A 54,379-nucleotide genomic window follows, 5' to 3' on the forward strand; every position below is an offset into this window, starting at 1 on the left:
CTGGACGACTACGTGCGCAGCATCGGCGACCCGCGGCGGGTGGTGGACATGCTGGTGGGCGACACGCAGCGGATCGAGGTGTACGCCCAGCGGGGGTTCGCGATCCCGCAGGAGATGCCGGACGAGGTACGGGCGGCCTTCGAGCGCCTGGTGGCGGCTGGCTACACGAGCCGGCTGATCTGAGCCCGGCTACCAACGCGGCCCTCCCGACCGGACGCCCATCCGGTCGCTGAGTTCGACGGCCAGTCGAGGTGGTCGGGGGCGGGTGAGGATGTCACGGACGAGGTCGCGGGAGAGCTGGTGGTAGCGCACCTGGTCAGGGCCTATGACCTCAGCCTCCAGGAGCGCCGCGAGCGCGTCGTCGATGCGGTTCCACCGGGCAAGGGCTCGGGCAGTTTCGATGGCGTGCCGAACCTGCCGCTCGACGGGCACGGTGCTGGTGTCGAGTGGGGCGCCGATGGCGATGGCGCGTTGCAGGTCGCCGAGTTCCATCGCCACGGTCGTCTTGTGGATCGACACGTTGGTCGGCCCGAACGCGGTCCACACGTGGTTGCCATCGGCACCGAGCCGCTGTGCGGCGGCATCGGCCTCGGTGATGTGGGTGTCGGCGGAGGCGCGGTCGTCGTCCCGGGCGGCGGCCAGCGCGCAGACGAGGTGCAGGCTGCCGTAGACCGACAGCAGCTGCGGAGTGGGTTTGGCGAGCCGTGGTTCCAGGAACTGCGCCGCCGTGGCGGCGAGGCCTCGGGCTTGGGCGTACTCACCGATGGACGCCAGCGAGTGCGCGGCGGAGCGGCTGAGCGAGCCGATGACGACGTGGTCGTGGCTGGCGTTGGCGGCGGCCAGCCCTCGGCTGGCGGCGGTCCACGCGAGGTCACCTTCGCCGAGCTTGGTGAGGAACAACGCGGCGAGCTGGTGGGCGTAGGCGGTCATCGCATGCGCGCGCTGGCCATCGTCTCCGTCGTACGCCTCGGTGGCGGTGAGGCAGTCGTGGATGAGGTAGGGCAGCCGGCGGGCGAGGGTGCCGTAACGCGAGTGCTGGTAGGCGGTCCAGATCTCGGCAACGTCGTTCTCGATCTCGCGCAGGGCGGGGGCCTCGACGTCCTCCGTGCTGGCCAGCGTCGGCGCGAGGTGACGATAGTCGTGAAGCGCGGCCCGTAAGGCCGGGATGGTCTCGCGCCCTGAGTCGTCCGACCACTCGAACAGGCTCGGTGCACCGATCAGGTCGCCGAGGGACACGTCGAGGGCTTTGGCGATCGCGCGTATGACCGACAGCCGGTCGAGGTCGGCCCGGTTCGTCTCGACCTTGCGTAACCACTCCTGCGTCTTGCCGACCAGACCGGCCAGCACCTCCTGGGAGAGCCCTCGCCGACGCCGGTAGAAGGCGACGCGCTGGCCGATCGTCATGTCGTCCGTCATCCCTCGCACACCATCACCCTGCCCGCTGAAGCCCGCCGGACCCGGTACGGATTTTCCCGGTCCTCCGTACGGACCGCCCCTACGTTCAGTTCACCCCGGATCACCGGCGCGTGTCGATGCCGGTGTCGGGATGACTGACAGGGAGCTGCAGATGGAGGGATCGATGAGCGGCGCACCACACCACGGCTTGGGCCGCTGGCTCGGCCCGTCCAGGAGCGAACTTTCTCGGCGTTTTCCCCGCCTGCGTACCGCCATGAGGGCTGCGTGGGTGGGTGATCGGCGGCCTGCTCCCAGCCGCCGTGATGCGGCGGCGGGCTCGCCATTCCCCCGGCGAGCCCGCCGCTCATCGTTCTTGGCGGGGGTGGCGGCATGACGGTGTACGTCTCGCGTAACGCGATGGCCAGCCAGTCCCGGCGCCCCGAGCCCAGGTGGACGTCCTCGCAGGGGCAGGTGCGGCGCGCTGATCCGCCGCTGCTCACCTTCGTGTGGCGTCGGCTGTTCGAGCACCAGGCCCGCGAGGGCGGTCAGCGGTGACCGGGCAGCAGCGCCGTCTCGCGGCGAACCGGCTCGCGCCAGCCGAGGTGGAACATCTGCCGATGCGCCCGCTGTGGCTCTGCCGCCGGTGCGGGCAGCCCTGGCCCTGCGGCGCGGCGAAGCTTGGGCTCCTCGCCGAGTACCGGGAAGAGCCGGTGAGCCTGTTCCTCTACCTGGCCGGCTGCTTGCACGACGCGATCGACGACCTGCACCGGCTCAACCCAAGTGTGACGGGCAGCGCCGCCGACATGTTCGATCGGTTCCTCGGCTGGCCCGCCCGCCATACCCACGCCTACCGCGTCAGTACCACCACGGCCGTCAGCATCGAAGAGGCCACGTCGTGAACGGCATCGGCCTCATCAACGCCACCGGCCAACCGGCGGTCGCCGGCAGCTTCCACACGCTGATCGTGCAGCCGACGAGCTTCTGCAACCTCGACTGCACCTACTGCTACCTGCCCGACCGGAGATCCCTCCGCCTGATGAGCGGCGCGGTCGCGCAGGCTTGCCGGAGTCGATCGACCAGCAAAACAGCAGTCATCCGGTGAGTGTCGTGTGGCACGGGGGCGAACCCAGCGCCACACCCATCAGGCTGTTCCTGGATCTGCTGGCCCCGTTCGAGGAGCTGCGGCGCGCGGGGATGGTGCGTCACGAGATCCAGACGAACGCGACGCTGATCAACCGCCAGTGGTGCGAGCTGTTCACCGCTTATGGGTTCGAGGTCGGGGTCAGCATCGACGGACCGGGCGCGTTGAACCGGAACCGCCTCGACCGGGCCGGCACGTCGACGGACGCCCGGACCATGCGCGGCATGCAGACCATGGCCGACGCAGGGCTGAGGTACTCGGTGATCTGTGTGGTCACCCCGGAAACCATCGACCACGCGGAAGCCCTCGTCGACTTCTTCACCGGCCTGCCCGGCTGCGAGTCGGTGGGCTTCAACATCGAAGAGCAGGAGGGCGCCGATCGGGCACCGGTGTCGGAGGAGGCCGCGTACCGGTTCTGGCAGCGTCTCATCGAGCGTCGCGTCGGCGGCAGCCCGCTGCGGATCCGCGACGTGGACCGGCTGGCCGACTATCTCGCCGCCACCCGCGCCGGACTCGTCGACCAAGCGCCGTACGAGCCGATCCCGACCGTCTCCTGGGAGGGGCAGGTGGTGCTGCTGTCACCGGAGCTGCTCGGCATCACCGAGCCGCGATACGGCGACTTCATCGCCGGCAACGTCCTCCTTCAGCCCATCACCGCCATGCTCGCCCGCGCCGGCGACCTGGGCTACGTCGCCGAGTTCGTCACGTCCCTTAACGACTGCGCCGACCACTGCGCCTTCTACGACTTCTGCCGTGGCGCCCAGGCCGGCAACCGCTACTTCGAGCACGCGACGTTCACCGCCCGAGAGACGACCTACTGCCGGACCACCCGACAGTCCCTCGTCCGTGCCGCTGCGGATTACCTCACCTCTCAAGGAGGAGCACCATGACCAACGCTCTCGCGGTTCTCGTCAACGCCGCATCCGAGCAACTCGAACTCCTCGGCATCAACCCTGAGCGGTCGGTAGCGTCGATCGACGCGGCAAAGTTCGACAACCGCCCTACCTGGGCCAACAAGGGTAAGTTCGACAGTCGGCCCGGCTGGGACAACTGGAACAAGAAGAAGTAGCCCCGGCCACGGGAACGCGCGGGGTGGCATGCCCACCCCGCGCCCGCACAGGTTGAGGACACATGCACACCACCACGATCGGCGACGTGAAGGTCCTGCTGCCGGACCTCGAACCGGACGACCTCGACACCACTACGGACCTCGCCGACGGCCTCACCGAGGCGTTCGTCGACGGCGCAGCGTGGCACGGCGCCCAACTTGAGGACGCCAGCATCCGCAGCAGCCTGATCACCGGCGTGGACCTGAGCGAGAGCACCTGGGAAGCCGGCAGCCTCTACGGCTGCGAGATCACCCGCACAGACTTTTCCGGCGCGACCTTGACCGGCATCACCATCGAACGGTGCGCGATCACCGGCTCCCGGTTCACCGGCACCAGGCTCACCGACGTACGCCTCAAGGATGTTCTGTTCGGCGGCTGCCGCTTCGACTACGCTACCCTCCAGCGCGTCGCCGCCGTCGGCTCGGTCGCGTTCACCGACTGCACTCTCACGAACGGCGCGTGGTCTTCCTGCCGGTTACCGCGCATCGCGCTGCGGTCATGTGATCTTGCCGGTCTGGAACTGGATTCCTGCCACCTTGACGGTGCCGACCTGCGGGGCAGCCGGCTCCAGGGCCTCAAGACGCCGCTGGACAACCTGCGCGGCGTCACCCTCGGCGAGGACCAGCTTCCTGACCTCATCCAGTTGACCGTCGCCGCCCTCGACCTCACCGTGCGCAACGAGTGAAGCAGAGGAGGCATCGTGGTCACTGAATCCACTGGCAGCTCGGACACGATCCTCGTCTGCGTCCGGGGCAACTCCGGCTCGGGTAAGAGCAGCATCGCCCGGGAGCTACGACGCCGGCACGGCCGGGGCTGCGCCCTGGTCGAGCCGGACTACCTGCGTCGCATCCTGCTGCGCGAGCGGGACAAGCCCGGCGGCGCGGCGCCGGCGTTGATCGCGCAGACCGTTCGGTTTGCGCTGGACCACGGCTACCACGTCGTGCTGGAGGGCATCCTGCACACCAGCCGGTACCGCGGCATGTTGACCGCCCTGCGGGACGGCCGCCGCGGCCGGTCGCTGTTCTGCTACCTCGACGTGTCCCTGGCCGAGACCCTGCGCCGGCACCTCACCCGCCCGCAGGCGACCGAGTTCACCGCCGAGCACATGAGCGGCTGGTACGCCGCTCACGACGTCCTCGGCTGGCAGGGCGAACTCGTCCTACCTGAGACCACGGGACTGAACGAGGCCGTCGAGGCCATCGCGGCTGCCGCCGGGCTACCCCAGACCGGACGCGACGACGACCTGCTACCGAACGTTCCGTCCCCGTAGAGCAGCTCAGTCAGCCCCCGGTCGCCGTTGCGGCGCACCGCTCCCCAGCGTCGGTCCCGAGGGGCCAGACAGTCCGCCCAGCACGGCGACTGCGACGACGTGTAGCTCGCCCTACCGCGCCCGCCTGAGCCAGCTCTCGATGACGGTGAAGTCGTACTCGGTCAACCCGGGACGGGGATCGACCCGATGCAGCAGGGCCCGACTTGGGTGATGAGTCGACACCCACCGCTGATCGGCGTGGGAGATTTCGTCGTCGACCCAGACGAAGGGGCGTCCCTGCGCCCACTCGACCAGCCCACGGGTCTTCCAGTGCAGGACGCCCGCCTCGTCGGAGTCGGGCCAGTCCACGACGGGCAGAGGTGGCAGCCCGAGCAGGGGTGCGAGTACATCGTTTGCGTCGCTCATCCAGGTCGTCGCCCACACGAGATCGCACGGCAGGGCCTCCAGTCGGCGGCCGTGTTTCGGATCGACTTTGTGCAGCAGGGGATGGGCGTCGGCCGGTAGGGCCGGTGCCTCGGTGTGGCCATGCGGCATGCCGGGCTGAGCCGCCGTGGGTGTTCCGAGCGGGATGAGGGTGCCGTCCACGTCGAGGAACAGCAAGGGACGCGGCGCAGGGTCGGACATGACCCAGGAGGCTAGCCCTCACCCCGCCAACGTCTACCTCCGCGCTTTCCCAAGGCCATTCGTCTCGCTGCTGCTCCCTGCCGGCAGGCGTGCGCCACCGACGGCGACCACGGCAGGGGCGGCGCCGGGGGGATCTCACCGGATCCTTCCGCGCCGGTGACCCGACCATGCCAGCAACAACACACTTCACGCCCTCAACCAAGGAGTTTTCGTGCTTTCGCCAACATCTCCACCTACTGCCGTAGGCATTGGCAGTGACGAGTTCCGGCTTGATCCCCGTCAGCGCCAGTGTTGGTCTTAATCCGCGGGTTCGGGGTTCGAGTCCCTGGCGGTTCACACTGGGTCGGAGTCTTCGTCATGTCCGGTGGTGGCGGGCCTCGGGTCAGGGTCCGCGATCCCGACCTCCCGACGTTCCTGCTGCTCACCCACGACGATCATGGCTGAGTCAATTTACGGGAATCGATTGACTTGATATGGACAACCAGTAATGTATTGGCGGGTTCGGTCCGTCCCGGGCTGATCGGCGGCAGGAGTTTCTGATGGGTGTGCAACGACGGCGCAAGCCACGACCGGCCACGGCGATCGGTGTGGTCGGTTCTCTCGTGGCGGGGCTGCTGACCACCCAGGCCGTCGCCGGCCCGGCGGCGGCCGCCGCCGATCTCACCCTGGCCGTGGACGTGTCTGCCGCCCGGCACGCGATCAGCCCCGACATCTACGGCATGAACGGCGGCGACCCCGCGCTCGTCGCTGAACTCGGCACCCCGGTGGCGCGCTGGGGCGGTAACGCGAGCAGCCGCTACAACTTCAAGAACCACACCTACAACACCGGCAGCGACTGGTACTTCGAGAACATCGTGGCCGGGCCCGACAACACGGTCGAGGCGTTCGTCCAGCGAAACCGAAACAACGGGACCAGGCAGGTGGTCGCCGTGCCGTTGATCGGATGGGTGGCGAAGGACTCGCCATCGTCGCACCCGTTCGCCTGCGGCTTCCCGGCCACCCGCTTTCCGGTGCAGGACTCGTTCGACCAGTGGGACCCCAACTGTGGCAACGGCCGGCACGCCGACGCGAACCTGGTCGGGGCGGTCCCCACGGACACCTCGATCCCGGCCGACGCGTCGTTCGCGGGCGAGATGGTGTCGCATCTGGTGAACCAGTTCGGCCCGGCGTCACGTGGCGGCGTGTCAATCTACGAACTCGACAACGAGCCGGTGCTGTGGAACTCCACCCACCGCGATGTGCATCCCGACCCGGTGAGCTACGACGAGTTGGGCGGCAAGGGCACGGCGACCGCCGCGGCCATCAAGGCCGCTGACCCGCGCGCGGCGGTGCTCGGCCCGTCCGGCTGGGGCTACTGCGAATGGGTGGCGTCCGGCGTGGACGGATGCGCGCCGGGTGCCGACGCGGCGGCGCACGGCGGGCTCAACCTGTCCCAGTGGTATCTGAAGAACATGAAGGACTTCAGCGACGCCCACGGCGGAAAGCGATTCCTCGACTACTTCGATCAGCACTACTACCCGCAGATCAGTGGCGGCAAGGACGCGGAAGCCAACGCGCTGCGGTTGCGGTCCACCCGGTCGCTGTGGGATCCGACGTACGTCGACGAGTCGTGGATCGGCCCCGGCGGGGTGAACGCTCCGCCGTTGCAGTTCATCCGCCAGATGAAGGCATGGGTCGCGCAGTACTACCCCGGCACCAAGGTCGCCATCACCGAATACAACTGGGGCGCACTGGACGACATCAACGGCGCGCTCGCGCAGGCCGACGTACTCGGCATCTTCGGGCGCGAGGGTCTGGACCTGGCCACCATCTGGGGCGAACCGAAGCCGACCGACCCCGGCGCGTACGCGTTCCGGATGTACCGGAACTACGACGGAGCCAGGAGCAGGTTCGGCGACGTGAGCGTGTCGGCGGTCAGCAGCGACCAGGGGCAGCTCTCGGTCTACGCCGCGCAACGCTCGTCCGACAAGGCACTCACCGTCATGGTGGTCAACAAGACGGGCGGCGATCTGACCTCACGGTTGGCGCTCTCCGGATTTCAGGGCGGGGACCGGGCGCAGCGGTTCACCTACGGCCCGGCCGATCTCACCTCGATCGTCCGGGGTGAGGATCTCCGGGTGGCCCGGGGCGGCGTCAGCGCGACGTACCCGGCGAACTCCGTGACGCTGCTCGTCCTGCCGCAGCGCCGACACTGAGCGCCTACTCAGGCTTTGGCGAACCTCGTGGTGAGCCGCTCGGTCGGGTTGACCGTGTACTTCAGGTGGTAGCCGGCGGCGATCACCATCGCCTCGGCGACCTTCGCCGCGTGCTCGTGGCCCTTGACGGCGGCGTTGGCGGCCAGGTCGACCGGTTGCCCGGTGGCGAGGCTGCCGGCAAGGGCGACCAGCCGCTGGTCGTCGTCGGAGAGTTGCTCGACCGCCGGTAGCGCGAGCAGCGCCGGCCAGTCGCGGATGACCGCCAACTGGATGTCGTGACCGTCGTCGTACTCGGGGATCTGTACGACCTCGACCAGTTCGGCGAAGCCTGGTTGCTCCGGCAGCTTGGTGAAGGTCAGCAGGTGTACGGCGGCCTTCTTGGTGTCCGGGCGGTCGATCCAGGCGCCGGCGCGGATCAGCGTACGCAGAGCGTCGGGGCTGAACTCGGAGGTGGACATGCCAGTGGGCCTCCTTCGCCGAGGGGGAATCCTCGCTGTCGAGTACAGCAGACGTCGACAACCGCCTCAGGCCGGCCAGGAAGACGCGAGAATGTCGAGGTAGTGCGGGTTGGTCATGACACCCAGCACGTTGCCGAATGGGTCCACCACCGCCGCGGTGACGAACCCCGCGTCCCCGTGGGGCGTGATCGGCTGGTATTCGGTGGCACCCATCGCGAGGAGCCGTTCCACGGTGGCGTCGAGGTCGTCGACGTGCCAGTGCATCACAGCGCCACCGGGCCCGGCCGTCGCGTCGGGCGGGGCGTACCTGCGGTCGATGATGCCCAGCTCCGCCTGGTAGTCGCCGAGGCGGAACTCGGTGTAGGCCGGACGCCCGTCGGGGCCGGGCCGCGAGAAGTACGCCTCCTGGCCCAGGAACCGGGCGTACCAGTCGGTGGCAGCCGCCACGTCGTCGGCCCAGATGTTCAGGGTGGCGAATCCGCGCAGGCTCACCTGGTGTCCTCTCGTCGATGTCGTCCGGTGGTCACGCTATCGGCGGGCACCGACAGCTTCGGCCCGACACGGAGACGGCCAGCCGTGTAGCGCGCGGTATCCCGGGTAGTCGCCGCCGTCAGCCCGACGAGCGGCGGGAGCCAACGTGGATACGACGTACCCGGGGGTGGAGGAGCACGGCCTGATCGGTGACCTGCAGACCGCCGCGCTGATCAGCAAGGACGGCACGATCGACTGGTTCTGCGCGCCGCGCTTCGACTCGCCGAGCGTCTTCGCCGCCCTGCTGGACCGCCGAAAAGGCGGCCACTTCCAGCTCTCACCCGACGGCATCGAGTATTCGAGCAAACAGCTCTACCTACCCGGCACGCCGATCCTGATCACCCGTTTCCACAGCGCCGACGGGGTGGGGGAGCTGTTGGACTTCATGCCCGTCACGGGCGAGCAGGCCACCGACCGGCACCGGTTGATCCGGCTGATCCGGATGGTCCGGGGACACATGCCGTTCCGCTTCGACTGCCGGCCGCGGTTCAACTACGGGCGGGATCCGTACGAGCTGGAGGTGCACCCGGAGGGCGACGTCTTCCGCAGCTCGACCCTCAGCCTCACCCTGACCCCCTTCTCGGACGCGGATCGGCTCGTCGACAAGCGGACGATCCAGCGCGACACCGAGAGCGTCTGCTTTCGCAACGAGCTGCACGTCGGCGACATCGGCGGAGTCGTCCTGGAGACGGCCTGCCCCCACCCACCCCGGGCCCTCAGCACGCAGGAGGCGTGCGAACTGCTGGCCGAGACACGGGACCACTGGCGTCGGTGGGTGGGCCGTTCCTCCTACACCGGCCGCTGGCGGGAGATGGTCGACAGGTCGGCGATGACGCTCAAGCTCATGACGTACGCCCCGACGGGCGCCGTGGTCGCCGCCCCGACGGCGGGGTTGCCGGAGCAGATCGGTGGACCACGGAACTGGGACTACCGCTACACCTGGATCCGTGATGCCTCGTTCTCGGTCCACGCGCTGCTCAGCGTCGGTTTCACCGAGGAGGCCCAGAAGTATCTGACCTGGCTCGAAGCGCGCATCCGGGACGCCCGCGACGGCAACGTGCCTCTGCAGATCATGTACCGCATCGACGGCTCGCCGGACCTCCCCGAGGAGGTGCTGGGCCACCTGGAGGGATACCGCGGCTCGGCGCCGGTGCGGATCGGCAACGGCGCGGCGGGCCAGGTGCAACTGGACATCTACGGCGAGGCGCTCAACTCGCTGCATCTCGCCGACCAGAGCGGGTTGATGACGTCGTACGACGGGTGGCGCAAGACGGCCGGCCTGATGGACTGGCTCTGCGACCACTGGGACCAGCCCGAGGACGGCATCTGGGAGACCCGCTCCGGGCGGCAGGACTTCACCTACGGGCGGATGATGTGCTGGCTCGCGTTCGACCGCGCGATCCGCATCGCGCACGCACGTGGGCGTCCCGCGAGCATCACCCGCTGGGCGGACGAACGCAACGCCGTCTACGAGCAGGTCATCGCTCGGGGATTCCATCCGGAACGACAGGCCTTCGTGCAGCACTACCGCACCGACATCACCGACGCCTCGCTGCTCGCGATGCCCGGGGTGGGCTTCATCGCGCCGAACGATCCGATGTGGCTGTCGACGTTGCGGGCGATAGACAACGAGCTGGTCTCGGACAGCCTCGTCTACCGCTACGACCCGAACGCCTCGCCCGACGGGCTCGCCGGCTCCGAGGGCACCTTCAGCATGTGCACCTTCTGGTACGTCCAGGCCCTCGCCCAGTCCGGCCGGCTCGACGACGCCCAGCTGACGTTCGAGAAGATGCTGACGTACAGCACGCCGCTGGGGCTCTACTCGGAGGAGATCGCGCCCACCGGTGAGCAGATCGGTAACTTCCCGCAGGCGTTCAGCCACCTCTCGCTGATCAGCACGGCCCACCACCTCAACGCCCTCCTCGACGGAAAGGGGTGACCGCGGGCGTACCCGTCAGAAGAGGGTCAGTGGTTCGACCGGTATCGGTTCGGGCAGTGCGGCGAGGCCCGGCACGCGGGCGCGTACCTCGTCGTGGAAGCGGCGGGCGAGCCGCGGCGCGTCGGCGTTGTCCGGCGTGTGGACGAACACGGTGGGGGAGCGACCCTCGCGCAGCCAGTCGGCGGTGACCTCGACCCAGCGCTGCCACCCCTGGACCGTCCGGGCGTTGTCGTCGCGGCCCAGGTAACGGACGATCGGGCGGTCGGTCAGCGCGACCGCCCGCAGCGGCATCCGTGGCTTCTTGGTCCAGGCGTCGCGTTCCGCGTCGCTGGTCGGCGGACTGGTGAAGAACGCGGTGGTGTCGAAGGGAATCCATTCGGCCGAGGCCGCGGTGAGGGTCTCCTCGAGCCGCCGGATCGCGTGCGGGTCGGTGAAGAACGCGGGATGGCGGACCTCCACGGCATACCGGTGGGAGCGCGGGAGTTGGCCGAGGAACCGATCGAGGGCAGGCACGTCGGCGGGCGAGAACGACCCCGGCAGTTGGATCCAGAGAGCGTGGGCGCGTGGACCGAGGGGCTCGATCGCGTCCAGGAAGGCGCGCAGCGGGTCGCCGACGTCGGTGAGCCGGCGTTCGTGCGTGACGACCTTGGGAAGTTTGAGGACGAACCGAAAGCTGGGATCGGTCTGCGCCGCCCAGGACGCGACGGTGTCCCGGGCCGGTGTCGCGTAGAACGTCGTGTTGCCCTCGACGGCGTCGCACCAGCTCGCATAGTGCCGCAGGCGCTCCGCTGGTGGCAGCAGGCGACCAGGCCACGACCGGTGGGTCCACATCGCGCATCCCACGTGCAGCCGCATGACAGCCCCTCCTCTGGTGAAACCGCGCCCACCGTATACGCGCCCCGTGGCAGCTCGGGACACCCGTCTGTGCGGCGGCCGACCGCCGCCCCGCAGGGCTCGTCGTCGTTCACATTCGTCGTCAACTCAGGGTTGACGGGGAGAGGGCGTCAACCTATGGTTGACGCATGACCGAGCCTTTCCAGATGAACAACCACGTCAAGCTCGACGACCTGATCCAGGCGATCAAGAAGGCGCACACCGACGCGCTCGACCAGCTCACCGACGCGGTGATCGCCGCCGATCACCTCGGTGAGGTCGCCGACCACCTGATCGGGCACTTCGTCGATCAGGCCCGGCGCTCAGGCGCCTCCTGGACCGACATCGGCCGCAGCATGGGGGTCAGCAAGCAGGCCGCGCAGAAGCGCTTCGTCGCGAAGGGCTCCACCGAGGCGGCGGCGCTCGACCCCAACGCCGGCTTCGCACGGTTCACCCCCCGGGCCCGCAACGTGGTGGTGGCCTCGCAGGAGGAGGCCCGTGCCAGCGGTAACGCCGAGATCGGCCCCGAGCACCTGGTGCTGGGCCTGCTGGCCGAGCCGGAGGGTCTTGCCGCCAGGGTGATGGCTGGTCGGGGCGCCACCCCCGAGGCGGTGCGGGAGGCGGTCGGTGCCGTTCTCCCATCGCGGGCGGAGCAGGTTCCGGAACTCATCCCGTACGACGCGCGCGGCAAGAAGGCGTTGGAGCTGACCTTCCGGGAGGCGCTGCGCCTCGGGCACAACTACATCGGCACCGAGCACATCCTGCTCGCCCTGCTGGAGCAGGAGGACGGCGCCGGCGTGCTCACCAACCTCGACCTGGACAAGGCGGCGGTCGAGGCCGACCTGTCCGCCGCCCTCGCCGCCGCCGTCGGTAAGAAGTGAGAACCCGGGGTCAGGACGCCTCGGGGAAGCCGTAACGCAGGGCGTGCTCCGGATCGGTCGGGTCGATCTGGCGTACGCCCGCGTCGGCGAGTCGCTTGTTGACCTCGTCGAGCTGCTCGCGGACCAGTCGGGCCTCCTCCTCGGTGACCCGGCCCCGGTGCGGCCTGCCGGCGTGCTCCAGCGTGCCGTAGTCGATCTTCTCGACGCTCTTGCGGGCCTTGGGCGGGCGGACCCGCTCGGCCGTCTTCAGCAACTGCGCCATCGGGACGTCGGTGGCCATCGCGTCGAACTCGCTGGCGGTGAGGACCACCCGTCGGGGCTCCCCGCCGCCGTGCCGGTCGTGGATCTCCACCACCGCCACGTCCAGCGCGGCGTCGTCGATGCTCTCCACCTCGCCCGGGGTGGCGTCGAGCTGCACGGGCCCGGCGACCAGGTCCGGGTGCTCCAGGACGACGACACGAACCACCTCGTCGTCCTGCTGCAGAACGGTGCCGGTGAAGTCGGAGACCTGGATCGTCTTCTTGCCCATGCGCGGAGCTTCTCCTGTCGTAGGCCGGGGTGCCGGACCTGGAAGAAATTACCCGACAGGTGTGCGAATACCGCCGCTGGTCCTCCTGCGGTGTGTCGTCCCCGACCACCGGCAGAGGCCGCCTTCGGCGCTGTCCGGGCCCGGCCGGCGCGTCAGCGGGTGTTGAGGCCGTGCCGGCTGGAGCTGCCGGCCGGCAGCTTGTTCAGTTTCGCCCAGGACAGGGCGCCCGTCGTGCGGGTCACCCGGTAGCGCGGTTGGGCCGGAAGGGCTCCGGCGGCCTCCGCTGCTTGCCAGAGTCGCGTGGGGTCCTGGTGGAAGCGGTCGTTCGGCTGAATCGGCATGACCATACCGTCCCAAAGAAAGGTGTCCATGTATGGAAATACCTATGACGGTCGATCTCGCTACCCGGTTCCCGCATCTCGGGCAGCACGGCGCCCGGCGCATTCGTGACCCCGGGCCATCCGGCCCCGACGGGAAGGCCCGCCCGGTCGGGCCGCTGCGCGTACGGTGATCCACGACGTGTCCGGTGACGGGAGGTACGCATGCTCAACCGGCTGCTGCAGCTGCACCTGGCCTCCTGGCTCGGCCAGTGGCCGGCCGGCCCGGGGCTGCACGTGGTCGCCTCGCATCGCCGGCTCCAGCCGGCCTGGGACGGCCGGCTGCGTCCGGCCCTCGCCGTCGACACCGGTCGGAGCGCGGTGCTCTCCGTCGCGCCGGACCGGGTGGCGGCGATCCGGGCGTTGGTCAAGCGCGCTCCGGAGCGCATGCTCGCGGCGCTGCCGGAGGCCGTCGGACTGCCCACCTTCTGTGTGCACGACGGCCCGTTCCGCTGGAGTCTGGCTCCCGCGCCGCTGCCCGACGTGGGGGAGTGGACCGAGTCGACCGCCCCTGGCCTGCCGGCCTGGCTGCGGCTGTTCGACCGGCCGGTGCTCGTGGTCCGCGACGTGGACGGCACCTACCTCGCCGGAGCCGGGATAAAACGCCACGACGCGTACGGGCACGAACTGGCCATCGGCACCGCGCCAGCCGCTCGGGGTCGGGGCCTCGCGCGTCGCCTGGTGGCGCAGGCGGCACGGCGGGTCCTAGACGAGGGCGCGGTGCCGACGTACCTGCACGAGAAGGACAACCACGCCTCGGCCCGGGTCGCGGAGGCGGCGGGCTTCCCGGACCGGGGTTGGCGGGCGTACGGGGTCTATCCGCGGTGAGACGGGGCAGCCGTCGGGCGCCGGTCTCAGTGCGCGGACCGTGGATCCCGGGCCGGATCCACGGTCCGCAACCTGCCCCCAGGCCCCGGTTCTCGGGCGGTCGGCCGCGTCGCTGACGGGTCGATCCGATGTCGATCACGCTACGTATCGAATCTGCCCGGTGCAAGGTGCGAGCTGTTGGGTCGGAGTGTCGAATAGCGGACTTGACCTGCGGCGGAGCCGGGTCGCGGGTGTGAACCGGTCAGTGACGCAGCGTGCGGATGAGGTCGAGTACCTGTCGGGTCACCGGGCGGAGCACCCGCAGCCGCGACAACGCGACCAGCCGGTCGATCAGCGGCACCACGCCGTCGATCAACTGCCGGGTCTTGACCTGACCGGGTGACCGGTCGTGCACCCAGTAGAGGACGACGCCCATGTACGCCAGCCAGAGCAGCTCGGGCAGCTGCGGGCGCAACTCCGCGTCGACCTTGGCGGTCGAGCCGGTCAGCACCTCGGCGAACAGGTCGATCGCGGCCTGCCGGGGGCCGGACGACTCGGCGGAGAAGGGACTGAGCGGAGAGGTCGGCTCGGCCGCGGTCTTGAAGAAGGTTGCCGCGAACGCGTGTGACGGGGTCAGCACGTCGATCCCGGCATGCAGCACCCCGGCCAGCCGATCGGCGAACGCCTCCTTCCGGTCGAGCACCGGTTGGGCCTTCGCCCGGTGCTCGACCTGGGACTGGGCGTAGAACTCCTGGATCAGGTGGTCCTTCGAGCCGAAGTAGTAGTAGGCGTTGCCCACCGCGACGCCGGCTTCCTGCGCGATCGCCCGCATCGTGGTCTGGGCGTAGCCGCGCTCGCGGAACAGTCGCATCGCGGTGTCCCGGATCAGCTGCCGGGTCTGCTCGCCCCGGGCGGTCGCAGGTTCACCCGCAGTGGTCGTCGGCGCAGGTTGCTCGGTCATCGGGGTCACGGTATCCCGCCGGTTCGTCCATCGGCTCGGCCCACGGATCGCGAACCCGCTCCCGGATCGCGGAGGCGGTCGCCACCACCTGCCGGGCCAGCGGCAGCAGATGCGGCCGGGACAGCCGCTCGGCCGCCGACCGGTGGTCGGCCAACGCCCAGAGGCAGGCGAACCAGGCGCCGTCGCCCGCGTACACCTCGCCGGTGTCGGCCACGACGGTCAGGTCACGCAGCGTCGCGTCGTGGTCCAGGCCGGGGAAGCGCCGCCGGGCCTCGGTCGAGCCGGCCGGCACGAACTCCAGGGGTACGAGCTGGGCGCGGGACGCGAGCCACCGGCGGGCGGCCCGGCAGATCGGGCAGTTCGCGTCGAACAGGACGGTGAACCCCCGGACCCCACCGCCGGAGAACGCGGTGGGATCCGGAGGCCCGGCGGGCCCGCCGACCGGTCCGGCGGTCATCGGGTCACGGGGTTGGTCCCCGGCCCGTCGGCGCCGGGCTGCGCCGGGCGGGCCTGTGCGGTGCCCGGCTGTGGTCCCACCGGCTGCGCTCCCACCGGCTGGGGCCCGGTCGGGTAGGGCCCGACCGGCTGCGCTCCCACCGGGTAGGGCCCGGCCGGGTGTGCGCCGTGCGGTGCGGGCGGCATGGGGAGCCGGCCGATCGGTGCGATGGGCGGGTGCGTGGCGAGCTGGCGGAGTCGGTTGCGCCGGTAGCGGCCCAGTGCGAAGACGTTGAAGAAGTGCAGCGCGCCGAGCACCAGCAGCACCAGGCCGATCTTGAGGGACAGCTCCTCCATGGCCTCACTTGTGGTGAGCACCGGGTCGGGGTGCTTCATGGCCACCGTGACGTAGCCGAGGTTGAGCAGATAGAAGCCGACCACCAGGAGGCTGTTGACCGCTCGGGCGAGTCGTTCGTCGGCGAACACCTCCTCCAGGAAGACCTGCCCGTTGCGGGACAGCGCCCGCGCCACCCAGATGGTCAGGCCGACGCTGACCGCGAGGTAGATCACGTACATCCAGACCTTGATGTCCATGTGGACGCCTTCCTTGAACGTGTTCAACTACCGACGCCGTCAGCCTAGAGCGGGTATTGAACATGTTCAAGAAGAGGCGATCAGTGACTGTGGACACTGTGACGCGGCGCTGGGCGCGCGCCGTCCGGTCGAGCCCTGGAGCCCGACCGGACGGCGTCGAGGCTCAGTGAGCCAGGCCGAGGGCCTCGGCCGCCGCGCGGCCGTTGGCGTGGCTCGCGCCGTAGGTGGTGACGAAGGCGCGTACGCCCACTGGGCGCCACTGGGCCGGCCAGCCCATCTCCACCACGGTCACCGGGTGCTGGGCCGCCAGGTCGGCGATCAGTTCCGGGCCGCCGGACAGCCGGTGCAGGTGCCGTCCGACCAGCACGATGGGACGATCCCCGGCCAACCCGCGCAGCGTGGCCGGGTCGGTCTCGCTGGCGATCACCCGGATCTCCCGCGTGCCGTCGAGGTGCGGGCCGAGGCCCCACGGCACCCGTCCCTCGGCGATGGTGGACTCGGTGTGCAACTGCACCACCAGCGGCTCATCCAGGCCGGTGAGCACCCCCTCCACCTGCACCGCCCGGCGTGCCACCGCGTACCCCAGATCGGAGTCCGCGGCGGTCGGTGACCCGCCGGCGGCCCGGGTCCAGGCGGCGAGCGCGGCGGCGCGGCCGGCCGCCTCCTCGACCCGGGCGATCGGCAGCCGACCGTCGGCGGTCGCCTCGACGATCTCGGCGGCCACCCGCTCGACCAGCGCGGCGTCGACCTTCGCGCCGATGCAGAGCAGGTCGGCGCCGGCCGACAGGGCCCGGACCGCGGCCGGCCCGACACCTCCGGCGGCCACCGCGGCCCCCTTCATCTCCAGCGCGTCGGTGATCACCGTGCCGGTAAAGCCGTACTCGGTACGCAGCAGGTCGACCAGGACGGCCCGGCTGAAGGTGGCCGGGTCGTCATCGGTCAGCGCCGGCACCCGGATGTGCGCGGTCATCACGGCACGCGCCCCTGCGGCGACGACCGCGGCGAACGGCGGCAGGTCCCGCTGGCGTAGCAACTCCAGCGGTACGTCCACAGTGGGGAGTTCGTGGTGGGAGTCGGTGCTGGTGGCACCGTGGCCGGGGAAGTGCTTGGCGCAGGCCGCGACGCCGGCGGACTGCAGGCCGTTCACGGCGGCGGCCGAGTGGGCGGCCACCCGGACGGGGTCGGCGCCGAAGGAGCGGGTGCCGATCACCGGGTTGTCGTCGGCGGTGTTCACGTCGACGGTGGGGGCGAGGTTGACGGTGATGCCGAGCGCGGCCAGTTCGGCGCCGATCGACTGGTAGACCTGTCGGGTCAGCGCCACGTCGCCGACCGCGCCGAGTGCGGCGTTGCCGGGGTACGGGCTGCCGGTGGCATGTGCCAGCCGGGTCACGTCGCCACCCTCCTCGTCGATGGCGATCAGCACGTCCGCCCGGCCGGCGCGTAGCGCGGCGGTGCCCGCCGCCACCTGCGCGGGGTCGTGCACGTTCGTGCCGAACAGGGTGTGCCCGGCCAGCCCGTCGGCCACCAGGTCGACCGCCCAGTCCGGCGGGACCGGTCCCGGGTACGCGGCGAGCAGCGTGCCCAGCGCGAGCCGACGCAGTCCTGGATCGAGCCCCACGTGATCTCCCCCTTCGGTCCCCCGGGCACGAACGTCGTACCCGCGGTGGTCGTCGCCCTGCCGGGTCGGCCGAGCACTCTGCCTCGGGGTGGCCGTTACGCTACGGCTACCCGTTCGCAGGTCGGTTTACAGTTAGCAAAGTTTACTAAAACTAGAGGACGTGGCATGAGTGCGACCCGGCTGCCCGGCACCCCCCGCCTGTTGCGGGCGCTCAACGACCGCGCGGCGTTGGAACTGCTCCTGGAGCGTGGGCCGCTCACCCGGGCCCGGCTCGGCGAGCTGACCGGGCTGTCCAAGGTCACCGCCTCGCAACTCGTCGAGCGGCTGGAGGAGCGCGGCCTGGTCAGCCGGGTCGGCGAGCAGGCCGGCGGGCGAGGGCCGAACGCCCAGCTCTATGCGGTGCGTCCGAGCAGCGCCCACGTCGTCGGGGTGGACGTCGGGCCGGACCGCGTGGTGGCCGCCTGCGCCGACATCACCGGCGCCGTCATCGGCCGCGTGGAGCAGTCGACGCGGGACACCGACGATCCGGTGGGCGTGGTGCACAACGCCGTGGTGCAGGCCGCCAGCAGCGCTCAGGCGCAGCTCAGCAGCGTCCGCCGGATCGTGCTCGGCACGCCGGGCCTGGTCGATCCGCACACCGGCGACATCACCTTCGCCTTCAACCTGCCGCGCTGGCACAGCGGTCTGCTCGCCGCGCTGCGCGACGACCTGCACACGCCAGTGGTCTTCGAGAACGACGTCAACCTGGCCGCGGTGGCCGAGGCGCAGTCCGGCGCGGCACAGGGCGTGGCCGACTTCGTTCTCGTCTGGGTGGGCGCCGGCGTCGGCCTGGCGATCATGCTGGGTGGTCGCCTGCACCACGGCAGCAGCGGCGCGGCCGGCGAGATCGGCTACCTGCCGGTGCCCGGCGCGCCGATCCCGCGCGACGTCTCGCGGCGTGCCAAGCCGGCCTTCCAGCAGGTGATCGGCGGCGACTCGGTCCGCGCGGTGGCCCGCGAGCACGGCTACCCGGACACCGACGCCGCCGAGGCCGTCCGCGCGGCCGTCGCCGATGGCGCTGCCGGCGGCCCGATGCTCGACGAGCTGGCCCGTCGGCTCGCGCTCGGCGTGGCCAGCACCTGCGTGGTGCTCGACCCGCCGTTGGTCGTGCTGGCCGGGGAGGTTGGCCAGGCGGGCGGGGCGGCGCTCGCCGACCGGGTGCAGCGGGAGGTCGCGGCGATCACCCTGGTCCGGCCACGGGTGGTGCCCACCGGCCTCACCGAGGAGCCGATCCTGCGCGGCGCGCTGCGCACCGCCTTGGACGCCGTTCGCGACGAGGTGTTCGGCTCCACCGTCGGCTGAGCCCGCTGGGGCGGTCATGTGAAGGAATATTTCACCGCAGCCCGTCGAGCTGCAAGCTCTTGCCGGCTGTCGCCGGGCCCCGCGCGGCGAGCCGCCGGGTCACCCGGCGCGGTGCGGGTGACCCGGCCCGGCCCCTTTAGATCAGGTCGCGGCGACGGAACACGGCGAACGCCGCCACGGTCAACCCGCCGGTGATCACGAGCAGCACCACAAGCGCGGGCCCCCAGGTCAGGCTGTAGAAGCCCTCGCAGTAGCCGTTGCCGCTGTCGCCCCGACAGCGCTGCGCGTCCCAGAAACGGGCCTCGCCGTTGAGCCACGCTCCGATGTGGCTGGACAGCATCAGCTGGTCCGGCCGTCGGGCATCGACGATCTCCAGCACCAGCCGGGCGCCCAGCTCCCAGACCACCGCGTACGCGGCGGCCGCGCCGAGCGCCGCCGAGGTGTGCCGGCCCAGCGTCGCGATCGCGAAGCCCACGGCGGTGGCCAACAGCACCAGCACCAGGCCGCGGCCGTGCACGGCCGCCAGCGAGCGCCAGAAGTCGTCACCGAGCTGACCGGCCAGCCCGGCGGTCTGCCCGATCACCCAGAAGGTGGCCAGGTAGACCAGCGACGCCGCCACGGCCAGCGCCAACACCGTCCCGAGCAGGGTGCCCAGCTTCGTGGCGAGCACCGTCAGCCGACGCGGCCGCCACAGCAGCAGGTTCACCACCCCACCGGAGTTCAGGTCCGCCCCGATGTACGAGGCGCCCACCAGAAACCCGAACAGCACCAGGAACGCGATGAGGAAATACAGCAGCGGGCGGGCCTGCTGGGCGAAGCTGAACACCCCGGGCAGGTAGTCGGCCGCGATCGGCAACCGGTCCTGCCGGATGGGGTCCAGCTCCGAGCAGTCGTCCGGGAAGTAGTCGCCCGTGTCGTCGGGCGAGATCCCGGCGTCCTGCCGGGCCAGGCACTGCTGGTGGGTGGCCTCCATGTTCTGCCGCGCCGCGATGGCCTGCGCCCGCGCCGAGCTGAGCTCGTCGGCGGTCGGCCGGTGCGAGCCGGCCAGGGTGGTCGCCGCGGTGACGGCGAACGCCAGCGCCAGCAGGACGACCATGAGCTGCACGAAGCGGCGCGCGAACAGCCGCTCCAACTCGGCCCGGACCAGGTTCACGCGTCCACTCCCCGTACGTCGAGATCGATCACGGCGCCGTCGGCGCCGGACGGCGGCGCCCAGTCGTCGACCTGGCGGGGCACCGACGGATGCTCGCCGGCGCCGGTCAGCTCCAGGAAGACGCTCTCCAGATCGGGCCGGAGCGGCGTCAGCTCGCTCACCCACAGCCCCTGCTCGCCCAGCACCCGGCTGATGACCGTCGGATCGGTCGCCCCGCTCACCACCAGCGCGTCACCCTCGACGGCAGCCGTCAGCTCCGCCGCGTGCAGCAGCTCGGCGGCACGGACCGGCTCGGCCACCCGGACCAGGAACTCGTGCCGGTCGTGACCCGCCAGCACCTCGTCCACCCGGCCGGCCGCCACCCGCTGCCCGCGCGAGATGATCGTGACGTGGTCGCAGATCAGTTGGATCTCGCCCAGGATGTGGCTGGACACCAGCACGGTCACCCCGGCCGCCGCGAGCGACCGCATCAGGTCGCGCATCTCGCGGATGCCCGCCGGGTCGAGGCCGTTCGCCGGCTCGTCCAGGATGAGCAGCTGCGGATCCTTCAGCAGGGCGGACGCCACCGCGAGGCGCTGCTTCATGCCCAGCGAGTAACCCTTCACCCGCTCGTCGCCGCGGTCGCGCAGGCCCACCAGCTCCAGCGCCTCGTCCACGCGGGAGATCGACACCCCACCGGCGCGCGCCAGCAGCCGCAGCGTGCGGCGCCCGGTGAAGTTGCCGAAGAACTGCGGACTCTCCACGATCGCGCCGACCCGACCGGCCACCCGGGGCAGCAGCTCGGGCGACGGCTCGCCGAGCACCGTCATCCGCCCGCCGTCGGCCCGCACCAGCCCGAGCAGGGCGCGCAGCGTGGTCGTCTTGCCGGAGCCGTTGGGCCCCAGGAAGCCGTGGATCTGCCCGGCCTCGACCAGCAGGTCGAACCCGTCGACCGCCACCCTTTTGCCGTGGCGCACGCTGCGGAAGGTCTTGCGCAGACCCTCGATCTCGATGACCGCGCTCATCCGCGCGGCTTCGTACGTCGATCGGGCATGGGTCGTCCTCCGGCTGTGGTGATCAACGACACGGTGCCTCACCCTATGGCCGGGGCGCCGCCCATGGGGGGCGCCCCGGCGCTGCGTGGTTGGATGGTCGGGTGACTGGTGACCTGATCCCCGGCGCTGCCGGCGCCGCGCCTGCCGCCGCACCCGTGGACCCGGATCTGGTGGTCAGCCTCGACAGCGTCGGCGTACGCCGCTCCGGCACCGCGCTGCTGCAGGACCTGACCTGGCGGGTCGAGCTGGACGAGCGCTGGGTGGTGCTCGGCCCCAACGGCGCGGGCAAGACCACCCTGCTCAACCTGGCCGCCGGCCGGCTGCACCCCACCACCGGCGTCGCGCACGTGCTCGGTGAGCGCATCGGCCGCACCGACGTCAACGAGCTGCGTACCCGCATCGGGCTCTCCACCGCCGCGCTCGCCGAGCGGGTGCCCGCCGACGAACAGGTAAGCGACGTGGTGGTGACCGCCGCCTGGTCGGTGGTCGGGCGCTGGCGGGAGAGCTACGACCGCGGCGACGAGGCGCGGGCGCGGGCGTTGCTCAGCCAGCTCGGCGTCGGCAACCTCGCCGAGCGCCGCTACGGCACCCTCTCCGAGGGCGAACGCAAGCGCGTCCAGATCGCCCGGGCACTCATGACCGATCCGGAGCTGCTGCTGCTCGACGAGCCCACCGCCGGGCTCGACCTGGGTGGCCGCGAGGACCTGGTCACCCGGCTGGCCGAGCTGGCGTACGACCCGGACGCCCCCGCCATGGTGCTCGTCACCCACCACGTTGAGGAGATCCCGCCCGGGTTCACCCACGCGCTGCTGCTGCGCGAGGGCGCCGTCGTCGCCCAGGGTCTGCTCGCCGAGACGGTGACCGGCGACAACCTCTCCAAGACCTTCGGTCTGCCGCTGGTGGTCGAGCGGTCCGGCGACCGCTACACCGCGCGCGCCGCCTGAGCGGGCGACCGTGTCGCAGACCCGGGTGGTGGTGGTCGGCAGCGCCAACATGGACCTGGTCGCGATGGCGCCGTCGCTGCCCCGACCGGGCGAGACCATGCTCGGCACCGAATTCGTGATGGTGCCCGGTGGCAAGGGCGCCAACCAGGCCATCGCCGCGGTCCGGGCCGGCGCCTCCTGCGCCTTCCTGGGCGCGATCGGCTCCGACGCGTTCGGCGTGACGCTGCGGGCCCGGATCACGGCGGCCGGCGTGGACACCGGCCACCTGCGGGTGGTCTACGGCACCTCCGGTGTGGCGCTCGTGATGGTCAACGCGCAGGGGGAGAACGCCATCCTGGTCACCCCCGGCGCGAACGACGCGCTGGTCGGCCTCACCGACGAGGAACTGGCGACGGTACGCGGGGCGGACGTCCTGGTCGCCCAGCTGGAGATCCCGGTGCAGACGGTGACCGCCGCCGCGCTGGCCGCCCAGGCCGCCGGCACCCGGGTGATCCTCAACGCCGCACCGGCCCGGGACCTCCCACCGGAGCTGCTCGGGGCGGTGGACCTGCTGGTCGTCAACGAGGGCGAGGCGCAGGCGTTCACCGGTCGGGGCCGCGAGGAGCCTCGCGCGCTGCTCGACCTGGTGCCCCGCGCCGTTCTCACCCTCGGTGACGCGGGCGCCTGGTACGTCGACCGCGACGGCGCCGAGGTGCACGTGCCCGCGGTCCGGGTCGACGTGGTCGACTCCACAGCGGCCGGCGACGCGTTCACGGCCGCGCTGGCGGTCGGCTGGGGCGAGGGGCGGGACGTCGTCGACGCGGTGCGCTGGGCGGCGGCGGCCGGCGCGGCCTGCGTACGCAAGCTCGGCGCCTCGGTGGCACTGCCGCAACGCGCCGAGATCGACGCGCTGTACGCGCCGGGCTGACCCGTCGGCGAGCACCGCGACGTCGACGCGCCCGGCCACGTCACGCCGGCCGGCCGGCTCCCGTCCGGAAGGCCCGCCGGTACGCCGACGGTGACGTCAGCATGATCCGCCCGAAGTGGTGGCGGTAGGTGACCGGGGTGTCGAAGCCCACCGCGCCGGCGATCTGCTCGATCGGGGCTTCGGTCTCCTCCAGCAGCGCCAGACTGGCCCGGACCCGCTGGTCGATGAGCCACCGGATCGGGCTGGTCCCGGTGGCTCGGGTGAAGTGCCGCAGATAGGTGCGCGGTGACATGTGTGCCCGCCCGGCGAGCCGGGCGATGCTCAGCGGCTCGGCGAGGTGCGCGAGCGCCCACTCGATGCTGGCGGCGATCCGGTCGTCGCCCGGGTCGGCGGTCACCGGCGCCTCGACGAACTGGGCCTGTCCGCCGTCGCGGTGCGGAGGGATCACCAACCGGCGGGCGACCGCGTTGGCGATGGCCGCGCCATGGTCACGCCGCACCACGTGCACGCTGAGATCGAGTCCGGCGGCACTGCCGGCGCTGGTGAGCAGGTCGCCGTCATCGAGGTAGAGCACGTCCGGGTCCACCTCGACGCGCGGGTACCGCCGCGCCAGCAGCTCCGCGTACCGCCAGTGGGTGGTGGCCCGCCGCCCGTCCAGCAGCCCGGCGCCGGCCAGCGCGAACGCGCCCGAGCAGATCGACATGATCCGGGCACCGCGTGTGTGCGCCCTGCGCAGCGCGGCCACCAGCGCGGGCGACGGGTCGGCGGTCACGTCCGGCACGCCGGGCACGATCACCGTCCGCGCCGCCGCCAGCTCCGCCAGGCCGTACGGGGTGTGCAGGCTGACTCCGCCGACCACCGGGACCGGCCCCGGCTTCTCGGCGCAGATCACCAGGTCGTACCAGTCGACGTCGAACTCGGGGCGGGGCAGCCCGAACACCTCGGTGACGATGCCGGTCTCGAACACCGACATTCCCGGGTACGCGAGCACGGCGACGCGGTGACCGGCGGCCGGCTGTCGCGGCGTCGGCAGCCGGCGCGCACTTTTCGGCATGGCGGGATGTTAGCGCAGGACGTCGTTCCCGCCACTCGTCCCGGCCGCCGGGCACGGCCACGATCAGTGTCATGACCTTCACCTTCGCCGTCCCGCCAGCCGCTCCGGACGCCGCAGCCGCCCACTTTCTCGCCCGACTCAGCGTCCAGACCGATGTCAGTGACGTGCACGCCGACCTGGCCGCCCGTACCCCCGGGCTCGTGGTGGTCGACTCCCGGGGGGTGACCGGCTGGGCGCAGGGGCACCTGCCGGGAGCGGTGCACCTGCCCACCGCCGAGATCGCCGCCCGGGCGCCTGGCCTGATCCCCACGGGTACGGCGGTGGTCACCTACTGCTGGGGGCCGGGCTGCAACGGGGCGACCCGGGCGGCCCTGGAGTTCGCCCGGCTCGGTATTCCGGTCAAGGAGATGCTCGGCGGGTTCGAGTACTGGGTACGGGAGGGGCTGCCGGTGGAGACGGAGAACGGGCTGACCCGGCGTCCCGTCGACGATCTGACCGCACCGAGGGCGACGATCACCTGCGACTGCTGATCCGGCTACGGCCCGCCAGACGGGGCGTGGGTTCAGCCGGCGGGTTCGTCGCTGAGCTTCTCGCCGCGTCGCCGCAGCATGCCGAGGCCGGGGATGCCCGCCACGGCGAGCTTGAGATCACGGGTGACGTCCAACAGGTCGTGCAGGTCGGGCCCGACCCGGTCCAGCGTCGCGAGGATCGGCAGGATGTCGGCGGTCAGGTGCTCCTTGAGCTTGGGCAACTCGTCGATCAGGTGGATCGCCGCGGTGATCTCCTCGTGGCTCAGCTCCTCGACGAACCTCCCGGTCATCGGCGCGGCCCGCCGCAGCGCCGGCTCGTACGCCGCCAGCAACTCCGCCGCCGTGGTCGCCGCCTGCGCGGCGGTGCCCACGGTGACCGCGGCGCTGCCGGCCACCGCCTCGGCCTCGGTGACCACCGTGCCGGCGACGTGCGCGACCTTCTCGGCCTCGGTGACCACCACGGCGGCGGCCGTCGCCACCTCGCTGGCGGTGTCGATGGCGGTGGTCGCGGCGGCGCTGATCACCGCGACCTCGCGGACCGCCGCCTCGGCGTCGGTGAGCACCGCATCGGTCCGGTCCAGGGTCGTCTCGATCCGATCCACCACGCCGTTGATCCTGGCCAGCAGCGCTTCCACCCCGTCGAGCACCGCGAACGCGCGGGCGGGCACGGCGGCGAACGAGGCTGCCGAGCCGAGCGCCTGGTCGAGGGCGGAGCGGGTCAGGCCGACCACGGCGGTCGGTGTGGGGAGGGGAATCGCCATGGGACCAAGTGTGCGTCGGCCCCGCCACAACCGCTCGCGGGCGACCGTCGGCGCGGCCTGCGGCGGTAGGGTGCCGGCATGTCGGCCCCCTCGCCGCACCACCCGCCGAGCACCCGGGCGGCCGTCCTGCTCGCCGTGCTCGCGGCGCTGGCCGCCGCGCTCGGCACGGCGGTGCTGGTCCGCGCGGACGCCGGCCTCTCCGTGCGGCAGGTCACCGTCGGCGGCGTGCCGATGACCGAGGTACGCGCCGGCCCGCCGACACCTGACGCGCGGCGGCCCGGCGTGGTGATCGCGCACGGATTCGCCGGCTCGGCGCGGCTGATGCGCCCGATAGCCGACACCGTGGCCCGCCGGGGAGCGGTGGCGCTGCTGTTCGACTTCGCCGGGCACGGCGCGAATCCGGCCCGACTCGGCGCCGACATGCCACCCGCGACGCTCGCCGCCAACCTGGACGCCGCGGTCGGATACCTGCGCGCCCAGCCGGATGTGGACCCGGCCCAGATCATGCTGGTGGGACACTCGATGGGCGCGGGCGCGGTGACCCGGTACGCGGCCGGGCACCCGGAGATCGCCCGGACCGTGGCGATCTCGCTGCCCGACGCCGGCGAACTGCCTCCGGGCCACCCGGCGGAGCTGTTGCTCATCGTCGGCGGCGCGGAGTTCCCCGCGTTCCGGCGCGCGGCCGACGACGCCGTGCGGCGCGGGGCGGCGGTGGGCCGACGGCCAGCGGTGGTGGTGCCCGGTGTGGAGCACATCTCGGTGCTCTTCGCCCCGCGTACCCACGAGGAGATCGCCGACTGGCTGCCCAGCGTCGACGGGGCCGCGTCGCCCCGACCGCTCGTCCGGCTCGCCGGGGCGGGGCTGCTGGTGTTCGCGTTCGCCGTCGGCGTCGTCCCGTTGGCGGCCCTGCTCCTGGGCCGGCGGGCCGGCGGGGGAACGGCGGCGGCGGGAGGCGGGGCGCCGCTGCGTGGTCTCGCCCTGCTCGGGCTGGCCGTCCTCGCGAGCGGTCTCGCGGCGGCCGTCGCGGCCGTCCTGCCGACCAACCGTCTCCCGCTCGCGGTCGGCGGTTACGTCACGGGCTTCCTGCTGGTCAGCGGGGTACTGGTGGGCGGTGGCCAACGCTGGCTGCCCGCCGCGACGCGAGCGCCCGGCGTGGCCGTCGACGAGACCGGTCGTCGTACGCCGGCACGGACCGCCGTCGCGGCGCTGGCGCTGACGGCGTACGCGATTCTCGCCGTGGCGCTGCCGATCCACCTCGGACTGACCTCGGCGCTGCCGGTCGGTGCCCGCTGGTGGCTGCTCCCGCTGGTGGTCGCCGCGTGCCTGCTGTTCCTGCTGGGCGTCGAGCAGGTCGCGGCCGGCCGGACCTGGCGTCGCCTGCTGGTCGTCGCGATCACCGTGCTCGTGTTGAGCACGTCGGCGGTGCTCGGCCCGGCACCCGGGTTCGTGCTGCTGGTGGTGCCGTTGTTCGCCGTGCTGCTCGGCTGGCACGTGCTGTGGGCGGCGGTGCTGCGCCGGTACGCGACCCCGCGCTGGCTGCCGGCCCTCGTGGGCGCCGTCCTGGTGGGCTGGCCGATCGCCACCACCCTGCCGTTGCGCTGACCAGGTGCTCCGCCCGGCGTGGGGTCTAGCGGTCGGCGCGGGCGACGCGCAGCGCCCACCAGATCAGTGGCACCTGCATCGGCACCCGGCCGTAGGCGATGGCCCGTTTCGACGGCCGCCGGTGCCGCCAGTCCACCGCCATCTTCACGTTGGCCGGCAGCACGGCGACGAACAGCGCGGCGGCGGCCCGACCGCCGGCCCGTCGGGTGGCGGGGTGCGCCACCGCCGCCGCCACCGTCAGCTCGGCGATCCCGCTGGCGTACGTCCAGAAGCGGGCCGGCCCGGGCAGCGCACGCGGCACGATCGGGTCGTAGAAGCCGGGGCGCAGCAGGTGGGTGACGCCGGCCGTGGCGAGCAGCCCGGCGAGCGCGACGGCCTCGCCGCGACGGGTGGTCATCGATGGTCCCCCTGCTGTTCGACGGCGCGTTGCACGGCCCGGTAGATCTGCCCGAACCGTAGCGCGTCCGGCGTGCGCAGCAGCATGTGCTCCTGACCGTGGTGCTGCACCCACAGCTCGTGCACGTGGCTGCCGCGCTCGTACGAGCGGTCCAGCCAGCCGAGGGGAATCTCCAGGAACGGGGCCAGTGCCAGCGCCCCCACCGCACAGGCGGCCAGGATGATCAGCGCCAGCTGCCAGTTGCCCCGATCCTGTGCCGACCAGGCCAGCGAGACGACGCAGACCAGCGCGACGAGGGGCGGCAGCGACAGCAGCACGACCAGCACACCGCGACCCAGCACCCGGCCGCGTACGGCGAGGGTCTTCTGCCCTCGTTCGTGCCAGACGAACGTCACGTCGGGCAGGGCGATCACCTGACCGCCCGCCCGGATCGACTCGGAGGTCACCTGCACCGCGTCGTCCCGGTAATAGAGGGTCATCACTAAGCCTAACCACCGACAGGCAACCCGCGCGCCTGCGCGGCGGCGACAACGGCCGCGATCCCGAACGAGATCTTGGACAGTTTCCGTCAGCGGTTGACGGAAACTGTCCAAGATCCGCGAAGGGAGGCGGGCTAGCGGCGGGCGGGCTGGGTGTGCTCCATCGCGCGCTGCACCGCCCGGTAGATCTGCCCGAAGCGCAGCGCGTCGCCGGTGTGCAGCAACCGCACCGGCTGGCCCCGCCAGCGGGCCCAGATCTCCATCTGCCGGCTGCCCCTGGCGTACGAGCGGTCCAGGTGTTCGAAGAGGAAGTCGGCGACCGGGCCGACGGCCAGCCCGACCAGCACCGAGGCGCCGACGATCGCGATCGTCACGGTGGGGGAGCGGTGCAGCCAGGCGGCCAGGCCGATGCCGAGCACGGCCGCGACCAGCGGGCCGGCCAGCGCGGCGCCGAGCGCGCCTCGCCCGACCAGCACCCGCCAGGAGCGGCTGCCCCGGCGGTGCCAGACCATGGTGATCTCGGCCAGCGAGTAGCTGCGGCCGTCGACCTGGACGGCGGTGGAGGTGACCTGCACCGACCTGTCGTCGTAATACGTGATCATGGCTGGACTCCCGCCCGCGGGGCTGACACCACACTACTTACCCCAACGAGCCGGGTCGTAAGGTTGGCACGCGACTTCGACGAGGAAGTGAGGGCAGCGTGGGCGAGTTCGTTCGGCTGGAGACCAGGGACGGCATCGGCACCATCCGGCTGGAGCGGCCGCCGATGAACGCGCTCAACACCCAGGTGCAGGAGGAGTTGCGCGCCGCCGCCACGGCGGCCACCGCCGACCCCGAGGTCCGTGCCGTCATCGTGTACGGCGGGGAGAAGGTCTTCGCCGCGGGCGCGGACATCAAGCAGATGGCCGAGATGTCCTACGTGGACATGGCCGACCGGGCGGCTGCCCTGTCCAGCGCGCTCGGCGCGATCGCGCGGATCCCCAAGCCGGTGGTCGCCGCGATCACCGGGTACGCCCTCGGCGGGGGCTGCGAGCTGGCGCTGGCCTGCGACTGGCGGGTCGTGGCCGAGGACGCCAAGCTCGGCCAGCCGGAGATCAAGCTGGGCATCATCCCCGGTGCGGGCGGCACCCAGCGGCTGGCCCGCCTGGTCGGTCCGGCGCGGGCGAAGGATCTGATCATGTCCGGGCGGATGGTGGACGCTCAGGAGGCGCTGCGGATCGGCCTGGCCGACCGGGTCGCCCCGGCCGCCGAGGTGTACGACGCGGCGGTCGCGCTCATCACGCCGTACCTCAATGGGCCGGTGCAGGCGCTGCGCGCGGCGAAGCTGGCGGTCGACGGCGGCCTGGACATGGACCTGAACTCCGGCCTGGCCTGGGAGAGTCAGCTCTTCGCGGCGCTGTTCGCGACCGACGACCGGCGCGAGGGCATGGCGGCGTTCGTCGAGAAGCGCAAGCCGGACTTCACCGGCCGCTGACGATTAGCCGAGAACGGTTCACATTGCTCCTACCGGCCAGTAGCGTGGGGCCTCGGTCATGAGCGACGAAGGGGAGCGGCGAATGACGGAGCGGATCGAGGGTCACGGCGGAGAGCTGGCCCTCGCGGCACTACGCGCGCACGGCGTACGGGAGATGTTCACGCTGTCCGGCGGGCACGTCTTCCCGCTGTACGACGCCGCGCACAAGGCCGACTTCCCGATCTACGACGTCCGGCACGAGCAGTCCGCGGTCTTCGCCGCCGAGGCGGTGGCCAAGCTCCAGCGCCGTCCCGGCCTCGCCGTGCTCACCGCCGGCCCCGGTGTCACCAACGGCATCTCGGGCATGACCAGCGCCTTCTTCAACGCGTCCCCGGTGCTGGTGCTCGGTGGCCGGGCACCCGCCTTCCGGTGGGGGTCGGGCAGTCTCCAGGAGATGGACCACCTGCCGCTGGTCGCCCCGGTCACCAAGCACGCCGAGACGGTGTTCAGCACCGACGACATCCCGCGTGCGGTGGGCGCCGCCCTCACCGCCGCGCTCACCCCGCACCGGGGCCCGGTCTTCCTGGACTTCCCGCTGGAGACGGTCTTCTCGGTCGCCGAGACCGACCTGCCCGCGCCGTCCGGCGTCGACGCCGTCGAACCGGACCCGGACGAGGTCAGCCGGGCCGCGACGCTGATCGCCGGCGCGCAGCGGCCGGTCATCATCGCCGGCTCGGACGTGTACGCGGGCGACGCGGTGGCGGCCCTGCGCGAGGCCGCCGAGGCGTTGCAGGTGCCGGTCTTCACCAACGGGATGGGCCGCGGCTCCCTGCCCCCGGAGCACCCGCTCGCCTTCGCCAAGGCCCGCCGCGCCGCGCTCTCCGGCGCCGACGTCGTCGTGGTGGTCGGTACGCCGCTGGACTTCCGGCTCAGCTTCGGCGACTTCGGCGACGCCAAGGTCGTGCACATCGTCGACGCGCCCAGTCAGCGCGCCACGCACGTGCAGCCGGCCGTCGCCCCCGCCGGTGACCTGCGCCTGATCCTCTCCGCGCTGGCCGACCACGCCGGTGACCGGGCCGACCACAGCGGCTGGATCGCCGACCTTCGTACCGCCGAGGACGCGGCCCGCGCCCGCGACGCCGCCGAGATGGCCGCCGAGACCGACCCGATCCGACCGGCCCGCGTCTACGGCGAGCTGCGCAAGGTGCTGGCCCGCGACGCGATCACCATCGGTGACGGCGGCGACTTCGTCTCGTACGCCGGTCGGTACCTGGAGCCGGCCCAGCCCGGCACCTGGCTGGACCCGGGCCCGTACGGCTGCCTGGGCACCGGCATGGGCTACGCGATGGGCGCCCGGGTCAGCCACCCGGACCGGCAGATCTGCGTGCTGATGGGCGACGGCGCGGCCGGGTTCTCGCTGATGGACGTCGAGTCGCTGGTCCGGCAGAAGCTGCCGGTCGTGATCGTCGTCGGCAACAACGGCATCTGGGGGCTGGAGAAGCACCCGATGCGGGCCATGTACGGCTACGACGTCGCCGCCGACCTCCAGCCCGAGCTGCGCTACGACACGGTGGTCAGCGCGCTGGGCGGCGCGGGGGAGATGGTCACGAAGGCCGCCGACCTTCAGCCGGCCCTGCAGCGGGCGTTCGACGCCGGAGTGCCGTACCTCGTCAACGTGCTCACCGACCCGACCGACGCGTACCCCCGCTCGTCGAACCTGGCCTGAGTCGCACCCGCCGCCGTCGCCCCTCGCGGGCGGCGGCGGTGCGGCGTCTTCCCGCAGTTAAATACGCGGAATGTCAGCGTCGGTCGACGTAACGTCAGCGCGGGAACGGCGGGATGTCAGACCTGTCGCCCATGGTGGTGTCATCACCCGCAGACGACAGGAGTTGCGATGGACCACGCGATCCGCGCCGAGGGTCTGGTGCGGCGTTTCGGCGCCACCACCGCCCTCGCCGGGGTTGACCTGGCGGTCCCGACAGGGACGGTCTTCGGTCTGCTCGGGCCGAACGGCGCCGGCAAGACCACTGCGGTACGGGTGCTCGCCACCCTGCTGCGCGCCGACGAGGGACATGCCACGGTGGGCGGCTTCGACGTGGTCCGCGACGCCCACCGTGTGCGTCAGCTGATCGGCCTCACCGGCCAGTACGCCTCGGTCGACGAGACCCTGACCGGCGCGGAGAATCTGCTGCTGATCGGGCGGTTGCTCGGTCTCAGCCGGGCCGACGCCAAGCGGCGGGCCCGGCAACTGCTCGACGACTTCGGGCTCAGCGATGCTGCCGATCGGGCCGTGAAGACGTTCTCCGGCGGGATGCGGCGGCGACTGGACCTCGCCGCCAGCCTGGTCGGCCGGCCGCAGGTGCTGTTCCTCGACGAGCCGACCACGGGCCTGGACCCGCGCAGCCGCAACGACCTGTGGGACATCGTCCGCACGTTGGTCGCGGACGGGGTGACGGTGCTGCTCACCACCCAGTATCTGGAGGAGGCCGACCAGCTCGCCGGCGAGATCGCCGTGGTCGACCACGGGCGGGTGATCGCCCAGGGCACGCCGGAGGAGCTGAAGGCGAAGATCGGCGGGCAGACCCTCACCGTGCGCCCGGCCGACGTCGCCGATCTCGGCACCGTGGTCGCCATCGCCGGCGAGGTGGCCGGGGTGACCCCCGAGGTCGCGCAGAGCGCGGTCACCGTCGCGGTGAACGACCCTCGCGTGCTGCCCGTCATGGTGGGCCGCCTCGACGCGGCCGAGATCCCGGTCGCCGAGCTGGCGCTGCGCGGCGCGAGCCTGGACGAGGTCTTCCTCTCCCTCACCGGCCATCGGGCCGAGGACGCCCCGGCCGACACCGACCTGGAAAGGACCCCGGCATGAGCGCCGTGACCCTCAGCCCCGCGCTCGCCCCGACCCGTCGACTCAGCGTCGCCGCCGGGCTGCGGCACACCTTCACGCTGGCCTGGCGCAGCCTGGTGCAGATCAAACACAACCCGATGGAGCTGCTCGACCTGAGCATCCAGCCGGTGATGTTCGTGCTGCTGTTCACCTACGTCTTCGGCACGGCCATCGCCGGCTCGTCCGGCGAGTACCTCACCTTCATGCTGCCCGGCATCATGGTGCAGAACGCGCTCTTCGCCACGATGACGACGGGGTTCGGGCTGAACAACGACCTCACCAAGGGCGTCTTCGACCGGCTGCGGGCGCTGCCCATCGCCCGGTGGGCGCCGCTGGCCGGCCGGATCCTCGCCGACACCGTCAAGCAGGCGTGGTCGATCGCGCTGCTGCTCGGCGTCGGGTCGATCCTCGGCTTCCGGGTCGGCAACGGCGTACTCGGCGTGGTGGGGGCGTTCGCGCTGCTGCTGGCGTTCACGCTGGCCGCGTCCTGGATCTCGGTGCTGGTCGGGGTGCTGGTGAGCGAACCGGACAAGGTGCAGATCTTCGGCTTCATGGTGATCTTCCCGCTGACCTTCACCAGCAACATCTTCGTCCCGACCGACCGGATGCCGGGCTGGTTGCAGAACTGGGTGGAGGTCAACCCGGTGACCGTGGTGGCCGACGCGCTGCGGGGTCTGCTGGTCGGCGGGCCGGTGGCCGGCCCGGTGCTCCAGACGCTGCTGTGGGGCGCCGGCATCGCGGTGATCTTCGCGCCGCTGGCCGTACGCGGCCTCAGGCGCCGAGTCTGAGTGGCGTACCGGCCGGGCCGCGTCTCACACCTCCGGCCGGTCACCCTCACGGGGCGGCTCACCGTCGCGGCGGCGCAGGTCGTCCTCCCGCCGGCGCAGGTCCTCCTCCCAGCGACGGAAGAGTTCCTGGTCCTGCTGACGCGCGCGGTCCTGCACGGAGCGGAGGAACTCCGGGTCGTCGTCGGGAGCGAGCGGACGGCGCGGCTGCCGTTCGGTGGAGCCGCCGCCGGCCGGCCACGCCCTGCGGGCCGCGGGGTCGGGCTCCCGGCCGGCGACGAACCAGGCGATCGACCCGACCAGGGGGAAGAACAGGATGATCAGCACCCAGGCGATCCGGGGCAGGGCGCGGATCTGACCCTCCTCGGCGGAGAGGCAACTGATCAGCGCGCAGACGGCGAGGACAATCTGCACCAGGAAGAGGAGGACGTACAGCCGGGCCATGCACCCATCATGGCGCACCGCGTCGCGTCACCACAGTCCGCGAACCGTCGCCAGCACGCCGAGCAGCGCGAGCCCGACGGTGCCCAGCGCGACCAGCGGCAACGTCCGGCCGCCGGTGCGGGCCGCCCCCGTGCCGGTGCCGCGGGGCCAGCAGAGCACGAGCACGCCGCCCCAGACCAGGACGGCCGCACCGGCGACCAGCGCTCCGAACCCGCCGCCGTTCGACGCCAACCGGACGGCGAGCGCGGTCACCACGGTCAGCGTCAGCAGGGTGCGCCGCCAGGCCAGCCGGGTCCGCTCCGGTTGCAGCCCGGGATCGCGTCCGGCGCTCACCGTCCGCCGATCGCGCGCGCCAGCACCGCGATGACCAGCAGCACCGCGCCGGCGCCCACGGCGAGGGCGAGGACGGCGGGGAAGCGGGAGGCGGGCAGCTCCTGGCCGAGCCGGATGGCCCGTTCGGTACGCGCCCAGTGGTCCACCGCGCGGATCGCGACGGCGCCGCCGAGCAGCAGCAGCGCGACCGCGATGACCTCCCGCAGGTGGCTCATCGGCAGCTGCGGCAGGAACTGCGCGGCGGCCAGCCCGCCACCGACGAGCGCCAGGCTGGTGCGTAGCCAGGCCAGGAAGGTTCGCTCGTTGGCCAGCGAGAACCGGTAGTCCGGTGTCTCACCGACGGCGCGCGCCTCGGCCGGGTCGAACCATCGCCTGATCACCTCCCACATGCTGGGAGATTATCCACTTCCCCGGGGCCTTAGCCTGGTGTGGTGACGGATCTTGATGTGACCACGCTGCGCACCGCCTACGACAACCAGCTCCGCCCGGATATCCCCGACCCGGTTCCGGCGGGGGTGACGGTGGAGCGGGACGGGCCGCTGGTCCGGATCATCGGGCTCGACGCCGGGGGGTTCCTCACCTACCGCGACCTGGGCGGGTTGACCGGCGACGCGCTGGACGAGCTGATCGCCCGGCAGGTGGCGCTGTTCCGCGAGCGCGGCCAGTCGGTCGAGTGGAAGCTCAACGGGCACGACGAACCGGCGGACCTGGCGGACCGGCTGCGCGCCGCCGGCTTCGTGCCGGAGGACCGGGAGACCGTCGTGGTCGGGCCGGTCGCGCCGCTGGCCGCCGCGCTGCCCGTCATCCCCGAGGAGGTACGCCTTCGTGAGGTGACCGCGCGCGCCGACCTGGAGCGGATCGCCGCCATGGAGGAGGAGGTCTGGCAGGAGGATCGCTCGCACCTCGTGTGGGGTCTGGCCAAGGAGATCGACGCCGACCCGCACTCGATCACCATCGTGGTGGCGGAGGCGGACGGCACGGTGGTGAGCGCCGGCTGGGTGCGCTTCCCGGCGAAGACCGGCTTCGCCACCCTGTGGGGTGGCTCGACCCTGCCGCAGTGGCGTCACCGGGGCATCTACCGGGCGCTGGTCACCTACCGGGCCCGGCTGGCCGACCAGCGAGGCCGGACGCTGCTGCAGGTCGACTGTTCCGAGGACAGCCGGCCGATCCTGGAGCGGCTCGGCCTCGTCCCGGTCACCACCACCACCCCGTACGTCTACACTCCGTGATCATGGAGCAGCGGTTGACGGACGAGGAGCGCCTGACCCTCAAGACGGGCGCCTTCGGTGCGGTCTTCCTGGTCTCGAACGCCGACCCGGGGATGCTGGGCGTGATCCGGGAGAGCGTGGCCGCCTCCGGCGCGCTGGCCGACGCGAGTGGCGTGGTCAAGGAGGCGCTGACCACCGGTCCGCTGCCCCGGCTGCCCCGGGACTCCCAGCTGGAGATCGAGTCGGTGGTGTTGCCGGCGCTCGGCCGCGCGGTGCGGATCCTGCGGGAGAAGTCGCCGGCCGACGTCGAGGCGTACCGGTCGGTGGTGTTGACCGCGGCGGACCGGGTGGCCCGCGCGCACGACGGGGTGGCCCCGGCGGAAGCCGCCGCCCTCGACCAGATCCGGGGTGCGCTGGCCGACCCGGCCTGACCGCGCCGCGTGTCGGTGAGCTGTGTCACTCTGAGTGCCCGGTGGCCGCAACCTACTGGCAGGTAACATTGCGTCGTGGGCAACTGCACAGCAGCCCGCGGTTGACCGGGCGTCGACCGACGCGCGAGGCTGCGGCCCAACCGGGCGAGCCAATCGCAACACCACACAGGAGGGTCGTCGAAGCGCGATGAATATCGTCGTACTCGTCAAGCAGGTGCCTGATTCGGGCGCGGACCGCAACCTGCGCAATGACGACAACACCGTCGACCGCGGTTCGGCGAACAACGTGATCAACGAGATGGACGAGTACGCCATCGAGGAGGCGCTGAAGATCAAGGAGGCGCACGGTGGCGAGGTCACCATCCTGACCATGGGTCCGGACCGGGCGACCGAGTCGATCCGCAAGGCGCTCTCCATGGGCCCGGACAAGGCCGTGCACGTGGTGGACGACGCCCTGCACGGTTCCTGCGCCGTGGCCACCTCGAAGGTGCTCGCCGCCGCCCTCGGTCAGCTGAACGCCGACCTGGTGATCTGCGGCGCCGAGTCCACCGACGGCCGGGTGCAGGTCATGCCGCACATGATCGCCGAGCGGCTGGGCGTCGCGGCGCTCACCGGCGCCCGCAAGCTCACCGTCGACGGCGCCACGCTGACCGTCGAGCGGCAGACCGAGGAGGGCTACGAGGTCGTCACCGCCTCCACCCCGGCCGTGGTCTCCGTGTGGGACACCATCAACGAGCCGCGCTACCCCTCGTTCAAGGGCATCATGGCGGCCAAGAAGAAGCCGGTGCAGACGTTCTCCCTGGCCGACCTCGGCGTCGCACCGACCGAGGTGGGCTTCGACGGTGCGACCAGCGCCGTCGTCGAGCACACCAAGCGTCCGCCGCGCTCCGGCGGCGCCAAGATCACCGATGAGGGCGAGGGCGGCGTCAAGCTGGTCGAGTTCCTCGCCACCGAAAAGTTCGTGTGAGAGCGGGTCTGGACATGTCTGAGGTTCTCGTCGTCGTCGAAGCCACCAAGGAATTCGGCGTCAAGAAGGTCACCCTGGAGATGCTCACCCTCGCCCGTGAGCTGGGCACCCCGAGCGCTGTCGTGCTCGGTGGCGCCGGCGCAGCCGAGGCGCTGAGCGCCAAGCTGGGCGAGTACGGCGCGGAGAAGATCTACGCCGCCGAGGGTGACGAGATCGACGGCTACCTGGTGGCCCCCAAGGCCACCGTGCTGGCCGAGCTGGTCAAGCGGGTGCAGCCGGCCGCCGTGCTGCTGGCGTCCGCCCAGGAGGGCAAGGAGATCGCCGCCCGGCTCGCCGTCAAGCTCGACAACGGCATCCTGACCGACGTGGTCGGCCTGGCCGCCGACGGCACCGCCACCCAGGTCGCCTTCGCCGGCTCCACGATCGTCAAGTCCAAGGTCACCAAGGGTCTGCCGCTGGTCACCGTCCGGCCCAACTCGGTCACCCCGGCCCCGGCCGCCGCGAGCCCGGCGATCGAGCAGCTCACCGTGTCGGTCACCGACACCGACAAGCTGGCCAAGGTCGTCGAGCGGGTCGCCGAGCAGAAGGGCTCCCGCCCCGAGCTGACCGAGGCCGGCGTGGTCGTCTCCGGCGGCCGTGGTGTCGGCAACGCCGACAACTTCAAGCTGGTGGAGGAGCTGGCCGACCTGCTCGGCGGCGCCGTCGGCGCGTCCCGCGCGGCGGTCGACTCCGGCTTCTACCCGCACCAGTTCCAGGTGGGCCAGACCGGCAAGACGGTCTCCCCGCAGCTCTACGTCGCGCTCGGCATCTCCGGCGCCATCCAGCACCGGGCCGGCATGCAGACCTCGAAGACGATCGTCGCTGTCAACAAGGACGGCGAGGCCCCGATCTTCGAGTTGGCCGACTTCGGCGTGGTGGGCGACCTGTTCAAGATCGTCCCGCAGGCCGCCGAGGAGATCCGCAAGCGTAAGTGACCGTGAGACAAGGAAAAGTGGCCGCCCGGCGCCGGGCGGCCACTTTTTCGTCGGGAGCTGATCGGCGGGCCGGGGAGCTGAGCCGGCCCGCCGATCAGCCCGTCAGGGTGCCTCTCAACAGGCTGTCGCCGGAGTGGCGGGTGTTGTTGTCGTACTTCTCGGCGGAGACGTCGACCACCGAGTAGCTCTTGAGGTCGACGTTCGGAGGCAGGGGCAGCAGAGCGTCCGAGTCACCACCGAGGGTGCCGATCGAGAACATCTCCATGTTCGTCGGGTTGATGAGCCAGACCTCGTAGTACCCAGGCACGCGCGGGAGATTCGCGACGTGCAGATGCAGTTGGCCGTTCTGCAGAATCCGCGCGTCACCCTGGGCCGACTTCGGCGTCGAACCGAAGGCAGTCAGGGGCGCGCTGGCCAGCACCGCGGGCGTCGGAGCGGGCGCCGGCTCGTCCGGGCGCAGCACCGAGACCGTGCCCACCACGCCGATCGCCGCCGCCGCGACAGCGGTCACCGCGGTGGCCGCCCAGCGCGACCAACCGGCACGCCGCCTGGCCCGTGACCTGCCGCCCGATTCGGGGCCCGCGACACCCGACGCCGTAGGCCCGGCCGGCGAGCCGCTCGGCCGTTGCCCGATCGTCGCCTGTTCGGCGGCCTGCTGCCGCCGGGCCTCGGTCAGCGACGGCACGGCCTCGGCCGCCCTGATCTCGGCGGCGATGCCCTGCCAGATGTGCTCCGGCGGGTCGGGCAGGTCACCGAGGCTCTGCGTCTCCACGCCGAGCCCGGCCACCTGCCGCAGGGCCGTCAGCTCCGTGCGGCAGTGCCCGCAGGTGTCGAGATGGGTGCTCTCCCCGTTGTCCGCATCGCTCTCACCGAGCGCCAGAAAAACCAGCCGCTCGTGCTCCAGGTGCTGCACCGTCCACCTCCCATCTGCGTTTCAAGCTCGCCATGCCGCGCCGGATGTGACTCTTCACGGTGCCCAGCGGCACCCCGGTCACTGTGGCTATCTGCTGGTGTGTCAGGTCGTCGTAGAAGGCCAACTCCAGCATGCGTCGTTGGTCGTCGGGCAGGCGTGCCAGCTCGTCCGCGATGACCAGCCGGTCCACCACCCGGTCCGGGTCCGGCGTCGTCTGTGCCGGCTCGGGCAACTGCCGGACCGTCTCCACCACGCGGGTCTCCCGCGCCGTGGCCCGCATCCGGTCGATCACCTTGCGCCGGCCGATGCCGAGCAGCCAGCCGATCAACGACCCCTTGGCCGGATCGAAGGTGTCCCTTCCCAGCCAGGCGGCCACGAACGTCGCCTGCGTCACGTCCTCGGCGTCGGCGCGGTTGGCCAGCATGGACGTGGCCAGGTGGAGTACGGCACGGCCGTAGCGGTCGTACGCCTCGCGCAGCGCCACCTCGTCGCCGGACCGGAACCGGGGCGCGAGGTCGTCCACCGGTGGCTCCGGTTGCTGCGGTAACGCCGTCATCGGGCGTCCAGCCTTCGATGGGGCATGCCCGACTGTAGCTGCCACAGCCTCCGCCCCACTCTCCCGGTCGATGTCATCTCACCAGCTCTTCGTCCGCCGGGCCCGATCCGGATGCGGTCGTGGCCGGAAAAAGAAATCGCGTCGAAGGCGCATCCAGCCGTCGCGGAGCCGGCGTAACCCGTTCTGCAAGCCAGGCCTGACGAATCAGCACCAATCACCAGGAGGCAGACATGCAGCTCTCGTACTTCCGTCGGGTCGCCGCGGGCGGCGCCGTCGCCGCGTTGGCCTTCGCCGGCGTCGCCGCGTTCACCGCCAGCCCCGCGTACGCCGCCACCTCGAAGGTCTCGGTCGTGCACGGCATCCCGGACACCCCGGTCGACGTCTACGTCAACGGCAAGAAGACGCTCAACAACTTCAAGCCCGGTGACGTGGCCGGCCCGCTGAACCTGGCCGAGGGCGAGTACGACATCGCCCTCACCAAGCCGGGCGAGCCGATCGGCAGCGCGATCCTCAAGGTCGACAACGCCGAGGTGCCGGGCGGGGCGAACATCAGCCTCGCCGCGCACCTCGACGCCGCAGGCAAGCCGAAGATCACGCCGTTCGTGAACGACGTCTCGAAGGTCGACGCCGGCAAGGCCCGGCTGATCGTCCGGCACACCGCCGCCGCCCCGGCGGTCGACGTGCGTGCAGGTGGCACCCCGGTCTTCAAGGGCCTGACCAACCCGAAGGAGGCCAAGGGCGACGTCGACGCCGGCACGGTGAAGGCGGACGTGGTGCTGGCCGGCACCGACACCGTGGCCATCGGCCCGGCGGACCTCAACCTCAAGGAGGGCACCGCGACGATCGTCTACGCGATCGGCTCCGCCGAGGACAAGACCCTCGACGTGGTGGCCCAGACGATCACCGGCCTGCACTCCGCCCCGGGTGGCGTGCCGAGCGGTGACGGCGGCCAGGCGGGCACCGGCGTGCAGACCTGGTGGTACGCGCTGACCGGTGCCGGCGTACTCCTGCTGCTTGGTGGTGGGGTGCGGATGGCGACCGCGCGGACCGGTCGCAAGTGACGGTGCGCAACCGCGGCGCGCTGGCGGCCCTGGCCGCCGGCGTTGCCGCGCTCACCGTCGCCACCCTGGTGGCGTGCAACTCCCAGCCGGCCGAGAACGTCGGCGCCGAGGAGGCGAGCACGCTGGCCGCCAGCGCGACCCCCTCGGCCGTCGGCGGCGACCCGTCGGTGCCGGTGACCGCCGGCGAGCTGCCCGCCGGCGCCGGGGTCGTCCCTCCGGTCCGGCTGGTGATCCCCGGGATCGACGTCACCGCCACGGTCAACGCGGTCGGCATCAACAAGCGGACCAACGAGTTCGAGGTGCCGCCCAGCGTCGATCAGATCGGCTGGTACCGCTACGGCCCCGGCCTTGAGGCGGGCGCCGGTTCGGTGGTCATCGCCGGTCACGTGGACAGCGCCAAGCAGGGCCGGGGGGCGTTCTTCCGGCTGCGCGAGCTGGACCAGGGCGACACCCTGACCGCGACCGGCAGCGACGGCAAGGCGCGAAAGTACCGGGTCGTCGCCCGGGAGGAGTACGCCAAGACCAAGATCCCGCTGGAGCGGTACTTCGCCCGCGACGGCAAGCCGCGACTGACGCTGATCACCTGCGGCGGGCCGTTCGACGCCAAGGCCCGCAAGTACCGCGACAACATCGTCGTCACGGCGGTGCCCGCCTGACCGGGCGGTCGCGACGTGCCGGGGTGGGGGAATCCCACCCCGGCACCGTCGCATGGAGCCCACTCCGCCCTCCGGCCCCCGACAACTCGGCCGTACGCTGAACGGTGATGGCTTACCTGGATCACGCGGCGACGACTCCGATGCTCGACGAGGCACTGGAGGCGTACGTCGCTACCGCCCGCGAGGTCGGCAACGCGTCCTCCCTGCACGCGGCGGGTCGTCGTGCCCGTCGTCGGGTCGAGGAGTCGCGCGAGCGGGTGGCTGCGGTACTGGGCGCCCGGCCGTCCGAGGTGATCTTCACCGGTGGGGGCACGGAGAGCGACAACCTCGCGGTCAAGGGCATCTTCTGGGCCCGCCGGGGCGCCGGCCCCGACCGCCGACGGGTGATCTCCAGCGCCGTCGAGCACCACGCCGTGCTGGACTCGGTCGACTGGCTGGTCGAGCACGAGAGAGCCGAGGTCGGCTGGCTGCCGGTGGACTCCACGGGCCGTCTCGACCCGGAGGACCTGCGTGCCGAGCTGACCGCGTACGCCGACCGGGTGGCCCTGGTCACCGCCATGTGGGCCAACAACGAGGTCGGCACCGTGCAGCCGGTGGCCGAGCTGGCCGCCGTCGCCGCCGAGTACGGCGTGCCCTTCCACACCGACGCCATCCAGGCCGTCGGCCAGGTGCCCGTCGACTTCGCCGCCAGCGGGGCCGCCGCGCTGACCGTCACCGGGCACAAGCTGGGCGGCCCGATCGGGGTGGGCGCGCTGCTGCTCGGCCGGGACGTGGCGGCCGTCCCCCTGCTGCACGGCGGCGGCCAGGAACGCGACGTCCGTTCCGGCACGCTGGACACCGCCGGCATCGTCGCCTTCGCGGTCGCCGTCGAGACCGCCGTGAAGGGTCAGCAGGAGTACGCGGCCCGGGTGGCCGCCCTCCGCGACGATCTGATCGAGCGGGTCCGCCGGGCGGTGCCCGAGGTGATCTACAACGGTGATCCGACCGACCGGCTGCCCGGCAACGCGCACTTCTCCTTCCCGGGCTGCGAGGGCGACGCCCTGCTGCTCCTGCTGGACGCCCAGGGCATCGCCTGCTCGACGGGTTCGGCCTGCTCGGCGGGGGTGGCCCAGCCCTCGCACGTGCTGCTGGCGATGGGCGCCGACGACGACCGCGCCCGTTCCTCGCTGCGTTTCACCCTCGGCCACACCAGCACCCAGGCCGACGTGGACGCCCTCGTCGCGGCCCTACCAGCAGCGGTGCAACGGGCCCGCCGAGCCGCCGCCCCCCGCACCCCCCGCTAACCCACCCCACACCCCCGGCCGGCCCCCGCCCCACCCCGTCGATCATGAAGTTATTGCCGACCGCATCGGCGTGTCGTGGCAATAACTTCATGATCGACGCGGTGCTCCGACCGGGTCGCCCCGTTTGGCGCCGGAGTGGGGTGGGGGCTGGACCGGGCAGGTGGATAGGGTTGGTGGGGAAGGGAGTCTGCTGGTGAGGGTTTTGGCGGCGATGTCGGGCGGGGTGGACTCGGCCGTGGCGGCGGCACGGGCGGTGGCGGCCGGGCATGATGTGACCGGCGTGCACCTGGCGCTGGCCCGAAACCCGCAGACGTACCGGACCGGGGCGCGCGGCTGCTGCACCCTGGAGGACTCCCGGGACGCCCGCCGGGCCGCCGACGTGATCGGCATCCCGTTCTACGTGTGGGACATGGCCGACCGTTTCCACGAGGACGTGGTCGACGACTTCGTGGCCGAGTACGCCGCGGGTCGTACGCCGAATCCGTGCCTGCGCTGCAACGAGAAGATCAAGTTCGCGGCGGTGCTGGACCGGGCGGTGGCCCTGGGCTTCGACGCGGTGGTCACCGGCCACCACGCCCGGCTCGGCCCGGACGGGCTGCTGCGCCGCAGCGTCGACGTGGCCAAGGACCAGTCGTACGTGCTGGCGGTCCTCACCCGCGAGCAGCTGGACCGGTCAATGTTCCCGCTCGGCGACTCGACGAAGGCGCAGGTCCGCGCGGAGGCCGCCGAGCGTGGCCTGGCGGTGGCCGACAAGCCGGACTCCCACGACATCTGCTTCATCGCCGACGGCGACACCCGCGGCTTCCTCGCCGGCCGGCTCGGCGAGGCGCCCGGCGACGTCGTCGACGCGAGCACCGGCGCGGTGGTCGGCAGTCACACCGGCGCGTACGCCTACACGGTGGGGCAGCGTCGCGGTCTGCACCTGGACCGACCCGCCCCCGACGGTCGGCCGCGCTACGTGCTCTCCATCACGCCCAAGACCAACACGGTGACGGTCGGTCCGGCCGAGGCGCTGGAGGTGTCGACGGTGCGGGCCACCCGCCCGGTGTGGACCGGTGGCCCCCGTCCGGCCGCGCCGGTCGAGTGCGAGGTGCAGTTGCGCGCGCACGGTGACGTGGTGCCGGCGACCGTCGACCTCGACGGCGACACGCTGCACGCCGAGCTGCGTCGGCCGGTCCGTGGTGTGGCCGCCGGTCAGGCCGTGGTGGCGTACCGGCCGGACCCGGCCGGCGACATCGTCCTCGGCTCCGCGACCATCACCGGCTGACCGGGCGATCTGCGCGTGGTCGCCGAGCGGCCGGCGCGTCCAGCGGGATAGCCTTCGGCCGTGACAGATCAGGCGTGGCCCTGGCCGGCCGGCGCGGCGACCGGTATCGGCTCGCTGCCCGGCACCGACATCGCCGAGGCCCAGCGGGTCGTCCTCGGTGAGCTTCCCGAGCTGCCGCACCTGCCCGAGCTGCCGGCACGCGGCCCCGGGGCCGACCTGATCGGCCGCAGCGCCGGGCTGCTGGTGGAGCTGCCCGTCGAGCTGTACGCCGGGCGTTGGCGGGTCGCCCCCCGCCCCGGCCGTGACCTGCGCCGGGCCCGGGACCTGATGGAACGCGACCTGGACCAGCTCGCCGAGCAGGCCGAGGGGTACGCCGGCCCGATCAAGGTGCAGGCCGCTGGCCCCCTCACCCTGGCCGCTTCGCTGGAACTGCCGATCGGCGGCCGGCTGCTGCGTGACCCCGGCGCGGTCCGCGACCTCACCGGCTCCCTCGCCGAAGGGCTGCGCGGGCACGTCGCGGCGGTCGCCCGGCGGCTGCCCGGGGCCTCGGTCCTGCTGCAACTCGACGAGCCGTCGCTGCCGACCGTGCTGGCCGGGCGGGTGCCCACCGAGAGCGGGCTGGGCGCGTACCGGGCGGTGGAGTCCGCGGACGCGGCCGCTCTGCTGCGTACGGTCGTCGACGCGGTGGGCGTACCCACTGTGGTGCACTGCTGCGCCCCGCAGGTGCCGCTGGAGCTGATCCGTTCCACCGGCGCCGTCGCGGTCGCCCTCGACCTCGACCTGGTCACCGACCTGGACCCGCTGGGCGAGGCCATCGACGCGGGCCTCGGGCTGCTGGCCGGCGCCGCGCCGACCCGGCAGCCGTCGGCCGGTGGCGCACCGACCTCCGCGCAGATCGCCGATCGGGTACGCCAGATCTGGGACCGCCTCGGCTTTCCCCGTCGGCAGCTCGCCGAGCAGGTGGTCGTCACCCCGGCGTGCGGCCTGGCCGGAGCCACTCCCCAGTACGCCCGGGCGGTGCTCGCGGCCTGCCGGGACGCCGGTCGCCGGTTCACCGAGGAGTGACGTTTTTCTGTCGTACCCGGTGGGCAGGATGACGGTCATGATTGGACAGCTACGTTCAGTGGTGATCGACTGCCCCGATCCGCGGGCGCTGGCCGCGTTCTACTCCGAGCTGCTCGGCATCCCCCTGGTCGAGGGTGAGGGCGAGCCCGATGACGAGTGGGTGGTGCTGGGCGGCCCGCCCGGGCACCAGCCCCGCCTGGCGTTCCAGCGGGCGCTCAACCTGCGTCCGCCGGCCTGGCCGGACCCGGAGCGTCCGCAGCAGTTCCACCTGGACGTGACGGTGGACGACATCGACAGCGCGGAGAAGGCGGCGCTCGCGCTCGGTGCCCGGCGGCTGCCCGGCGAGGGCGAGGGTTTCCGGGTCTACGCCGACCCGGCCGGCCACCCGTTCTGCCTCTGCTGGGACTGAGCATGGCGTGGGTTGCGGCGGCCCGGCATCATGGCCGCCGTGATCCACTCCTCTCCGCTGCGCGCCTCCGGTTCGCTCTTCGGCCTCGCCTACGGTGACGCCCTGGGCAAGCCCACCGAGTTCCTGACCGTCGCCGAGATCCAGCGCCGCTACGGCCCGACCGGCCCGCGTGAGCTGACCGGCGAGCCGGCGCTGGTCACGGACGACACCCAGATGGCGCTGGCGGTGGGCTGGGCGCTGCACGAGGCGCCGTCGCTGACTCCGGAGGTGGTGGAGCCGCTGCTGCGACGGCGTTTCGTGGCCTGGTCGGTCAGCCCGGACAACAACCGCGCCCCCGGGATGACCTGCCTGCGCGCCTGCGCCGACCTGGCCCGAGGGCTGCCCTGGCAGGAGGCGACGATCGCCGACTCGAAGGGCTGCGGCGCCAACATGCGCGTGACGCCGGTGGGGTTGCTGGACGCCGACCTCGACACGCTGGCCGGGCTGGCCCAGTTGCAGGCCGGACTGACCCACGGCCACCCGACCGGGTTGGCCGCCAGCGAACTCACCGCGTACGCGGTCTTCGCCGTGCGTGGGGGCGTCCCGCTGGCGGAGCTTCCCGCGATTCTCACCGAGCGGGCGCGGTCCCAGCACCGCGTCTACCGCCGCGAGTGGCTGGGCGATCTCTGGCAGCGCCCGGGGGTCGACACGCCGGAGGAGTTCATCGCCCGCGGCTGGGACGAATGCCTGGTGGCGCTGCGCCGGCTGACCGTCGCCCTCGGCGAGCCGGACGACGGCGGCGACCCGTGCCGGGCCACGGGGGAGGGCTGGGTGGCCGAGGAGGCGCTGGCCACCGCTCTGTTCTGCGCCGTGCGCCACGCCGACGACCCGGTCGCGGCGCTGGCCCGGGGCGCGACCACCGCCGGCGACTCCGACTCGATCGCCGCCCTGGCCGGCGCCTTCGTGGGCGCGGCCACCGGGATGGCGGCCTGGCCGCCTGGCTGGGCCGACCGCATCGAGTACGCCGACCAGCTCGCCACCCTCGGCGCAGCCTGGGACTGACCGGCCGGGCGTGGCCTGGCCTGGCCCGGCGTGGCGTGGCCTGGCCTGGCCCGGCCTGGCGTGGCCTGGCGTGGCCTGGCGTGGCCTGGCCTGGCGTGGCCTGGCGTGGCGTGGCCGGGCCCGGTCCAGCCTGGCGCAGCCTGCCAGCGTGGCCCGGCCTGTCTGCGGTGATCGACTCGGGTTCCTGGAAGGCGGGGTGTTGCGGCGGCTCGGACACCCCGGATTCCTGGAACCCGAGTGGATCATGGCAGAGACCGGGGCCGGGGCCGGGGCCGGGGCCGGGGCCGGGGCCGGGGCCGGGGGCCGGGGGTCGGGGGCCGGGGCCGGGGGCCGGGGGTCGGGGGCCGGGGGTCGGGGGTCGGGGTGGCCTGCGGCCTGTGGGCCGGTGTCAGCTGGTGGGCAGGTGGCGCAGGCTGCGGACCTTCCGCCACAGGTCGGCGTCACAGCGACCGGCGCGGTCGGCGAAGTCGGCCGAGCTGATCCGGATCGGCTCGGTCAGGCTCAGGTAGCTGTCGTGCTCGGCGCCGGGATCCCAGTCCCGGGTGGGAATCCGGACGTGGTCGTCGCGGTCGCTCTTGTCCTGACTGGTGATCTTCAGGACGTCGGCGCCCCGGGAGTCGGCGCGCAGCACCAGGCAGGGCCGCACCTTCGAGCCGCTGCCGTCGACGTACGGCACGTCGGCCCACCAGATCTCGCCGGCCGCCGGAGTGCCGGCCGCCCGATCGGTGTCGCGGGAGCGCGGCGTGGTCGCCGGCCGATCGGTGCCGCGTGGCCGCGGCGGGGCGGGACGACGACCACCCGTGCGGGTCGGTGCGCCGCGACCGGGTCGGTCGGCCGAGCGTCGGCTGTTCGCCCGGTGCCGCCAGCTGTTCCACGCCCAGCCGGCGGCCACCGCCAGCAGGATCGCCGCCGCCCAGAGCAGCGCCTCGGTCATCGCCACCTCCGCGTCAGGGCGGCACGCCGGCCGCTTCGTTCGGCGATCCTCGCACGTCGCCGCCCCTGCCGCCCGACGAGACATCGCAGCCCGACGACATCGCAGCCCGACGACATCCCAGCCCGCAGCCGCACGGCCGCTCCCCGCGCGGCTGCGTCGACCGGTCGGCGGCCGGTACGGCGTGGGCGCTCCCGTGAGTTGGGCCGACGACCGGGCCCCTGCTCGGTGATCCACTCCAGATCGCCGGTGTGGGGGCATCCGGGTGCGCGGACACCCCCGTGTCGGCGACCTGGAGTCGATCAACGGCCCGCGAGTCCCGGCGTGCTCCCGGGTGACGCCGATATGTCCGGTTCGGCGGCCTTTGTGCCCCGGGTCGGCAGCCTCTCCTCGGTGCCACCGACCGCGGGGTCGGCGAGTCCGGCGTTGGTTGCCACGTCATCGGCGTTCAGCGGCGTCGATCGTCGCCTCATCGCCGTCCGGGGCGACGCGCGGCACGGGAACGGGCTGCGTGGGGCGTCACCGGTGGCGCAGGTGGGCATCGGATTGTCACCCCGGACCGATACCGTGCCTTAGTAGCGTGATCAGGGAGGTCGCAGGCGTGTCCGAAGGTGGCGGGGTGTCCGAGGAGCAGATCGGTCAACAGGTCAGCCCGGCTCAGGAGGCGGCGGCTGGCGCGGAGCCGACGCCGCAGGCGCGGGAGCGGCACGCCACCCTCAGCCGTGAGCTGACCGAGCATCAATACCGCTACTACGTGCTCGACTCGCCGATCATCACCGACGCCGAGTTCGACAAGCAGTTGCGCGAGCTGGAGGCGTTGGAGGACGAGTTCCCGGCGCTGCGGACGCCGGATTCGCCGACCCAGCGGGTGGGTGGCACGTTCTCCACCGACTTCACCCCGGTCACGCACGCCGAGCGGATGCTCTCGCTCGACAACGCCTTCGCCGACGAGGAGTTGGCGGCCTGGGCCGAGCGGGTCGAGCGGGACGCGGGCGGGCCGGTGCCCTACCTCTGCGAGTTGAAGGTCGACGGTCTGGCGATCAACCTGACCTACGAGGCCGGCCGGCTGGTCCGGGCGGCCACCCGTGGTGACGGCCGCACCGGCGAGGACGTCACCGCCAACGTGCGCAGCATTCGGGACGTGCCCAGCCAGCTCGCGCCGTCCGCCGAGTTCCCGACGGTGCCCGAGCTGCTGGAGGTCCGGGGCGAGATCTACTTCCCGGTGGCCGCGTTCGCCGACCTCAACGCGAGCCTGGTCGAGCAGGGGCGGGCGCCGTTCGCCAACCCGCGCAACGCCGCCGCCGGCAGCCTGCGGCAGAAGGACCCTCGGGTCACCGCCTCCCGACCGCTGCGTCTCGTCGTGCACGGCATCGGCGCCCGCCGCGGGTTCCAGCCCACCGCGCAGTCGGAGTCGTACTCCGCGCTGAAGGCGTGGGGGCTGCCGACGAGCGACCGGTGGCGGGTCGTCCCGGATCTGTCCGGCGTGGCGGAGTACATCGCCTACTACGCCGAGCACCGGCACGACGTCGAGCATGAGATCGACGGTGTGGTGGTCAAGGTCGACCCGGTCTCCATCCAGGGTCGCCTGGGCTCGACCAGCCGTGCCCCACGCTGGGCGATCGCCTTCAAGTACCCGCCGGAGGAGGTCACCACCAAGCTGCTCGACATCGACGTCAACGTGGGGCGCACGGGTCGGGTCACCCCGTTCGCCGTCCTCGAACCGGTGCGGGTGGCCGGCTCCACCGTCGCGCTCGCCACCCTGCACAACGCCCGCGAGGTCGAGCGCAAGGGTGTGCTGATCGGCGACACGGTGGTGGTGCGCAAGGCCGGCGACGTGATTCCCGAGGTGCTCGGCCCGGTGGTCGACCTGCGGCCCGCTGACGCCCGCCCGTTCGTCATGCCGACCACCTGCCCGGCCTGCGGCACCCCGCTCGCGCCGTCCAAGGAGGGCGACGTCGACATCCGGTGCCCCAACACCCGCAGTTGCCCGGCCCAGCTCCGCGAGCGGGTGTTCCACCTCGCCGGTCGTGGCGCGTTCGACATCGAGGTGCTGGGCTACAAGGGCGCGGCGGCACTGCTGGACGCGGAGATCATCGCCGACGAGGGTGACCTCTTCCAGCTCGACGCCGACCAGCTGTCCCGGTCACCGTTCTTCGTCAACAAGGACGGCAGCCTCGGCAGCAACGCGGTCAAGCTGCTCGACAATCTGGCCGTCGCCCGGGAACGTGACCTGTGGCGGGTGCTGGTGGCGCTCTCCATCCGGCACGTCGGCCCCACCGCCGCCCAGGCGCTGGCCCGGCACTTCCGCTCGATGGAGGCCATCGACGCCGCCAGCGAGGAGGAGCTGTCCTCGGTCGACGGGGTCGGGCCGACCATCGCGGCCAGCATCCGGGAGTGGTTCGCCGTGGACTGGCACCGCGAGGTGGTCCGCAAGTGGGCCGAGGCGGGCGTACGGATGGCCGAGGAGGCCGTCGACGAGGGCCCGCGCCCGCTGGAGGGGTTGACCGTCGTGGTGACCGGCACCCTCGCCGGCTTCTCGCGGGACCAGGCCGCCGAGGCCGTGCAGACCAGGGGCGGCAAGGTCAGCGGGTCGGTCTCCAAGAAGACGAGCTTCGTCGTCGTGGGGGACAACCCGGGCTCCAAGGCCGACAAGGCGGCCACCCTCAAGGTGCCGGTGCTCGACGAGGACGGGTTCCGGGTGCTGTTGGAGGCGGGTCCGGACGCCGCACGGGACGTCGCCCGGGTGGAGGGCTGACCGCAGCGGCGTGCCGACGTGGCGGCCCGTCGCGTATACCAACTTAATTACGACTACGACCGATTCGTGACTGTCATACCGGGAAACCCGGGGCTGAGGGCGTTTCATTGGGTCACAGCGTGCTCATCGGCACGTCGACCGTTCCTCGGGAGGTGTGATGGAGGTCGCCGACCCGCGCAACTCCGTCCCACCTGGGCGGGTGACGCCGTTCACCGCCTTCGTCGTCGGCATCCTGGTGGTCGCGGCGCTGACCGCCACGGGTCCACTCACGACGCTCCCCGACGAGCTGCCCCGCCTGCCGGTGGCGTTCTGGACGATGGCCGCCCTCGCGGTGGTCTGCGACGCGCGCCCGTTCGTCCCGCCGGGGCGACGGCAGACCTCGGCGGTCTTCCCGTCCACCTGTTTCACCTTCGCGATCCTGCTCGGTTGGGGGCTCGGCCCGGCGGTGGCGGTGCAGGCCGTCGGGGTGATCGTCTCGGGTTGGCGGATGCGCCACGCCGCCTGGCGGACCGCGTTCAACGTCGGCCAGTACGCCTGCGCCCTCGCCGCCGCGTACGGCGTCATCCAACTCGGGCCGGGCGCCGTCTTCGACGGCGGTCGCCTGCACGCCACCGACGTGGCCGCGGTCGGCGGGGCGACGCTGGCCTGGTTCGTCGTGAACTACGGCCTGGTGAGCTGGGCGGTGCGGCTGCGCTTCGGCGGCCGCTGGTGGCCCACCGTCCGCCAGGGCGTCGGTTTCGAACTGCTCTCCACCGGCTCGCTGCTGCTGCTCGCTCCGGTGCTGGTCGCCGCCGCCCGTCTCAGCGCGGCGCTGATCCCGCTGGTGCTGGTACCGCTCTTCGCCGTCTACCGGATGGCCCGGCTGACCGTCGAGCAGCAGCACCTCGCCGCCGCCGACCCGCTGACCGGGTTGCCCAACCGCAAGGCGCTGCTGGCCGAGGTGGCGGAGCAGGTGCACCTGCACGCCGAGCGGACCGCCCGCGACGAGCCCGGCGGGCACCTGGCGCTGCTGCTCATCGACCTGGACCGCTTCAAGAACGTCAACGACGCGCTCGGGCACGCGGTGGGCGACCGGCTGCTGGTCGAGGTCAGCGCACGGCTCACCGACGTGGAGCCTCGGCCGCAGATGATCGCCCGGCTGGGTGGGGACGAGTTCGCCATCGTGATGACCGGGCTGACCGACGTCAGCCAGGCGCGTGAGCTGGCCGACCGGGTGGTCGGGGTGTTGGCCGAGCCGGTGCCGTTGGACGGGCTGCCGTTGGACGTCGGCGGCTCCATCGGGATCGCCCTCTTTCCGGAGCACGGCGAGGACTTCGCCACCCTGATGCGGCACGCCGACGTGGCGATGTACGACGCCAAGCACCGCAACGACACGGTCGCCGTGTACGCCCCGGAGTCGGACCACAACTCGGCCGAGCGTCTCGGTCTCCTCGCCGACCTCCGCCGGGTGCTGGAATCCGGCCCGTCGGCCGCCGAGCCGGGTGAGTCCGAGCGGACGGCGGACGTACCCCTCGCTGTGGAGGCCGAGGTGCGCGGCGGTGACGGTGCGGCGCTGCCCACTCCGGCGGCGGCCACGGCCACGCCGCATCCGGGCGGTGCGCCGGTGATCGCGCCGGCGTCGTCGGCGGCCGGGCGGTGGTGGGGCCGCCGGCGGCGGGCCGGCACCGAGCTGGTGGACGCCGATGAGCTGATCAACCGGATCGCCACCGGCGCCGACCCGATCCGGGGCCGCAACAGCCGCGCGACGATCCCCGGCACCCGTTCCGGCCCGTTGCGGGACCGGCATGCCGGCGGCCACGGGCGGCGGTCGCCGAATGGCGGTGCGGTGTCGCCGCCGGGCAGGGACCGTCCGGGGCGCGACGGCGGGTCGGTTCCCGAGGCCCAGGCGATCGAGTCGACCGGGTGGGTACGCGACGGCGGCGAGCCGGCCGACGACGCCGGTGAGATCACCATGTATTACCAACCGCAGATCGCCATCGCGACCGGCGAGGTCGTCGGCGTCGAGGCCCTGCTGCGCTGGCGGCACCCGCGCCGGGGCATGGTCGACCCGGAGGAGTTGATCCGGGTCGCCGAGCAGAGCGCGGTGATGCGGCTGCTCACCAGGCGAGTGGTGGACGACGTGGTGGAGCAGCTCGCCAAGTGGTCGGCGGCCGGCATCGGGCTGCGTGCGGCGCTGAACGTCAGCGTGCGCGATCTGCACACCGGCGAGATCGCCGACCAGATCGCCGACCGGCTGGCCCGCTACGGGGTGCCGGCCGAGCGGCTGCAACTGGAGATCACCGAGGGCGCCCTGATGGCCGACCCGCGCCGGGTGTTGGCCACCATCTCCCGGCTGCACCGCATCGGGGTGGCCATCGCGCTGGACGACTTCGGCACCGGCTACTCGTCCCTGCAACATCTGCGCCGGCTTCCGCTGTCCGAGGTGAAGGTGGACCGGTCGTTCGTGCTCGGCATGGCCGAGGACGCCGACGACGCGGCGATCGTCCGGTCGATGATCGAGTTGGCGGGCGCGCTGGGGCTGCGGGTGGTCGCCGAGGGCGTGGAGGACGAGCGGACCTGGCGGATGTTGTACGCGGCCGGCTGCGACGCCGCCCAGGGCTGGTTCTACGCCCGTCCGATGCCCGCCGAGGAGCTGGTCACCTGGCTGGCCCGCTACCGGCCGGTCCGCCCGACGGGTGGCCCGGAGCCGGAGGTCGGCCGCCGGTCGACCCGCTGACCCACCCGAGCAGCCGGCGGAGGGGGCGGAACAATAGACTCGCTCCGGTCACCGCGCGTCACGCCGCACGCGTCGCGCGGCCGGCACACCGCCCGACCAGCAGGACATCAGAAGGGGGCACGGATGGCCGCCATCTCCCGCGAGGAGGTCGCGCACCTGGCGCGCCTGTCGCGGCTCGCCGTCACCGAGGAGGAGCTGGACACCTTCGCCGGCCAGCTCGACGTGATCCTCCAGGCGGTCGCCCAGGTCGGCGAGGTCACCGCCGCGGACATCCCGCCGACCTCGCACTCGGTGCCGCTGACCAACATCTTCCGCGAGGACGTCGTCACGCCGTGCCTGACCCCGCAGGAGGCGCTGTCGGGCGCGCCGGACGCCGAGGACCAGCGGTTCCGCGTACCGCGGATCCTGACCGAGGACGTGGCCTCATGAGCGGACGTGCACGGGCGACTGGCGTCGCGAAGCGGAGCGGAGTGACGGCATGAGCGATCTGACCAGAATGACCGCGACGGAGATCGCCGCGCTGGTCGCCGGCGGCGAGACCTCCGCCGTCGAGGTGACCCGGGCACACCTGGACCGGATCGCCGCGGTCGACGAGCAGGTGCACGCCTTCCTGCACGTCGACACCGACGGCGCGCTCGCCGCGGCCCGCGCGGTGGACGAGCGCCGGGCCGCCGGCGAGGAGTTGGGCCCCCTCGCGGGGGTGCCGGTCGCGGTGAAGGACGTGCTCGCCACCCGTGGCGTGCCGACCACCGTCGGCTCGAAGATCCTGGAGGGCTGGCGCCCGCCGTACGACGCGACGATCGTGCAGCGGTTGCGCGAGGCCGGCACGGTGATGCTCGGCAAGACGAACATGGACGAGTTCGCCATGGGCTCCTCCACGGAATATTCGGCGTACGGCCCGACGCACAACCCGTGGGACCTGAGCCGGATCCCGGGCGGCTCGGGCGGTGGCAGCGCCGCCGCGCTGGCCGCGTACGAGGCGCCGCTGGCGATCGGCTCGGACACCGGCGGCTCGATCCGCCAGCCCGGCGCGGTCACCGGCACCGTGGGCGCGAAGCCCACCTACGGCGGCACCTCCCGCTACGGGCTGGTCGCCTTCTCGTCGTCGCTGGACACGCCCGGCCCGTGCGCCCGTACGGTGCTCGACGCGGCCCTGCTGCACCAGGTGATCGCCGGGCACGACCCGCGTGACTCCACCTCGATCCCGCAGCCGGTGCCGGACGTGGTGGCGGCGGCGAAGCTCGGCGCGACCGGCGACCTGACCGGCGTGCGGCTCGGCATCGTCAGCGAATTCGTCGGCGAGGGCGCCGAGCCGGGCGTGATGGCCGCGTTCCGCGAGTCGGTGGACGCCCTGACCAAGATGGGCGCGGAGGTCGTGGAGATCTCCTGCCCGACGTTCGCCTACGCGCTGCCGGCGTACTACCTGATCGCCCCGAGCGAGTGCTCCTCCAACCTGGCCCGGTTCGACGGCGTCCGGTTCGGCCTGCGGGTCGGCGACGACGGAAACCGCTCGCTGGAGGAGGTCATGTCGCTGACCCGTGAGGCCGGCTTCGGCCCCGAGGTCAAGCGCCGCATCATGGTCGGCACGTACGCGTTGTCGTCGGGTTACTACGACGCGTACTACGGGCAGGCGCAGAAGGTCCGGACGCTGATCACGCGCGACTTCACTGCCGCGTTCGATCGGGTCGACGCGCTGATCTCGCCGACCACCCCGTTCACGGCCTTCCCGATCGGCGCCCGCACCGCCGACCCGTACCAGATGTACCTGGCCGACCTGTTCACCATCCCGACCAACCTGTACGGCGGGCCGGGCATCTCGGTGCCCTGCGGCCTCTCCGAGGGGCTGCCCGTCGGCCTGCAGGTGATGGCCCCGACGATGGCCGACGACCGGATGTACCGGGTCGCCGCCGCGCTGGAGTCCGCGGTCGGCACGTTCACCCCACCGGCACTGTGAGGCAGGAGCCCAGATGACGACGACGCTTCCCGCGTACGACGAGGTCGTCGCACGCTACGAACCGGTGATCGGCCTGGAGACCCACGTCGAGCTGGGCACGAACACCAAGATGTTCTGCGGCTGCCCGACGGACTTCGGCGGCGAGCCGAACACCCGGGTCTGCCCGGTGTGCCTGGGGCTGCCCGGCTCGCTGCCGGTGGCCAACAAGGCGGCCATCGAGGCGATCATCCGGATCGGCCTGGCGTTGAACTGCTCCATCGCGCAGTGGTGCCGGTTCGCCCGGAAGAACTACTTCTACCCGGACATGCCGAAGAACTTCCAGATCAGCCAGTACGACGAGCCGATCTGCGTCGA

59 protein-coding genes and 1 pseudogene (2 of these 60 running past the window's edge) are annotated in these 54,379 nt (G+C 72.2%); 36 read left to right on the top strand and 24 right to left on the bottom strand.

Going from position 1 to position 54,379, the window contains the following annotated elements; all coding sequences use genetic code 11:
- Positions 1-183 carry the end of a YdcF family protein gene (locus tag ACFYPH_RS04710; RefSeq protein ID WP_387178972.1) on the top strand. The gene continues 492 nt to the left of window position 1, outside the view, so only the last 183 of its 675 coding nucleotides appear in the window; its start codon lies off the left edge, out of view; the stop codon is at positions 181-183.
- A 6-nt stretch (positions 184-189) separates the two neighbouring features.
- Here ACFYPH_RS04710 and ACFYPH_RS04715 read toward each other — a convergent pair whose 3' ends face one another.
- The gene (locus ACFYPH_RS04715; protein WP_387178974.1) at positions 190-1,416 is read right to left on the bottom strand and encodes a helix-turn-helix domain-containing protein; all 1,227 of its coding nucleotides are present in this window, start codon (positions 1,414-1,416) and stop codon (positions 190-192) included.
- Between the two features lie 369 nt (positions 1,417-1,785).
- On the opposite strand from ACFYPH_RS04715, the gene amcA (ACFYPH_RS04720) reads away from it, so the two are divergent.
- The 6 genes and pseudogenes from amcA (ACFYPH_RS04720) (at position 1,786) to ACFYPH_RS04745 (ending at position 4,915) form a co-directional block, all read left to right on the top strand.
- A complete protein-coding gene (gene amcA, locus ACFYPH_RS04720) occupies positions 1,786-1,950 on the top strand; it encodes a multiple cyclophane-containing RiPP AmcA (protein ID WP_387178977.1) in 165 nt (54 codons plus the stop codon).
- Complete coding sequence (locus ACFYPH_RS04725) at positions 1,947-2,294, top strand: hypothetical protein (protein WP_387178980.1); 348 nt, start codon at positions 1,947-1,949, stop codon at positions 2,292-2,294. Before amcA (ACFYPH_RS04720) ends, ACFYPH_RS04725 begins: the two co-directional genes overlap by 4 nt.
- Positions 2,291-3,426, top strand: a pseudogene (gene amcB / locus ACFYPH_RS04730) (cyclophane-forming radical SAM peptide maturase AmcB). Before ACFYPH_RS04725 ends, amcB begins: the two are co-directional and overlap by 4 nt.
- Positions 3,423-3,605: a multiple cyclophane-containing RiPP AmcA gene (gene amcA, locus ACFYPH_RS04735; protein ID WP_387178983.1), complete on the top strand. Its 183-nt coding sequence runs from the start codon at positions 3,423-3,425 to the stop codon at positions 3,603-3,605. Before amcB ends, amcA (ACFYPH_RS04735) begins: the two are co-directional and overlap by 4 nt.
- 62 nt (positions 3,606-3,667) lie before the next feature.
- Positions 3,668-4,330 (top strand): pentapeptide repeat-containing protein, encoded by a 663-nt coding sequence (locus tag ACFYPH_RS04740; protein ID WP_387178986.1) that lies wholly within the window; start codon positions 3,668-3,670, stop codon positions 4,328-4,330.
- Positions 4,331-4,345: 15 nt separating this feature from the next.
- A complete protein-coding gene (locus ACFYPH_RS04745) occupies positions 4,346-4,915 on the top strand; it encodes a kinase (RefSeq protein WP_387178988.1) in 570 nt (189 codons plus the stop codon).
- 111 nt (positions 4,916-5,026) lie between these two features.
- Here the strand turns inward: ACFYPH_RS04745 and ACFYPH_RS04750 are convergent, their stop codons facing one another.
- Positions 5,027-5,539, bottom strand: a complete 513-nt coding sequence (locus ACFYPH_RS04750) for an HAD domain-containing protein (protein WP_387178991.1) — start codon at positions 5,537-5,539, stop codon at positions 5,027-5,029.
- A gap of 539 nt (positions 5,540-6,078) precedes the next feature.
- Here ACFYPH_RS04750 and ACFYPH_RS04755 point away from each other — a divergent pair.
- Positions 6,079-7,734: a glycoside hydrolase family 44 protein gene (locus tag ACFYPH_RS04755; protein ID WP_387178994.1), complete on the top strand. Its 1,656-nt coding sequence runs from the start codon at positions 6,079-6,081 to the stop codon at positions 7,732-7,734.
- A gap of 8 nt (positions 7,735-7,742) precedes the next feature.
- Here ACFYPH_RS04755 and ACFYPH_RS04760 read toward each other — a convergent pair whose 3' ends face one another.
- Positions 7,743-8,192, bottom strand: a complete 450-nt coding sequence (locus tag ACFYPH_RS04760; RefSeq protein WP_387178997.1) for a hypothetical protein — start codon at positions 8,190-8,192, stop codon at positions 7,743-7,745.
- Between the two features lie 66 nt (positions 8,193-8,258).
- On the bottom strand, positions 8,259-8,684 hold the full coding sequence (locus tag ACFYPH_RS04765) for a VOC family protein (RefSeq protein ID WP_387179001.1): 426 nt from the start codon (positions 8,682-8,684) through the stop codon (positions 8,259-8,261).
- A gap of 145 nt (positions 8,685-8,829) precedes the next feature.
- Between ACFYPH_RS04765 and ACFYPH_RS04770 the strand changes: the two genes are divergently transcribed.
- Entirely contained in the window at positions 8,830-10,662 is a 1,833-nt protein-coding gene (locus ACFYPH_RS04770) for a glycoside hydrolase family 15 protein (RefSeq protein ID WP_363937390.1), read from the top strand.
- 15 nt (positions 10,663-10,677) lie between these two features.
- Here the strand turns inward: ACFYPH_RS04770 and ACFYPH_RS04775 are convergent, their stop codons facing one another.
- Positions 10,678-11,493 (bottom strand): DUF72 domain-containing protein, encoded by an 816-nt coding sequence (locus ACFYPH_RS04775; RefSeq protein ID WP_363937404.1) that lies wholly within the window; start codon positions 11,491-11,493, stop codon positions 10,678-10,680.
- Positions 11,494-11,684: 191 nt separating this feature from the next.
- Between ACFYPH_RS04775 and ACFYPH_RS04780 the strand changes: the two genes are divergently transcribed.
- Positions 11,685-12,416 (top strand): Clp protease N-terminal domain-containing protein, encoded by a 732-nt coding sequence (locus tag ACFYPH_RS04780; RefSeq protein WP_387179005.1) that lies wholly within the window; start codon positions 11,685-11,687, stop codon positions 12,414-12,416.
- A 10-nt stretch (positions 12,417-12,426) separates the two neighbouring features.
- Here the strand turns inward: ACFYPH_RS04780 and ACFYPH_RS04785 are convergent, their stop codons facing one another.
- Positions 12,427-12,945, bottom strand: coding sequence for a hypothetical protein (locus tag ACFYPH_RS04785; protein ID WP_354855189.1), 519 nt, complete (start codon positions 12,943-12,945; stop codon positions 12,427-12,429).
- Positions 12,946-13,097: 152 nt separating this feature from the next.
- Positions 13,098-13,286 (bottom strand): DNA repair protein, encoded by a 189-nt coding sequence (locus ACFYPH_RS04790; RefSeq protein ID WP_387179008.1) that lies wholly within the window; start codon positions 13,284-13,286, stop codon positions 13,098-13,100.
- A gap of 201 nt (positions 13,287-13,487) precedes the next feature.
- On the opposite strand from ACFYPH_RS04790, the gene ACFYPH_RS04795 reads away from it, so the two are divergent.
- Positions 13,488-14,150: a GNAT family N-acetyltransferase gene (locus ACFYPH_RS04795; RefSeq protein ID WP_354855191.1), complete on the top strand. Its 663-nt coding sequence runs from the start codon at positions 13,488-13,490 to the stop codon at positions 14,148-14,150.
- A gap of 241 nt (positions 14,151-14,391) precedes the next feature.
- Here ACFYPH_RS04795 and ACFYPH_RS04800 read toward each other — a convergent pair whose 3' ends face one another.
- The 4 genes from ACFYPH_RS04800 to ACFYPH_RS04815 form a co-directional block, all read right to left on the bottom strand.
- Positions 14,392-15,090 carry a TetR family transcriptional regulator gene (locus ACFYPH_RS04800; protein ID WP_354855192.1) on the bottom strand — a complete coding sequence of 233 codons (699 nt, stop codon included), beginning with the start codon at positions 15,088-15,090 and terminating at the stop codon, positions 14,392-14,394.
- On the bottom strand, positions 15,053-15,547 hold the full coding sequence (locus ACFYPH_RS04805) for a DCC1-like thiol-disulfide oxidoreductase family protein (protein ID WP_354855193.1): 495 nt from the start codon (positions 15,545-15,547) through the stop codon (positions 15,053-15,055). Before ACFYPH_RS04805 ends, ACFYPH_RS04800 begins: the two co-directional genes overlap by 38 nt.
- Positions 15,544-16,119, bottom strand: a complete 576-nt coding sequence (locus ACFYPH_RS04810; protein ID WP_387179012.1) for a hypothetical protein — start codon at positions 16,117-16,119, stop codon at positions 15,544-15,546. The genes ACFYPH_RS04805 and ACFYPH_RS04810 overlap by 4 nt, the downstream gene beginning before the upstream one ends.
- A gap of 163 nt (positions 16,120-16,282) precedes the next feature.
- Complete coding sequence (locus ACFYPH_RS04815; RefSeq protein WP_387179015.1) at positions 16,283-17,737, bottom strand: glycoside hydrolase family 3 protein; 1,455 nt, start codon at positions 17,735-17,737, stop codon at positions 16,283-16,285.
- 165 nt (positions 17,738-17,902) lie between these two features.
- Between ACFYPH_RS04815 and ACFYPH_RS04820 the strand changes: the two genes are divergently transcribed.
- Entirely contained in the window at positions 17,903-19,078 is a 1,176-nt protein-coding gene (locus tag ACFYPH_RS04820) for an ROK family transcriptional regulator (protein WP_354855196.1), read from the top strand.
- A gap of 136 nt (positions 19,079-19,214) precedes the next feature.
- On the opposite strand, the gene ACFYPH_RS04825 is transcribed toward ACFYPH_RS04820, so the two are convergent.
- Together ACFYPH_RS04825 and ACFYPH_RS04830 are read right to left on the bottom strand one after the other, a co-directional pair.
- Entirely contained in the window at positions 19,215-20,231 is a 1,017-nt protein-coding gene (locus ACFYPH_RS04825; RefSeq protein WP_387179018.1) for an ABC transporter permease subunit, read from the bottom strand.
- Entirely contained in the window at positions 20,228-21,235 is a 1,008-nt protein-coding gene (locus ACFYPH_RS04830) for an ABC transporter ATP-binding protein (protein WP_387179021.1), read from the bottom strand. The genes ACFYPH_RS04825 and ACFYPH_RS04830 overlap by 4 nt, the downstream gene beginning before the upstream one ends.
- Before the next feature lie 131 nt (positions 21,236-21,366).
- On the opposite strand from ACFYPH_RS04830, the gene ACFYPH_RS04835 reads away from it, so the two are divergent.
- Positions 21,367-22,209 (top strand): ABC transporter ATP-binding protein, encoded by an 843-nt coding sequence (locus ACFYPH_RS04835; protein WP_234581363.1) that lies wholly within the window; start codon positions 21,367-21,369, stop codon positions 22,207-22,209.
- A gap of 10 nt (positions 22,210-22,219) precedes the next feature.
- Positions 22,220-23,116: a ribokinase gene (locus tag ACFYPH_RS04840; protein ID WP_355066961.1), complete on the top strand. Its 897-nt coding sequence runs from the start codon at positions 22,220-22,222 to the stop codon at positions 23,114-23,116.
- A gap of 40 nt (positions 23,117-23,156) precedes the next feature.
- On the opposite strand, the gene ftrA is transcribed toward ACFYPH_RS04840, so the two are convergent.
- Positions 23,157-24,170, bottom strand: a complete 1,014-nt coding sequence (gene ftrA / locus ACFYPH_RS04845; RefSeq protein WP_387179025.1) for a transcriptional regulator FtrA — start codon at positions 24,168-24,170, stop codon at positions 23,157-23,159.
- 71 nt (positions 24,171-24,241) lie between these two features.
- Here ftrA and ACFYPH_RS04850 point away from each other — a divergent pair, with 71 nt between their 5' ends.
- Complete coding sequence (locus ACFYPH_RS04850) at positions 24,242-24,700, top strand: rhodanese-like domain-containing protein (protein ID WP_387179027.1); 459 nt, start codon at positions 24,242-24,244, stop codon at positions 24,698-24,700.
- A gap of 32 nt (positions 24,701-24,732) precedes the next feature.
- On the opposite strand, the gene ACFYPH_RS04855 is transcribed toward ACFYPH_RS04850, so the two are convergent.
- Positions 24,733-25,461 (bottom strand): hypothetical protein, encoded by a 729-nt coding sequence (locus ACFYPH_RS04855; protein ID WP_354855201.1) that lies wholly within the window; start codon positions 25,459-25,461, stop codon positions 24,733-24,735.
- Between the two features lie 78 nt (positions 25,462-25,539).
- Between ACFYPH_RS04855 and ACFYPH_RS04860 the strand changes: the two genes are divergently transcribed.
- A complete protein-coding gene (locus ACFYPH_RS04860) occupies positions 25,540-27,063 on the top strand; it encodes a dienelactone hydrolase family protein (RefSeq protein WP_387179031.1) in 1,524 nt (507 codons plus the stop codon).
- 25 nt (positions 27,064-27,088) lie between these two features.
- Here ACFYPH_RS04860 and ACFYPH_RS04865 read toward each other — a convergent pair whose 3' ends face one another.
- The 3 genes from ACFYPH_RS04865 to ACFYPH_RS04875 all read right to left on the bottom strand — a co-directional run bounded on the left by ACFYPH_RS04865 (position 27,089) and on the right by ACFYPH_RS04875 (position 28,541).
- A complete protein-coding gene (locus tag ACFYPH_RS04865; protein WP_363936841.1) occupies positions 27,089-27,460 on the bottom strand; it encodes a hypothetical protein in 372 nt (123 codons plus the stop codon).
- Positions 27,457-27,939 carry a DUF6232 family protein gene (locus ACFYPH_RS04870; protein ID WP_387179034.1) on the bottom strand — a complete coding sequence of 161 codons (483 nt, stop codon included), beginning with the start codon at positions 27,937-27,939 and terminating at the stop codon, positions 27,457-27,459. The genes ACFYPH_RS04865 and ACFYPH_RS04870 overlap by 4 nt, the downstream gene beginning before the upstream one ends.
- A gap of 134 nt (positions 27,940-28,073) precedes the next feature.
- Positions 28,074-28,541: a DUF6232 family protein gene (locus tag ACFYPH_RS04875; RefSeq protein ID WP_354855204.1), complete on the bottom strand. Its 468-nt coding sequence runs from the start codon at positions 28,539-28,541 to the stop codon at positions 28,074-28,076.
- Positions 28,542-28,639: 98 nt separating this feature from the next.
- On the opposite strand from ACFYPH_RS04875, the gene ACFYPH_RS04880 reads away from it, so the two are divergent.
- The 4 genes from ACFYPH_RS04880 (at position 28,640) to ACFYPH_RS04895 (ending at position 33,064) form a co-directional block, all read left to right on the top strand.
- The gene (locus ACFYPH_RS04880; RefSeq protein ID WP_355066966.1) at positions 28,640-29,413 is read left to right on the top strand and encodes an enoyl-CoA hydratase-related protein; all 774 of its coding nucleotides are present in this window, start codon (positions 28,640-28,642) and stop codon (positions 29,411-29,413) included.
- Between the two features lie 82 nt (positions 29,414-29,495).
- The gene (locus tag ACFYPH_RS04885; RefSeq protein WP_387179038.1) at positions 29,496-31,118 is read left to right on the top strand and encodes an acetolactate synthase; all 1,623 of its coding nucleotides are present in this window, start codon (positions 29,496-29,498) and stop codon (positions 31,116-31,118) included.
- 168 nt (positions 31,119-31,286) lie between these two features.
- The gene (locus ACFYPH_RS04890) at positions 31,287-32,258 is read left to right on the top strand and encodes an ATP-binding cassette domain-containing protein (protein ID WP_354855207.1); all 972 of its coding nucleotides are present in this window, start codon (positions 31,287-31,289) and stop codon (positions 32,256-32,258) included.
- Entirely contained in the window at positions 32,255-33,064 is an 810-nt protein-coding gene (locus ACFYPH_RS04895) for an ABC transporter permease (RefSeq protein WP_355066968.1), read from the top strand. The genes ACFYPH_RS04890 and ACFYPH_RS04895 overlap by 4 nt, the downstream gene beginning before the upstream one ends.
- Before the next feature lie 24 nt (positions 33,065-33,088).
- Here ACFYPH_RS04895 and ACFYPH_RS04900 read toward each other — a convergent pair whose 3' ends face one another.
- The 3 genes from ACFYPH_RS04900 to ACFYPH_RS04910 are packed head-to-tail and all read right to left on the bottom strand — an operon-like array spanning position 33,089 to position 34,227.
- Complete coding sequence (locus ACFYPH_RS04900) at positions 33,089-33,505, bottom strand: PLD nuclease N-terminal domain-containing protein (RefSeq protein WP_355066969.1); 417 nt, start codon at positions 33,503-33,505, stop codon at positions 33,089-33,091.
- Between the two features lie 27 nt (positions 33,506-33,532).
- Positions 33,533-33,838: a DUF202 domain-containing protein gene (locus ACFYPH_RS04905; RefSeq protein WP_387179043.1), complete on the bottom strand. Its 306-nt coding sequence runs from the start codon at positions 33,836-33,838 to the stop codon at positions 33,533-33,535.
- Complete coding sequence (locus ACFYPH_RS04910) at positions 33,835-34,227, bottom strand: DUF202 domain-containing protein (protein WP_354855211.1); 393 nt, start codon at positions 34,225-34,227, stop codon at positions 33,835-33,837. The genes ACFYPH_RS04905 and ACFYPH_RS04910 overlap by 4 nt, the downstream gene beginning before the upstream one ends.
- A gap of 42 nt (positions 34,228-34,269) precedes the next feature.
- Between ACFYPH_RS04910 and ACFYPH_RS04915 the strand changes: the two genes are divergently transcribed.
- From ACFYPH_RS04915 to ACFYPH_RS04930, 4 genes are all read left to right on the top strand, one after another.
- Positions 34,270-35,067: a GNAT family N-acetyltransferase gene (locus ACFYPH_RS04915; protein WP_387179046.1), complete on the top strand. Its 798-nt coding sequence runs from the start codon at positions 34,270-34,272 to the stop codon at positions 35,065-35,067.
- Positions 35,064-35,477, top strand: a complete 414-nt coding sequence (locus ACFYPH_RS04920) for a hypothetical protein (protein WP_355133249.1) — start codon at positions 35,064-35,066, stop codon at positions 35,475-35,477. The genes ACFYPH_RS04915 and ACFYPH_RS04920 overlap by 4 nt, the downstream gene beginning before the upstream one ends.
- Before the next feature lie 187 nt (positions 35,478-35,664).
- Positions 35,665-36,444 (top strand): electron transfer flavoprotein subunit beta/FixA family protein, encoded by a 780-nt coding sequence (locus tag ACFYPH_RS04925; protein ID WP_344357351.1) that lies wholly within the window; start codon positions 35,665-35,667, stop codon positions 36,442-36,444.
- A 14-nt stretch (positions 36,445-36,458) separates the two neighbouring features.
- Positions 36,459-37,418, top strand: coding sequence for an electron transfer flavoprotein subunit alpha/FixB family protein (locus ACFYPH_RS04930; RefSeq protein WP_354855214.1), 960 nt, complete (start codon positions 36,459-36,461; stop codon positions 37,416-37,418).
- 94 nt (positions 37,419-37,512) lie between these two features.
- On the opposite strand, the gene ACFYPH_RS04935 is transcribed toward ACFYPH_RS04930, so the two are convergent.
- Complete coding sequence (locus ACFYPH_RS04935) at positions 37,513-38,331, bottom strand: anti-sigma factor (RefSeq protein ID WP_387179050.1); 819 nt, start codon at positions 38,329-38,331, stop codon at positions 37,513-37,515.
- Positions 38,285-38,887 (bottom strand): sigma-70 family RNA polymerase sigma factor, encoded by a 603-nt coding sequence (locus ACFYPH_RS04940; protein ID WP_354863259.1) that lies wholly within the window; start codon positions 38,885-38,887, stop codon positions 38,285-38,287. Before ACFYPH_RS04940 ends, ACFYPH_RS04935 begins: the two co-directional genes overlap by 47 nt.
- A gap of 230 nt (positions 38,888-39,117) precedes the next feature.
- Here ACFYPH_RS04940 and ACFYPH_RS04945 point away from each other — a divergent pair, with 230 nt between their 5' ends.
- The 7 genes from ACFYPH_RS04945 (at position 39,118) to ACFYPH_RS04975 (ending at position 45,669) form a co-directional block, all read left to right on the top strand.
- Positions 39,118-39,948 (top strand): DUF4397 domain-containing protein, encoded by an 831-nt coding sequence (locus ACFYPH_RS04945; RefSeq protein WP_355066974.1) that lies wholly within the window; start codon positions 39,118-39,120, stop codon positions 39,946-39,948.
- Complete coding sequence (locus ACFYPH_RS04950) at positions 39,945-40,604, top strand: class F sortase (RefSeq protein WP_354863261.1); 660 nt, start codon at positions 39,945-39,947, stop codon at positions 40,602-40,604. Before ACFYPH_RS04945 ends, ACFYPH_RS04950 begins: the two co-directional genes overlap by 4 nt.
- Before the next feature lie 107 nt (positions 40,605-40,711).
- Complete coding sequence (locus ACFYPH_RS04955) at positions 40,712-41,887, top strand: cysteine desulfurase family protein (protein WP_354863262.1); 1,176 nt, start codon at positions 40,712-40,714, stop codon at positions 41,885-41,887.
- 193 nt (positions 41,888-42,080) lie between these two features.
- Positions 42,081-43,154 (top strand): tRNA 2-thiouridine(34) synthase MnmA, encoded by a 1,074-nt coding sequence (gene mnmA / locus ACFYPH_RS04960; RefSeq protein ID WP_354861221.1) that lies wholly within the window; start codon positions 42,081-42,083, stop codon positions 43,152-43,154.
- Positions 43,155-43,214: 60 nt separating this feature from the next.
- Positions 43,215-44,219, top strand: a complete 1,005-nt coding sequence (locus tag ACFYPH_RS04965) for a methionine synthase (protein ID WP_387179055.1) — start codon at positions 43,215-43,217, stop codon at positions 44,217-44,219.
- Positions 44,220-44,256: 37 nt separating this feature from the next.
- Positions 44,257-44,628, top strand: coding sequence for a VOC family protein (locus ACFYPH_RS04970; protein ID WP_354861225.1), 372 nt, complete (start codon positions 44,257-44,259; stop codon positions 44,626-44,628).
- Positions 44,629-44,658: 30 nt separating this feature from the next.
- Positions 44,659-45,669: an ADP-ribosylglycohydrolase family protein gene (locus ACFYPH_RS04975; RefSeq protein ID WP_354861227.1), complete on the top strand. Its 1,011-nt coding sequence runs from the start codon at positions 44,659-44,661 to the stop codon at positions 45,667-45,669.
- Positions 45,670-46,057: 388 nt separating this feature from the next.
- Here ACFYPH_RS04975 and ACFYPH_RS04980 read toward each other — a convergent pair whose 3' ends face one another.
- A complete protein-coding gene (locus ACFYPH_RS04980; protein ID WP_387179058.1) occupies positions 46,058-46,603 on the bottom strand; it encodes a type II toxin-antitoxin system PemK/MazF family toxin in 546 nt (181 codons plus the stop codon).
- 616 nt (positions 46,604-47,219) lie between these two features.
- On the opposite strand from ACFYPH_RS04980, the gene ligA reads away from it, so the two are divergent.
- From ligA to gatB, 5 genes are all read left to right on the top strand, one after another.
- On the top strand, positions 47,220-49,355 hold the full coding sequence (gene ligA / locus ACFYPH_RS04985; protein WP_387179062.1) for an NAD-dependent DNA ligase LigA: 2,136 nt from the start codon (positions 47,220-47,222) through the stop codon (positions 49,353-49,355).
- A gap of 157 nt (positions 49,356-49,512) precedes the next feature.
- Positions 49,513-52,071 carry a putative bifunctional diguanylate cyclase/phosphodiesterase gene (locus ACFYPH_RS04990; RefSeq protein ID WP_387179065.1) on the top strand — a complete coding sequence of 853 codons (2,559 nt, stop codon included), beginning with the start codon at positions 49,513-49,515 and terminating at the stop codon, positions 52,069-52,071.
- A 123-nt stretch (positions 52,072-52,194) separates the two neighbouring features.
- Complete coding sequence (gatC, locus tag ACFYPH_RS04995) at positions 52,195-52,500, top strand: Asp-tRNA(Asn)/Glu-tRNA(Gln) amidotransferase subunit GatC (RefSeq protein ID WP_354861239.1); 306 nt, start codon at positions 52,195-52,197, stop codon at positions 52,498-52,500.
- 49 nt (positions 52,501-52,549) lie between these two features.
- The gene (gatA, locus tag ACFYPH_RS05000) at positions 52,550-54,025 is read left to right on the top strand and encodes an Asp-tRNA(Asn)/Glu-tRNA(Gln) amidotransferase subunit GatA (protein WP_363939519.1); all 1,476 of its coding nucleotides are present in this window, start codon (positions 52,550-52,552) and stop codon (positions 54,023-54,025) included.
- 13 nt (positions 54,026-54,038) lie between these two features.
- Positions 54,039-54,379: the start of an Asp-tRNA(Asn)/Glu-tRNA(Gln) amidotransferase subunit GatB gene (gatB, locus tag ACFYPH_RS05005; RefSeq protein WP_354861243.1), read on the top strand. Its footprint extends 1,159 nt past the window's final position; 341 of the gene's 1,500 nt are visible here — the first part of the coding sequence; its start codon is at positions 54,039-54,041; its stop codon lies beyond the right edge, outside the window.

The sequence above is a fragment of the Micromonospora sp. NPDC005252 genome, from assembly GCF_042872475.1.
In the GTDB taxonomy this organism is placed as follows: Bacteria; Actinomycetota; Actinomycetes; order Mycobacteriales; family Micromonosporaceae; genus Micromonospora.

Bases quoted from the DNA above. Each gene is read 5' to 3' on its own strand.
- ACFYPH_RS04810 (WP_387179012.1), bottom strand. From the start codon at position 16,119: ATGGACATCAAGGTCTGGATGTACGTGATCTACCTCGCGGTCAGCGTC.
- ACFYPH_RS04780 (WP_387179005.1), top strand. From the start codon at position 11,685: ATGACCGAGCCTTTCCAGATGAACAACCACGTCAAGCTCGACGACCTG.
- ACFYPH_RS04930 (WP_354855214.1), top strand. From the start codon at position 36,459: ATGTCTGAGGTTCTCGTCGTCGTCGAAGCCACCAAGGAATTCGGCGTC.
- gatC (WP_354861239.1), top strand. From the start codon at position 52,195: ATGGCCGCCATCTCCCGCGAGGAGGTCGCGCACCTGGCGCGCCTGTCG.
- ACFYPH_RS04940 (WP_354863259.1), bottom strand. From the start codon at position 38,887: ATGACGGCGTTACCGCAGCAACCGGAGCCACCGGTGGACGACCTCGCG.
- ACFYPH_RS04790 (WP_387179008.1), bottom strand. From the start codon at position 13,286: ATGCCGATTCAGCCGAACGACCGCTTCCACCAGGACCCCACGCGACTC.
- ACFYPH_RS04970 (WP_354861225.1), top strand. From the start codon at position 44,257: ATGATTGGACAGCTACGTTCAGTGGTGATCGACTGCCCCGATCCGCGG.
- ACFYPH_RS04945 (WP_355066974.1), top strand. From the start codon at position 39,118: ATGCAGCTCTCGTACTTCCGTCGGGTCGCCGCGGGCGGCGCCGTCGCC.
- ACFYPH_RS04975 (WP_354861227.1), top strand. From the start codon at position 44,659: ATGGCCGCCGTGATCCACTCCTCTCCGCTGCGCGCCTCCGGTTCGCTC.
- ACFYPH_RS04910 (WP_354855211.1), bottom strand. From the start codon at position 34,227: ATGTGGGAGGTGATCAGGCGATGGTTCGACCCGGCCGAGGCGCGCGCC.
- ACFYPH_RS04740 (WP_387178986.1), top strand. From the start codon at position 3,668: ATGCACACCACCACGATCGGCGACGTGAAGGTCCTGCTGCCGGACCTC.
- ACFYPH_RS04785 (WP_354855189.1), bottom strand. From the start codon at position 12,945: ATGGGCAAGAAGACGATCCAGGTCTCCGACTTCACCGGCACCGTTCTG.
- gatA (WP_363939519.1), top strand. From the start codon at position 52,550: ATGAGCGATCTGACCAGAATGACCGCGACGGAGATCGCCGCGCTGGTC.
- ACFYPH_RS04715 (WP_387178974.1), bottom strand. From the start codon at position 1,416: ATGACGGACGACATGACGATCGGCCAGCGCGTCGCCTTCTACCGGCGT.
- ftrA (WP_387179025.1), bottom strand. From the start codon at position 24,170: ATGCCGAAAAGTGCGCGCCGGCTGCCGACGCCGCGACAGCCGGCCGCC.
- ACFYPH_RS04775 (WP_363937404.1), bottom strand. From the start codon at position 11,493: ATGTGGACCCACCGGTCGTGGCCTGGTCGCCTGCTGCCACCAGCGGAG.
- ACFYPH_RS04800 (WP_354855192.1), bottom strand. From the start codon at position 15,090: ATGACCGAGCAACCTGCGCCGACGACCACTGCGGGTGAACCTGCGACC.
- ACFYPH_RS04805 (WP_354855193.1), bottom strand. From the start codon at position 15,547: ATGACCGCCGGACCGGTCGGCGGGCCCGCCGGGCCTCCGGATCCCACC.
- ACFYPH_RS04885 (WP_387179038.1), top strand. From the start codon at position 29,496: ATGACGGAGCGGATCGAGGGTCACGGCGGAGAGCTGGCCCTCGCGGCA.
- ACFYPH_RS04895 (WP_355066968.1), top strand. From the start codon at position 32,255: ATGAGCGCCGTGACCCTCAGCCCCGCGCTCGCCCCGACCCGTCGACTC.
- ACFYPH_RS04860 (WP_387179031.1), top strand. From the start codon at position 25,540: ATGTCGGCCCCCTCGCCGCACCACCCGCCGAGCACCCGGGCGGCCGTC.
- ACFYPH_RS04850 (WP_387179027.1), top strand. From the start codon at position 24,242: ATGACCTTCACCTTCGCCGTCCCGCCAGCCGCTCCGGACGCCGCAGCC.
- ACFYPH_RS04865 (WP_363936841.1), bottom strand. From the start codon at position 27,460: ATGACCACCCGTCGCGGCGAGGCCGTCGCGCTCGCCGGGCTGCTCGCC.
- ACFYPH_RS04760 (WP_387178997.1), bottom strand. From the start codon at position 8,192: ATGTCCACCTCCGAGTTCAGCCCCGACGCTCTGCGTACGCTGATCCGC.
- ACFYPH_RS04900 (WP_355066969.1), bottom strand. From the start codon at position 33,505: ATGGCCCGGCTGTACGTCCTCCTCTTCCTGGTGCAGATTGTCCTCGCC.
- ACFYPH_RS04830 (WP_387179021.1), bottom strand. From the start codon at position 21,235: ATGAGCGCGGTCATCGAGATCGAGGGTCTGCGCAAGACCTTCCGCAGC.
- ACFYPH_RS04925 (WP_344357351.1), top strand. From the start codon at position 35,665: ATGAATATCGTCGTACTCGTCAAGCAGGTGCCTGATTCGGGCGCGGAC.
- ACFYPH_RS04750 (WP_387178991.1), bottom strand. From the start codon at position 5,539: ATGTCCGACCCTGCGCCGCGTCCCTTGCTGTTCCTCGACGTGGACGGC.
- ACFYPH_RS04955 (WP_354863262.1), top strand. From the start codon at position 40,712: ATGGCTTACCTGGATCACGCGGCGACGACTCCGATGCTCGACGAGGCA.
- ACFYPH_RS04875 (WP_354855204.1), bottom strand. From the start codon at position 28,541: ATGATCACGTATTACGACGACAGGTCGGTGCAGGTCACCTCCACCGCC.
- ACFYPH_RS04870 (WP_387179034.1), bottom strand. From the start codon at position 27,939: ATGACCCTCTATTACCGGGACGACGCGGTGCAGGTGACCTCCGAGTCG.
- ACFYPH_RS04980 (WP_387179058.1), bottom strand. From the start codon at position 46,603: ATGACCGAGGCGCTGCTCTGGGCGGCGGCGATCCTGCTGGCGGTGGCC.
- ACFYPH_RS04990 (WP_387179065.1), top strand. From the start codon at position 49,513: ATGGAGGTCGCCGACCCGCGCAACTCCGTCCCACCTGGGCGGGTGACG.
- amcA (WP_387178983.1), top strand. From the start codon at position 3,423: ATGACCAACGCTCTCGCGGTTCTCGTCAACGCCGCATCCGAGCAACTC.
- ACFYPH_RS04820 (WP_354855196.1), top strand. From the start codon at position 17,903: ATGAGTGCGACCCGGCTGCCCGGCACCCCCCGCCTGTTGCGGGCGCTC.
- ACFYPH_RS04855 (WP_354855201.1), bottom strand. From the start codon at position 25,461: ATGGCGATTCCCCTCCCCACACCGACCGCCGTGGTCGGCCTGACCCGC.
- ACFYPH_RS04755 (WP_387178994.1), top strand. From the start codon at position 6,079: ATGGGTGTGCAACGACGGCGCAAGCCACGACCGGCCACGGCGATCGGT.
- ACFYPH_RS04795 (WP_354855191.1), top strand. From the start codon at position 13,488: ATGCTCAACCGGCTGCTGCAGCTGCACCTGGCCTCCTGGCTCGGCCAG.
- ACFYPH_RS04890 (WP_354855207.1), top strand. From the start codon at position 31,287: ATGGACCACGCGATCCGCGCCGAGGGTCTGGTGCGGCGTTTCGGCGCC.
- amcA (WP_387178977.1), top strand. From the start codon at position 1,786: ATGACGGTGTACGTCTCGCGTAACGCGATGGCCAGCCAGTCCCGGCGC.